The organism is Exiguobacterium sp. s57, from assembly GCF_018617685.1.
Taxonomy (GTDB): Bacteria; Bacillota; Bacilli; order Exiguobacteriales; family Exiguobacteriaceae; genus Exiguobacterium; species Exiguobacterium marinum.
This window is the reverse complement of record NZ_JACSKR010000009.1, coordinates 1-43862: the sequence shown is the minus strand read 5'-3', so window position 1 is coordinate 43862 and position 43862 is coordinate 1. Positions and strand designations below refer to the sequence as shown.

The window sequence follows — 43862 nt, the reverse complement described above, 5'->3', positions numbered from 1 at the left end:
CGTCCTGAGCCAGGATCAAACTCTCCAAAGAATTTGATATAGCTCTTAAATTGACGAAGCTTGCGCTTCATTCAAAAATTGTAAAACTTATTTTTGCCTCATCGTTCAGTTTTCAAAGTTCGTCTGCCGCTCTTAGCGACTCTTAAAATAATACAAGTCATCGACACAGTTGTCAACCACTTTTTTATTTCTTTTCCGCTGCCATCAGCGGCAACGTTTATTACTTTACCGTACACTTCTCATTAACGCAAGGGTTTTTATTAAAGTTTTTCCAAAAAAGTTTTTTATTTATATGTTCTATCCTGTTTAACGGCTTCCTTATGCGTTTCTAGACTGACAAACATAAAAAAGCCAGCTCATACCCACGTATGATCTGGCCCTTCAATTGATTATTGTTGGTGACGCATCGTTGGGAAAAGAAGAACATCGCGGATTGAAGGCGCGTCCGTCAATAACATGACGAGGCGGTCAATCCCGATTCCAAGTCCACCTGTTGGTGGCATACCATATTCAAGTGCCTCAAGGAAATCATTATCGAGTTCATGTGCCTCATCGTTACCCGCTTCTTTTTCAAGCAACTGCGCTTCAAAACGTTCACGTTGGTCGATTGGATCGTTCAACTCTGTAAAAGCGTTCGCATGTTCACGACGAACGATGAATAACTCAAAACGATCTGTGAAACGTGAATCCGTTTCATTCTTCTTCGCCAATGGCGACACTTCAACAGGGTGTCCTGTGACAAATGTCGGTTGAAGCAACGTATCTTCAACTTTTTGCTCGAAGAATTCATTCACGATATGACCAAACGTCATATGATCTTGTACTTCTACACCGTGTTCTTTTGCAAGTGCACGTGCTTCATCATCGGACATTTGTTGCCAGAAGTCGACACCTGTTTCTTCTTTAACGAGGTCGACCATGTGTGCACGTTTCCAACCGATACCAAGATGGATCGTATCTTCACCGTATTGTACATCCGTTGTACCGAGTACTTCTTTCGCCACGTGTGCGACTAATTCTTCTGTCAAATCCATGATATCGTTGTAATCCGCATACGCCTCATACAATTCGATCATCGTGAATTCAGGGTTGTGTCGCGTAGAGATTCCTTCGTTACGGAAGACACGCCCGATTTCATACACACGCTCTAATCCACCGACAATCAAACGTTTCAAATGGAGTTCGATTGCGATACGCATGTAAAGTTCCATATCTAATGCATTATGATGCGTTAAGAACGGACGTGCTGCTGCTCCGCCGGCAATCGTGTGTAGCATCGGTGTTTCCACTTCTAGATATCCTTTTTGGTTTAAAAAGTTACGAATCTCTGAAATGATGCGGCTACGCAAAATGAAGGTCTGACGCGAATCTTGATTTGTGATCAAATCGAGATAGCGTTGGCGATAGCGTTGTTCCACATCTTTTAACCCATGATATTTGTCCGGAAGCGGACGAAGCGCCTTCGTTAATAATTCAAACTCTTCTACGTGAATTGAGAGCTCACCCACATTGGTTTTAAAGAGCTTCCCTTTCACACCGACGATGTCACCAAGGTCTGAAGACTTGAACAAGTCAAACGGCTCATCCCCGACATCGTTTTTCCGGACGTAAATTTGAATTTGACCTGTCACATCTTGAATGTGGGCAAAGAATACTTTTCCTTTCCCACGCTTCGTCATGATGCGTCCAGCCAATGTGACTTCTACGTCCTGTTCAGCCAAAGCCTCTTTTTCAATCGATTCATACTGCTCGTGTAATTCACCTGCGTGCGCAGAACGATCAAAGCGGTGACCGAACGGGTCAAGACCGCGCTCACGCATATCGGTCATCTTCTCAAAACGAACCTGCATTTGATCATTCATTTCTAACTCGTGGCTCACTATTCCATTCACTCCTCTATCCATATTGGGTTTCTCTCTAACAAAAAACTGTCGACCCGTTGGCCAACAGCACAGCCGAAGCCGTTCATTCGTTGTGGTGCACTTTTTCGCCAAACAAGCTTACCATAAATTAGTTCTTTTCACTAGTTCACACTTCTGACAGTTGTCGTTCGAGTTGATCGACAAATCCGTAAAGGACCGCCGCGAACGCCTCACGTGATTCTGTTTCATTAATTCGTTTACGGATCGGACCACTGCCCTTGAGTCCTTTCAAATACCAGGCCGCGTGTTGACGCATTTCGCGTACAGCTGTCAGTTCACCTTTAATCGCACTCAATCGATCGAGATGGAGCATACAGATATCGATTTTCTCACGAGCTTGCGGTTCCGGCGGAAGTTCTCCCGTTTCAAGGTACTGGATTGTTTGATAAAGCATCCATGGATTCCCAAGTGCTGCGCGTCCAATCATGACGGCATCCACACCGTACTGGTCAATCACACGTTTCGCGTCCTGCGGGGTCGCGATATCTCCGTTCCCGATAATTGGTACGGTCGCCACTTTCTTCGCCTCGCCAATCCAGTCCCAATTTGCGGTTCCTTCATATTGTTGGGCCCGCGTGCGTCCGTGAATGGCGATGGCCGCCGCCCCACCCGTCTGAGCCGCTTTGACGTTATCCAAAATAAAGATATGATCGTCATCCCAACCAAGGCGCATTTTCACCGTGACTGGTTTTTCGACTACCTTGGTGACGGCATTGACCATCTCATACACTTTATCCGGGTCGAGTAACCATTTTGCTCCGGCGTCACACTTGGTTACTTTCGGTACGGGACAACCCATGTTGATATCAATGATATCCGCATTTGTGTTTTGATCGACGTATTGTGCGGCTTTGACGAGTGTATCTTTAGAGCCTCCAAAGATTTGTAAACTGAGTGGTTTCTCCCGTTCATCGACATATAGCATACGCATTGTTCGGGTGTTTTCAAGCAAAATCCCTTTATCGCTGACCATCTCCGCACATACGAGTCCCGCTCCGAACTCTTTCGCAATCAAGCGAAAAGCCGGGTTGGTCACGCCTGCCATCGGTGCAAGAACTGCGCGGTTTTTAATATCTATGTTTCCAATCTTAAAGCCAGTCAAGACAACACATCCTTCATTTCACCAAATTCATTAATAACTGCAATCGAACGACATCTTGACGGTCTACTTCCGGTAACGCGTCAAGCCAAGAAGTCACCGTTCTTCCTTTTACAACCAGTTCCGGCGCAATTTCCGTTAACGGGGCGAGCACAAACGCACGCTCATGCATACGTGGGTGCGGAACCGTCAAGTGTTCTGATTGAATATCTTCCCCATTATAAAAGAGGATGTCAAGGTCGATTGTACGTGGTCCGTTCTTAAACAGGCGCTTTCGACCTAGCTCTCGCTCAATTTGTTGAAGGGTTTCTAGCAGTCCGGCCGCTGACTGCGAACTCTCTACCTCGACCACCATATTATAAAACGACGGTTGCTCCGTGTAACCGACAGGAGCCGTCTCATAGACCGATGACTGCTTTGTGACTTTGAGACTCGCTCTTTCCATCTCATCGATTGCAGCAGACAATTGCGCAGCCCGCTCCCCAATGTTCGCTCCTAATGCGATATAAATCATGGTGTCCGTCTCCTTGTCATCTCAATTGCCACCGAGTCGTAATGTCCTGGAATCGGCGGGTCCGGCTTGATGACTTTCACCGTCACACTTTGAATCAACTCGTGATGAGCCAAAACAGCTGAAGTAATCCGTTCTCCAAGTGCTTCAAGTAAATTGACCGGGTCACCCGTCACAATCTCTTCTGTCAGTTGATATAAGCCGGCATAACTGACCCCTTCATTCAAATCATCGGAACGCCCCGCAGGTGCAAGGTCCAACTCACACATTAAATCCACGTGAAACCTTTGACCGAGACGATTTTCTTCTTCAAACACACCATGATAACCGTAAAAACGCATTCCGTTCACAAAAATTTTATCCATGTCCATCCCCCCCAATCATCGCATCCATCATTTTCGCTGCGCGGGCATTCTCTTTCACATCATGTACTCGTACCCATGAGCATCCCTTCATAATCCCGAGACAGGTTGTCGCAATCGTCCCTTCTACTCGCTCTTCTGTCGGTAAATCGAGCGTGTGCCCGATAAATGATTTACGGGACGTACCGAGTAGCACTGGATAACCAAGACGAGTGATTGCATCGAGATGATTCATGAGTTCTAGATTTTGTGCCACGTCTTTCGCGAATCCGATGCCCGGGTCTAACCAAATGTGTTCATTCCTTACACCTGATTCGTGAGCAATCCTAATCGATTCCTGTAAATCACTGACCACATCCTCAATGAAACGGTTATATTCCCGCTTTTTCCGATTATGCATAAGAATGATGGGCACACCATATTCAACGGCGACACGCGCCATCGATTGGTCTCCCCATTTAGAACCCCACACATCATTGATGATTGTTGCTCCCGCCTCTAATGCCGCTCTCGCCACCGTTGGCTTATACGAATCAATCGAGATGGGCACATCAATCTCTTCTGTTAACCTCTTGATGATTGGGACGACACGTTCAATCTCTTCTTCTTCGGATACGAGTTCAGCGCCCGGTCTCGTCGACTCACCACCGACGTCAATCGCATCGGCACCTTCTTGTACGAGCTGATTCGCGTGACGTACGGCTTCCTCGATTGCCGTATATCGCCCTCCATCCGAAAAGGAGTCCGGGGTCACGTTTAAAATTCCCATGATTTTCGTCATACTTCCGCCTCCTATCCAAGTGAACGAATAAGTTCCGTCCACGCTTCTTTAAATCGCACCCCGTCTTTACCGGGGAAGGAGTGATCTCCGTACTGAGTCACCGGGGCAATTTGTTGAATCGAGTTCGTCATCCAGATTTCTTTCGCTACAGATAATTCTTCAAACGTCACGGATTGTTCGACTACAGAGAAATGTTCCATCACCCATTTCCGCGTCACACCTGCGAGCGGTCCGCTCGAGAGTGGTGTCGTGTATAACACATCATCCGGTCCAACCCAAAAGATGTTCGACACGAGTCCTTCCACCACGTGTCCATTTTCGTCAGCAAATAGACCTTCCGCATCCGGATTTTGGAGAGCCCGTTTTCCGAGGATATTGTTCATATAATGATGCGACTTTAATCGAAACGCCACTTCAGGACGACTTCTCGGGAAAGGGATTGGTTCCACTTGTTTCTCCTGTGGAACAACTTCTGTAGGTAACGGTTTTACGATCATTGTGACGTTCGGTGTTTCATAGCGCCCGGCATACAGACCGAGGGGCGCGACACCTGCCGAAACATTTAACCGAATATATAAATTAGGCGCATCATTTTGCCGACACAGTCGTTGAATCGCTGTCTCAATTTCTGCTTTCGTATACGGAAAATCAATCCATAACGCTTCCATGCTCTTATTCAGACGCTCCCAATGTGCATCGAACAAAAACGGCACAAAATTATAGGTCCGTAACGTTTCAAATAAGCCCATTCCATACAAGAAACCATGATCTTCAACCGGAATCAACACCTTCTCTTGCTCGACTACATCGCCGTTATGCCAATACAACATGACGATACTCCTCGATAAAGTTTCGAATCATCTCTTTCCCATGCTCAGTCAAAATCGCTTCAGGATGATATTGCACCCCTTCAATCGGAAGCGTTCGGTGACGGAGCGCCATGATTTCTCCAGTCTCCGTCTCCGCAGTGACCGCTAGACATTCCGGTAGAGTCGAATGCTCCACGGCCAATGAGTGATAACGGGTCACGATTGTCTGTTGAGGAATGTCTTTGAAAATCGATTTTCCGTCATGTTGAATCTTCGACGTTTTCCCGTGCATGAGTCGCTCCGCATGAACGACTTCTCCGCCGAACGCTTGCGCAATCGCTTGATGACCGAGACAGACACCTAAAATCGGAATACGGCCCGCGAACGCTTGGATTGCCTCTACGCTGATCCCTGCCTCATTCGGAGTACAAGGTCCTGGAGAAATGACAAGATAGCTTGGGGAAAGCGCCTCGATTTCTTGAATCGATACTTCATCGTTTCGATACACGATTAGTTCCTGACCAAGTTCACCGAAATACTGCACCAAGTTATACGTAAATGAGTCATAGTTATCGATCAGTACAATCATGTCGTTTCCTCCGCCATTTGCTTCGCCGTCCATAGCGCCTTCGCTTTGGACAGTGACTCTTCATATTCTGAGACCGGGTCCGAATCGATGACGATCCCCGCTCCTGCTTGAACGTATGCGATTCCATCTTTCACGACCATCGTCCGAATCGTGATATTGAAGACGAGGTTGTCATTCCAACTTAACCAACCATACGAGCCGGTGTAGAGTCCCCGGCGAACCGGTTCGAGTTCTTCAATGATTTCCATCGTTCGAATTTTAGGCGCTCCTGTAATCGTGCCACCTGGGAACATCGCTGCCAACGCTTCGGCTCCAGAAATCTCATCACGAATAGTGCCACGTACGTTCGAAACGATATGTTGCACGTGTGAATATTTTTCAATCACCATCAATTCATCCACATGAATGCTACCGTACGCTGCAACTTTCCCGAGGTCGTTCCGCTCCAAGTCAACGAGCATGACATGTTCTGCTCGCTCCTTTTCATTTTCAAGTAGCGTGTTCGCCAATTCCAAATCTTCCGCATCATCTTTCCCACGCGGACGCGTACCCGCGATCGGACGCGTCGAAATGTCAGATTGGTGTTTCTCAAGCAACAACTCTGGTGACGCGGAGACCATTGTCAATGCGTCGTCCACAAAATACCCCATGTATGGAGAGGGATTCATTCGACGGAGAGTATCGTACACCCGACGTGGGTCAGCGAGAAGCGGTTCTGATTGACGAACACTCAAGTTCACTTGAAACACATCACCTTCCACGATATATGACTGAATCTGTTTGACAGCTTCGACGAACTCCTCCTGAGACATGGAGCGCGATCGCTCTACAGGGAGATGTTCCGTCGGTTTGAACGCATAATGCGACTCGACGTTCCACATGGCTGCCCACCGATCCACTTTGCGCTCCACATCACGTTCTGCTGTGACCATTAAGTAAAGGGTCGACGACTCTTCGTCGAACACAGCCACTTCGTCAAATAGAAGAAACGAGACGTCTGGCGTCGATAAATCATCTGCCGCTTGGTTAGGGAGACGTTCAATGGTCCGAGCCACATCATAACTGACATAACCGATCATACCACCGAAAAATGGAGGGGTCCCTTCTGGACGTTCAGCCTCAAACCGCTTCCGAACTTCACTGGCCAATTCGAGCGGTTCCCCGTACATCGTTTCAGTCATATTTCCGATTTGAAGGAGACCGACGCCGTCTTTTACATAGAAGCGACCGAACGGTTCAATTCCTGCAATCGTATACCGCCCTGCCCTCCCGCTTTCTAGCCATGCATGGTACGGTTGATTCGCTGTCAATGTCATGTATGTTTCATACATTTTTTCTTTCGTCATCCGCTTCGTTCTGAACGCTGTCGATCTCACATGTCATTCCTCCGTCTATTCATTCATGCTTTTTATTGTACACAAGAAAAGACAGCAACCGAAAGAGAATGTCTCTCGATTACTGCCTAAAATGTTATACCCGACTCTCGTTTGACTCTTCGTCAAATTGATAGAGTGGTGTACTCAAGTAACGTTCTCCGTTTGACGGAATGATTGCCAACACGTTCTTCCCTTTACCGAGACGCTTCGCTGTATCAAGCGCCGCCGCAATCGCGGCCCCTGAAGAAATACCTCCGAGAACACCATTTGTGCGCGCTGCTTGGCGAGCATATTCAAACGCTTGTTCTGTCGTGATTTGAAGAACACCCTCGTAAATTTCTGTATCGAGAATGGATGGGACGAACCCGGCACCAATTCCTTGAATTTTGTGAGGACCCGGCTTCCCACCAGACAAGACTGGTGAATCAATCGGTTCAACTGCCAAAATCTTCACATCTGGATATTTCGCCTTCACGACTTTTCCTGCTCCGGTAATCGTACCACCAGTACCGACTCCTGCGATAAGTGCATCCACCGTAAGTCCCGTTTCTTCGAACGCTTCCACAATCTCAGGTCCCGTCGTCATTTCATGAACGTTCGGGTTGGCCGCGTTATTGAATTGTTGCGGGAGGAAGTAGCCGTGCTTCTCAGCTTCTTCAGTGGCACGACGAATCGCCCCGCCCATCCCTTCAGAACCTGGTGTCAAGATGAGTTCGGCTCCATATCCACGAAGAAGATTACGACGCTCCATGCTCATCGTCTCAGGCATGACGAGAACGGCTTTGTATCCTTTCGCGGCACTGACCATCGCGAGACCGATTCCCGTGTTTCCGCTCGTTGGCTCGATGATTGTATCACCAGGATTCAAGATGCCGTCTTTTTCAGCCGCTTCAATCATCGCGAGTGCGATCCGGTCTTTGACGCTTGATCCCGGGTTCATATATTCAAGCTTCAGATACACATCGGCATCCTCTGGTCCAGTCATTCCGTTCAATTTTACAATCGGGGTCTTTCCAATCAAGTCTGTCACTGAGTTTACGATTCGCATTACATTTCCTCCTTCATAATTCCGACTATTCCGATATTGTTATCATACCCTATCGAATTGAAAATATGCAATTTGAAACGTTGCTTACGCTTGTGCTTGCTCTTTCATCGTCTCTAATTGTTCCGCTGAGAAATGATACTTTTCCCCACAGAAATGGCAAACCGCTTCGGCTCCACCATCTTCTTCAATCATCTGACGAATCTCTTCTTTTCCGAGACCGATAATGGCGTTTTCCATTCGTTCGCGACTACATGTGCAGTTGAATTGAATCGGATTACGGTCGAGGACATCAAGACTATCGCCAAGTAGTAATTGAAGCATCTCTTCAGGTGTCTTTTCTTCACCAATCAAGACAGATACGGGCGGGAACGTCTGAAGTGCTTTTTCGAGCGCCTGCACCGTTTCTTCAGAAGCGTTCGGAAGCAATTGTACGATCACACCGCCTGCCGCAAGAATCGATTCATCTTCCGGTAAGACGAGAACACCGGCTCCAACGACCGATGGCACTTGTTCTGATGTTGCGAAGTAGTACGTGAAGTCTTCACTGATTTCACCTGTTTGAATCTCTGAAGAACCACCAACATAATCTTTCAACCCTAAATCTTTAATGACTGAGATGGTTCCTTTTCCGACGACTTCGCCTACCTTTAACTTCGTCAATCCTTGTTCGTTGACGAACGTTCCACCATCGACACGCGGATACGATACATATCCACGGACATCCCCCGCTGTATCTGCATCCACGATAATTTTCCCGATTGGACCATCACCTTCGACTTTAAGCGTGACGCGTGCCGCACCTTTTTGCATCGCACCAATCATCGAGCCAATTGTCATCGTCCGTCCGAGGGCTGCTGAAGCAACTGGTGTCGTCTGATGACGAAGTTGTGTTTCGTACACTGTCTTTGTCGTACGTGCTGCAAACGCTCGTACTTCTCCGTTGAACCCGAGAGCTCGAACGAGATAATCGTCTTTCATTTGATCGAGTAATGCTTGTTGTTCTGTATGAATCATATACTTTAACTCCTTTAGTTTACTTTTGATTGCGCTCGTAAATGAGGCGGAGGCCTTCGAGTGTCAGGAACGAATCCACATGATCAATCGTTTCTGCATGTTCACTGATCAATCGTGCCAATCCTCCAGTCGCAATGACAGTCGCTTCACCAACTTCACGCTTCATTCGATTCACGATACCGTCCACTTGAGCCACGTAACCATAATACGTTCCCGATTGCATCGCTTGAATCGTATTTTTCCCAACGACCGATGGCGGGGTTGCCAGTTCAATTCGTGGTAGTTTCGCAGCACGCTGATAGAGTGCCTCTACTGAAATCATGATACCTGGTGAGATGATGCCGCCGTGGTAGCGACGTTTCTCATCGATGTAACAATACGTGGTTGCCGTTCCAAAATCAACAATTATGAGCGGACCGTCATACTTGGCGATTCCAGCCACAGCGTTGACAATTCGATCGGCTCCAACTTCGCGTGGATTCTCAACGTGAATGTCTAATCCCGTCTTCACACCTGGACCGACAACGATCGGTCGTACATTGAAGTATCGCTGTGACATTTGTTCAAGTGGAAAAATGACCGGGGGCACGACAGAGGATAAGATGACACCTTCAACCTGCTCAAACGAGACGTTCGATTGGTCGAATAGCGACTTCACAAGCATGCCGTACTCATCAGTTGTTTTCGTACGATCGGTCGAGATGCGCCAGTGGTGTACGAGATTATCTTCATCGTACATCCCGAGAACAATATTTGTATTTCCAACATCAATCACTAAAATCATGATATAGTTCCTCACTTTGTTGTCAATTGCAGTTCGCTCGAATTATAACATGAAAAAAGACGAATGCCTCGTCAAGGGCATTCGTCTACTGATTAACGTGATTCGTTATTCGGACGCTCCGTCGGTGTCGCCTCGGGCTTATCACCTTCAGGCACAACATCCGGTTGGCTTTCTTGAACAGCTTCGGGTTGATCGATGACTTGACCGTGCTGAACGGCTGCCTCATCTTTCTTCGCTGCTTCATCTGAGTCCGTTGATGCATCCACGTCTTCTTCCGGTTCATGCGGGAGATATTCGCCTGTTTTAATCAAATGACGAATCTGTTTCGAATCGAGCGTTTCCACATCAAGCAACGTCTTCGCAACGAGTTCGAGATCTTCACGACGTTCTGTCAAAATCTGCTTCGCTTTCGCATAGCAGTGGTTGATGATGTCACGAATCTCTAAGTCGATTTCTTGTGCGATTGCATCTGAATAATTCTGTTCCGTCTGGAAATCGCGACCAAGGAAGACTTGTCCACCGTGGTTCGAACCGAGTTGGAGTGGTCCGAGCTTATCGCTCATCCCATAATCCATGACCATCTTACGTGCAATACCAGTAGCACGCTGGAAGTCGTTGCTCGCTCCAGTCGACACTTCACCAAAGATGACATCTTCGGCGACACGTCCACCAAGGAGACCAACAATCTTATCTTCGAGCTCAGGTTTTGTCATGAAGTAACGGTCCTCTTTCGGGAGCATGACGACATATCCTCCCGCGTTTCCACGTGGGACAATCGTCACTTTGTGTACTTCATCCGCATTCTCAAGTTCGAGACCGATGATTGTGTGACCCGCTTCGTGATAAGCGACAATCTTGCGTTCTTTATCCGAAATGATTCGGCTCTTCTTCGAAGGACCGGCGATGACGCGGTCAATCGCTTCTTCCACGTCGACAACAGATACCGCTGCGCGGTTCGAACGTGCCGCAACGAGTGCCGCTTCGTTCAAGAGGTTCTCTAAGTCCGCTCCAGAGAATCCTGGTGTACGCTGTGCGATTGATTTTAAGTCCACTGTCGAATCAAGTGGCTTGTTACGCGCATGAACTTTCAATACTTCTTCACGTCCCTTTACATCAGGACGATCGACCGTGATTTGACGGTCAAAACGACCTGGACGAAGGAGGGCAGGGTCAAGAATATCCGGACGGTTTGTCGCCGCAACCATGATAATCCCTTCGTTGTCGCTGAATCCATCCATCTCAACGAGCAATTGGTTCAATGTTTGTTCACGCTCATCGTGTCCACCACCTAGTCCGGCACCACGTTGGCGTCCGACCGCATCGATTTCATCGATAAAGATGATACACGGAGCATTCTTCTTGGCGTTTTCGAACAAGTCACGAACACGTGACGCACCGACCCCGACGAACATCTCAACGAAGTCCGAACCTGAGATCGAGAAGAATGGTACACCTGCTTCACCGGCTACTGCACGGGCCAATAGTGTTTTACCTGTCCCCGGAGGACCAACGAGTAACACACCTTTTGGAATACGTGCACCGAGTTTTGAGAATTTACGAGGATCTTTCAAGAATTCAACGACTTCGATGAGTTCTTGCTTCTCTTCGTCTGCTCCGGCCACATCTTCAAATGTGACACTACGCTTCTCTTGGTCGTATAATTTGGCCTTCGATTTCCCGAAGTTCATCACACGACCACCACCGCCACCACCTTGCGCTTGGTTCAACAAGAAGAAGAACAAGATGAAGATGATGATAAACGGTAAAATCGCAAAGATGATACTGAACCAACTACTGTTCGATTCAGCTTCCTCGATTTGAATATCCGTATTCGCTCGAAGCTGTGTTAATACATCCGCATACTCAGCTTCGTTCGCTGGAATATTTGTTTCATAACGCTGGTCTTCATCTCCTGTAAGATCGCCTGTAATCGAGATAGCCCCCGGGATTTCTTGTACGGTTGCCGTCTCAATCCGATCATCTTCCACATATTCTAGGAATTTCGAATACGAGAGTGTTTCACTCTGACTATTCGGATTCTGCAAATATTGAAGGAACAAGATCAAGGCTAGGAAAATCACACCAAAAACCAATGTGTTTTTCACTGCACGATTCATTCTCTGCCTCCTATTCCGAGAAACGATGTTCTCGCCCATTCAGTATATGCCTATACTTTGGGGATTTCTTTTATCTTACCACGTCACATTTTCAAAAGAAAAATGTTAGCCCCCGTAAACGCTCGGTTTGAGCACACCGACGTAAGGAAGATTACGATATTTCTCTTCATAATCCAAACCGTAGCCAACGACAAACTCGTGTGGGATAACGAAGCCGCTATAGTCTGCTGATAAACCATTTTTACGCCCTGTCGGTTTGTCGAGAAGCGTGACAATCTTCACAGATTTCGCTTTACGGTATTTAAGAAGATCGACGAGATAACCAAGCGTCAATCCACTATCAATAATATCTTCTACAATCAAGATGTCGCGTCCTTCTACAGATGTATTTAAATCTTTGTCGATTTTAACCTCACCTGTTGACGATGTGCCACCATGATACGTCGATACGTCCATGAAATCCATCTCTAAGTGGATGTCCATTTCTTTAACGAGGTCCGACATGAACGGCATCGCGCCTTTCAATACACATACGAGAAGCGGGAACTCTTCTTTATAATCTTCGCTAAGTGTTCCGGCAAGTTCTTGTACCTTTTCTTGAATCTCTTCACGCGAGATTAAAATTTTTTCCATATCGTTGATTAATGACATCTTGAAATCCTCCTCTTTCTGTTTCGACACAATCATCATTTTACCATTAATCGTAGACAATTCGCATCCGACTTGTCTAGAAAATCTGAAACTCTTACACCAATAATCGCGAGAATCCGTCCAGAAGCGTCTTCAAGCAGTGGCAGCATCGGACGAATGGATCGATCAATTTTTTCATCAATTAAAATTCGAGCCACTTTTTTTGTCCCTACGGTTAAACGCATCCGATCACCCGGTTTAATTGTACGAATTGTGAGCGGATATGTGATTTCATGTAATGGGATGCCCTCTTCCCCCTCCTCGATAGACAGGGAGATTGTCCGCTCTCCGAATTGAACCACAGTCGGTAGCGTTTCAACTTGAATCGGATGGAGCGGATAGATGTTTAAACGTTGTACAAGATTAAGTACCCTATTCCGCTTGGTCATGAACCATTCCCCCTGGAGATGATAAATGCCTGTATCCTTTTGACTCATCAATAGTTTCTCGATCGCCTCAGTCACATTTACCTCGTAACGAGCGGACAACAACCGACCGACCGTGTACCGTTCGAGCGATGACAAACGTTCAACGTGATCAAGTTTCACATGAAACGCTTTCATTTCGAGTTCTACATATGCCTCCACCCACCGTTCGCACGATTGGTACCGTCTATCCCAGTCGGCACGGGCCAATTTTGCCGCTTCGCTGACTTCTTTCACAACCGATGGCCACGTCTGTTTCAGTTTCGGCACGATCTCATGGCGAATGAGATTCCTTAAGTAGGTGCGTTCTTGGTTTGTTGCGTCTTCGCGCCACTCTAATTCGTTCTGTCGGGCATACTCAATCAGTTGAGCTTTCGACTCATATAACAACGGACGGATGAGTCTCCCGTTACCAAATTTCCGGATTTCGGGAATCCCTTTCACTTCAATCACGTTTCGATGAAGTTGAATGAGCACAGTTTCTAACTCATCGTCCGCATGATGTGCCGTTGCCAATGTGTCATATCCATATTCACTCATGACGTCTTCAAAGAATTGATATCGGCCCTCTCGATATCTCTCTTGTGATTTTCCTTTTTGAAAATCAAGACGCTTCCCATGAAACGGGATTTGATAGGATGCCGCTATATTTGCGACGAACGTATACTCTTCATCTGATGCTTCTCGTAGACCATGATGGACATGAGCCACCGCTACGTTCCATCCTCGTTTGACAAGGCGGTCTAAAAGGACAATCGAATCCACACCGCCAGACACAGCGACGAGCACCTTTTTCATGAATTCCCTCCTTAGGTATAACAAAAGAAGCCATCTCGTTTGAGATGGCTTCTTTTCGCTTAGGCTAAGTGACCCGTACGGGATTCGAACCCGTGTTACCGCCGTGAAAGGGCGGTGTCTTAACCGCTTGACCAACGGGCCTAAATAAAATGGTAGCGGCGGAGGGAGTCGAACCCACGACCTCACGGGTATGAACCGTACGCTCTAGCCAGCTGAGCTACACCGCCATGTTATTGTTGTGTCCTAAGCACATTTTCTATAATAACCAGTCATCATTCGAGTGTCAATTCTTTTTTATATTTTTTTAATAAAAAAATCGTGTATAGCGTCGTCTTCCCCACTATACACGATTTTATAACGTTTTTACATCATGCTTCTGATGCGATTGGGCGATATTTTTTCTTCCATGCGATTCGGAAGTACGCCCACAGCAATGCAAAGCATCCGGCAGCCACAAACGTTAAATAGATGGTAGCTGTCTGCAAGTACTGTGCACCGTCTGCCGATAGAATTTCTTTATACCCAGCAACCGTATATGTCATTGGAAGCAGTGCATTGAACGGTTGTAACGCTCTTGGAATCAATTCGAGCGGGAACGTTCCCGCAGACGTCGTCAATTGCAAAATCAACAAGACGATTGCCACAAAACGCCCCGGATTTCCGAGCGTTGTCACGAGCAACTGCACGATAAAGAGGAACGTGATGCTTGTCAACCAGCTGAAACCGAAGAATTTCAACGGCTCGCTCACTTCAAGACCGAGTAGTTGCACCATTGCCACATCGAGAATCAAGGCCTGAAGGAATCCGACGACAACGAGAACGCCAGACTTCGACATCACCCATGACAGACTCCGTTTTGGACGCCCCACTGGATCGTACAATGGATAGACGATCGAGAGAAGGAGTGCCCCGACAAAGAGTCCAAGTGACATGAAGTACGGAGCGAATCCTGTACCGTAGTTCGGCACTTCGTGAATCGAGTTGTCGACGAGCGCAACCGGACCTGCCATCATCTCCACATTATTGTCAGTTAACCCGATATCTGCATCTTCCGCGCCTTTTAGTAAGGCGTCACGAAGTTCATCGCTACCGGATGCAAGGTCTGTCATCCCATCGGCGAGTTCACCGCTACCGGATTGAAGTTCTTGTCCACCGTCTGCTAACTGACTCGCGCCATTCGCTAGCTCACTTGTTCCGGCACCAGCATCCTGCGCGCCGTCTGCAAGCTCACGACTACCGGATTGAAGTTTTTGACCGCCATCAGCTAACTGATTCGCGCCGTTGGCTAACTCACTTGTTCCGGCACTAGCGCTCTTCGCACCATCCGCAAGCTTCACACTTCCCTCAGAGAGTTGTCCAGTCGCGGCTACGAGCTTATCACTGCCTGTTACGAGTTCATTCGTCCCATCTTGAAGTTGCGTCGCACCTTGATTGAGTTTCGAACTGGCTGCCACAAGCTCTTGTGAGCGACCGGCCGCTGTTTGCGTGCCTTGCTCGATTTGACTAGAGCCACTGGCTAATGCTTTAGCGCCTTCGACCAATTTTGTTTGACCTGTGCTTAATTCAGAAAGTCCTGACGAAAGTTCTCCAGCACCTGCCTCTGCTTGCTCTAGACCAGCAGCTAATGAGGTTTGTCCATCCTTCACTTTCGTCGCACCAGCAGCTAATTGATCAAAACCTGCCGCCGTTTCTTGTTTTCCATCGCTTAGTTGCGCAGCGATGGCTTGAAGCATTTCAGGTGACACGGATTGACCCGATTCGGCGAGTGCCGTCAGTTGTTCAATCAACTCATCTTGCTTCGCGGTCAACTCAGATTTCATTTGTCCGATTCCATTGACCAATTCCGTTTGACCCACGACAAGTGCCGCGTTACCGTCTTTCGCGGTGGTCAATGCACCCGCAAGTTGATTTGCGCCGTCATTTAATGCGGACGCACCCTCTTTCGAGCGTTCAATTCCTGCAGAAAGTTCTTGAACGCCTTGGTTCAACGTTTTTGCACCTGTATGCAGTTCATCTAGTTTTGATGCAAAAGTTCCTGTGCCTTCAACGAGTTGACTCGTTCCGTCTTGTAACGCGGAGGCACCATCGCTGACACGATGTACACCATCTGAAAGAGAGGCTGAGCCTTCATGAACTTGTTGACTCCCATCTGCAAGTTCAGAGGAACCATCAACCAGTTGAGTCACGCCATCCTTTAATTGACTTGCTCCATCTGCGAGTTCACGCTGTTTCGAAGCGAGTAATTTTGTTCCATCTGCTAGCTCAGAGGAACCATCGGCCAACTGGGCGATCCCATCATTTAACTGACTTGCTCCATCTGCGAGCTCACGTTGTTTCGAAGCAAGTAACTCCGTCCCATCCGCCAATTTGACGGCACCGTCTTTAGCTGTTTTTGAGCCTTCTGCAAGTTTTGTTGCACCGTCTGCCGCTTCATCAAGTCCGTCAGCTACGTCATTCAGCCCATCTTTCAACGCACTGACGTACTGTTTCGATACCTCGGTCGAAAGCTCCGCTTTTACTTGCTCCATCGCGGAACCACCGATTTGCGCAGCTAAGAAATTATACGATTCATTCGCAATATACTTCAATTCAAGTTGCTCTGGATCCTCATCCAAAGCTGTCGTTGCTTTTTCCGAAAAGTCTTCCGGAATCTCAATCGCCATATAGTAATCATGGTCTTCCAATCCAGATTCCGCTTCTTTTTCGGTCGTCTCGACAAACTCGAACGCTTCCGACTTCAATAACTTGTCAATGAGATCGTCCCCAATCTCAAGCGACTCCCCTTCAAACGTTGCCCCTTTGTCTTCATTGACGATGGCGACCGGCAAATCTTTCATCTGTCCGTAAGGATCCCAGAAAGCCCATAAAAACATACCGGCATACATTAGCGGTACGAGTGCGACTGCGAGAATCGGAACCAACACACGTGGGTTCTTAAAGATACTCCGCCACTCCGCCGTCCACAGTTTCCATCCATTCATTTTTCTCTCCACCTTCACTTATAAAACATAACTATTTTTTCATGTTCCCTATTTTGCTCCCTTCCTCGAAAAAAAGCAACTATTTTAGTTATTTTTCATAATTTTTTTCAAAACAAAAAAAGTCGTGAACAAAAATGTTCACGACTCGTCTTGTATTAAGACCTATATAGTTACGAGTAGAAGCTAATTGGTATTCGAAGGATTACCCGCGTTTGGCTCCACGTCCACCGCGTTTCGAATCTGTTTGACGTTTCAAAGTCGTAAGACGCTCGTCGCTATCTTTCAAAAATTTACTCATCAATGTATCAAATGTTTCTGGCTCGCGGCGCTGCGGTTCGCGACGACCACCACCACGTGGGCCACCACCGCTGCGTCCACCAGGACGTGGACCGCCTTGACTAGGGCCACCCGGGCGTGGACCACGAGAGAAACGCTCACCGGCCGGACGCTCTGGACGTTCGCTTACAGGGCGGTCTACTGCTTTTTTGATGGATAATCCAATTTTCCCATCGCTTTCGACGTTCAATACTTTCACCGTGACTTCTTGACCGACTGTCAACACTTCATTGATATCTTTGACGTAAGAGTCTGCCACCTCACTGATGTGCACTAAACCTGTTTTGCCGTTCGGGAGCTCGACGAACGCTCCGAAATGCGTAATCCCTGTGACCTTACCTTGTACCTTGCTTCCTACTTCAATTGACATAAAATAATGTACTCCTTTTTTTGATTGATTCTTTACAATTATACGAGTCGTTTCCTCAACGGTCAACGAACCAACTTATTCTTCTGGTGAGAAGTAGAAAATAATCTCTCCATCTTTAGAGAAAAGCAGCTCATTTCGCGCTAAGTTTGCGATATAATCCTCATCTTGTAATCGCTCCGCTTGCTCTTTCAATTCATCTTGCTCGTCTTGTTGTTCACGCAACTCTACTTTTGCTTGAGCGTATGCTTGTTGTTGGTCCGACACATAGCCGACTTTTGAAAAGTAACTCTGCCCAATCAAGACCATAACAAATAAAAATAGGAGTGAGGCCGCCGCCAAACGACGGCGAAGATGAATTCGTCGCCGATGTGTGTCTTTTTCCAGCTGTTCTCTACGCTCGTCTAGCGCACGAATGCGCCGTTGTCGATCCATCGGATTACGTCCATTCATCGCCTCATCCCCCTCCTCTTAATACACTAAGTATACTTTTTTTTACGAGTTGATACTACCATCCATCTTCTCTTCTTTAAGTAAACGATACATTTCTTTCGCATCTTCTTTACGTGCATGTTCCGCGATTGAATCAATAACGACCGTAACGAGCTTATTTCCGAACCGGATTTGTAGTTCATCTCCGACTTTGACGTCTGTGCTCGCCTTTGCGACTTGTCCATTCAATTGAATCCGTCCCTGATCTGCTACTTCTTTCGCTAACGTACGACGCTTGATCAAACGTGATACCTTTAAAAATTTATCTAGTCTCATAAACCTTTCTCCTTTGCCTCGTTCCAAAGTTCATCCATTTGTTCGAGTGTCATCCGCTGAAGGTCCCCATTTACTTCAATGTATTCGAATCGACGTTTAAACTTTCGGTTCGTCTGTTCTAGAGCTTGCTCGGCATTCAGCCCAACGTATCTCGCGATATTGACGATGGAAAACAATACATCTCCCAATTCTGATTCGTCACCAAGTTCCTCACGCCATTCGTTCAATTCTTCTTCGAGCTTCGTGAAGGCCCCGGATACGTCATCCCATTCAAACCCTACTTGGGCGGCTTTCTTTTGAAGTTGTTCCGCCCTCATCAATGAAGGTTGGTCGATGAGCACACCATCGAGATGCGATTGTTTCTTTTCCCCTTTTTCGGCTTGTTTAATCGTGTTCCAATTTTTCACGACCTCGGAGGCGTTTTCAACTGTGATGTCCCCAAAGACGTGTGGATGACGACGTACCATTTTTTCACTAATCGAACCAATCACATCACGAATATCAAAGTACCCCTCATCTGCACCGATTTGAGCATGTAACATGACTTGGAGCAAGACGTCGCCCAGTTCTTCAATAATCGCATTATCATCTTCTGCATTGATGGCTTCAATCAGTTCGTACGCTTCTTCCAGTAAATACTTCCGAAGCGACTCATGTGTCTGTTTGCGGTCCCATGGGCAGCCGTTCGGACCCCGAAGTGTTGCAATAATCTGTTTGAGTGTCGCAAAATCTTTCGCCAAATACGATTCGTCGACGAGCGGTGGCACATAGAGCGTCGTCAAATTGTTCACTTCCGCCATCCGGTCCATTTCGAATAACGGGATGTGCGCAATCCGCTCTTCTGTCGTACCAGCAGCCGTCACAAGGGTGACGGGATGGTCATCCGGATACCGTTCCATCAATTGCACTTTGACGTCACCCGCCACGAATCCATCGTACACTTGCCCGATGAGGACATGTTGAGTCACCTGCAAACGTTCAAGGTCGAGCGCAGTCGCATCAAGCAGTTGAAATCCATTGATTGGATCGATCCGGAGCGCCTGGAACATGGCATCGAGGAAGCTCTGTCCACCGAGCACATGAAGATCGGCTCCCCGTTCCACCAATAGTTCGACGGTCCGTTCCGCTACGAACGGATGGCCCGGTACGGCGTATGTGATCGCCATTTCTTCACTTTTACTCAATAACGTCTCGACAATCTGGTCGTATACTTCTTCAAACGTATCACTCGATTCATAGACCGAATCAAATGATTCGAACACGAGTCCTTCCGCTTCTAACTCTTGAACGACAGGGTGTTCTTTTGTGCGCAACCAGACGAGCGGTTGCTGCTTTAAATGGCGGTACACACCGAGCGGCAATTGATTCAACTCACCAGACCCGAGTCCGACCACCGTGATTGTATAACCCATATTAGTTCTCCTTTTTCTCGAGCACGTCGAGCAGACGACTTCCGAACGGGATCAGTTCCCATTCCGCAAGTGACAGCATTCGCGTACTCCATAATCTCCATATATAGAGGACGGCACCGCTACACACCATTCCGATTAACCAACCGAACGCAGTGATTCGCGAGTCGACCCACATCTGACCTAGCCAGTTTAACACGGCAATGAGGATCAGCATGGGTACGAGGGCTTTCCATAACGACTTATAGTGTTTCGATCGAAATGACCCGAGCGGAATCGAGCGGTCAAGCGCCCGGAAATTATAGAACGCCATCGCTAAAAATCCAATGGATGTTCCGATTGCCGCGCCTTCAATTCCGTAACTCGGGACGAGCCATGCGTTTACCGCACTTTTCACTAACATTGCGACAACCATGCTGCGTGCCGCGACCCACTCTCGGTCAATCGCCTGCAAACATGTCATGCTCGCAATCGCCAAGGAGGCAGCGAACGTGCTCGTCGCTAAGAAGACAAGGGCTCGTGTCCCAGATTCATCTTCAAACAGGGCCACATTTAAGAAAAACATGACACCCATCAATCCGATAGTCGCTGCACCAGCAATCGCAGTCGTCACCCGAATCATCGAACGGAGTCCTTGTGTCGTCTTTTGTAGATGTCCCGCCCGATAATGACGGACGAGCATCGGCACATTGGCCATCCCGATGGTCGTTGTGAACAAGATGGCGAATTGGACGAGCGGGTATCCCCGATCAAACACTCCTTTGCTCACCTTCGCGTCATACGTCCCCCCCATCAAATTGACGATGGTGAAAGAGTCGACAAGTTGCATCCATAGAATCCCGAGCGAAGCGAATCCAACCGCGAAACCCGTCGTCAATAAGAGACGCATCCCTCTTCGAAACGTGACGCGTCGCACCTTCACAATCTGCACTCCTCGTGCGCGATAAACTAAAAAGACAATCGCCACAAGCCCACCGATGAGCGTCGCACCATACGCATATTGACTGAGCGTATAGGCATCTTTTCCGAGACGGACCCCAACCCATAAGAGGGACAGCATGACCGTCACGCGGACAAAGTTCTCGAGCACTTGTGACCATGCGCTCGGTCGTAAGTCATCTCTCGATTGAAATGCGCCGCGCAACACGGCTGACGCCGGCATGAGTAAATAACTTAAACTGATCACACGTAGCGCAGGAGCTAACTGCTCATCTCCGAGCCACCTTGCCAGGGTCGGGGCAAACAGCCATACCGTGACGACAAGCATGGACGAGAGTAGGAGTAAGGCGTAAAAGCTTCCCCATAAGACTTCTAACTTACGATTCGTCCCTTTCGCACCGACGCCGATTTTCGCAATGACGACCGGCATCGCATAAATGCCGAGTGACGCCACGATGGCCGCGAACGGATAGACGGTTTGATAGGCATAAAGCCCGAAGTCCCCCGCCAAGTTTTGATAGGGGACACGATAGGCGAAGCTGATCAGTTTCGATACGTAGCCGGCAAGGGCGAACAGAACGACGCCTTGCGCAAACTTACTTGGCGACCGCATCGCCTACCAACCGCTTCATCAGTTCTTCTAATACAGTATCGGCATCATTCAAGAGCTCTGTTAGTGGCATCCGACCGCTGAGTGACAGTTTCAAGGCGCCGTCTTCTTGCCCTACCCCAAGCTTGCGACCAAGAGGCATCGACCATTCCATGAAGGACGGGACATCGAGAGCCGTCGTCGATTCTTTCGATAAGACAATCTCGATGCGTCCTGGCGTCTGCTTGATTCGACTCACTTTTGCCAGTTCTCCATAAATACGTAGACGTGTCAATTGAATGAGCAGCGCGACCGGTTCTGGGAATTCACCAAACCGTTCAATCAGTTCATCTTGAAGGGCGAACAACGCGCTCGGCGTATCTACATATTTGAAGCGTTTGTACATCTCAATCTTCAATTCGCTATCTGACAAGTAGTCATCAGGAATATACGCATCGGCCTGGAACGTGATCTCCGGTTTGAAGACGACTTGTTTCGCTTGTCCACGCATACGGTCTTTCCGTTCCTCAATGGCTTCAGAAAGCATTTGTGAGTACAGGTCAAAACCGACCGAATCGATGAATCCAGACTGTTGAGCACCGAGTAAGTTCCCGGCTCCGCGAATCGATAAGTCACGCATCGCAATCTTAAATCCACTACCGAGCTCCGTGAACTCTTTGATGGCTTGAAGACGACTTTCTGCCACTTCCGTCAAGCGCTTATCTTTCCGATACGTGAAGTACGCATAGGCGATTCGATTCGAACGTCCGACACGACCTCGGAGTTGGTAGAGCTGGGACAGCCCCATCTTGTCCGCATCGTGGACGATGAGGGTGTTGACGTTTGGAATGTCGATTCCTGTCTCGATGATTGTCGTCGAGACTAAAATATCCGCCTCGCCCTCTAGGAAGCTGATCAACTGACTCTCGAGCTCACTTTCCGTCATGCGTCCATGTGCCGTCGCGATACGCGCGTCCGGTAATAGGGCACGAATTTCTTCCGCTTTTCGTTCGATACCTTCGACACGGTTATAGAGGAAGAACGCCTGCCCACCACGAGCGAGTTCACGCTCTAAAGCTTCACGCAAGACGATCCCGTCATACTCCATGACATATGTTTGGACCGGATATCGATTTTCAGGTGGTGTTTCCAATACGGACAAGTCACGGATTCCAATCATCGACATATGGAGCGTCCGCGGAATCGGTGTGGCAGTCAACGTGAGCACGTCGATATTCGTCTTCAGTTGTTTCAAACGTTCTTTATGTTTAACGCCGAACCGTTGTTCTTCATCGATGATGACGAGACCGAGATTGGCAAACGTTACGTCTTTAGACAACACGCGGTGTGTACCGACGACAATATCAATCGTCCCTTCTTTCAAGCCCTTCTTCGTCGCGGTCATCTCACTTTTCGAGCGGAAACGGCTCATGACCGACACATTGATTGGAAATTCGCTGAATCGTTCGAGCATCGTCTCATAATGCTGTTGGGCGAGGACGGTCGTCGGGACAAGAAATGCGACTTGCTTTCCGGCGAGTACCGCTTTAAATGCCGCCCGAATCGCCACTTCCGTTTTCCCATATCCGACATCTCCGCATAAGAGACGATCCATCGGACGCGAGCGTTCCATATCTGCTTTGATTTCAGCAATCGAGCGAACTTGATCTTCTGTTTCAGCGTACGGGAATGAAGATTCAAACTGACTCATCTCTTCATCGTCCGACGGAAACGCAAAACCAACCGAGGCCTCTCGTGCCGCATACAGTTTAATCAACTCATCGGCAATGTCTTCAACCGATTTAGCGACCTTCGATTTGACCTTCTTCCATTCCGTGCCACCCAGTTTATAAATCTTCGGTTCTTTTCCTTCTGCCCCGACATATTTTTGCACGAGATCAATTTGGTCGACTGGTACGTAAAGGGCATCGTCACCAGCATAGACGAGATGAAGGTAATCCTGATGAATCCCCCCGACCTCAATCGTTTTGATGCCTAAGTACTTTCCGATTCCATGGTGCACGTGGACGACATAATCGTTCGGCTTCAACTCTTGGTAACTCTTGATTCGTTCCGCGTTCGTCAAGTTCTTCGTCTGACGTTTCCGTTTCGTCACACGTTTGAACAGTTCTTCTTCTGATACAACGACAAGACGACTCGTAGATAATTCAAACCCACCTTCAATTTGACCGATAATGACGGACACACGTCGCGGCTCTAACTCTCCATCGACATTCGTAAACGTCGAGGAAATCCCATAGTCTGAAAGAAGTGCTGTTATTTTATCTGCACGCGACCGATCTCCCGCGAGCACGACAATTCGTTGATCACCTTGTTGCCAACGTTCCACTTCTTGTTTCAATAAGTGCATCTGTCCGTGAAATGCCGGTAGCGGACGACAGCTCAAATGAACCGTGTCGGTCTCAGGTATCCCTGAACGACGAGACGGCAATAATGAGAAGGCCACTTGCTTCAAGTCAAGGAACACTTTATGCATTGGGACGGCGAGCGTATAGTTACTGACCGCTTCCCCTTTTTCGATGAGCGAAGAGAACCACTCGGCGTCTTCCCGGTCCTGCACATCCGCGGCGTCATCAATTCGTGCCACTTCATCCAAAATGAGTACGGCGTCTTTTCCTACGTAATCAAGAAGCGTTGATGTATAAAGAAGTGGCGAATACTTTCCTACTTTATCTGGGAAATCACCACGCTCTAAACGTTCGATATCCGTTACGACTCCTTCATCGAGCGCCTGACGAATCACATCGTTTGTAATCAATTCCACCGTTCTGTCGTATTGCTTGCGAAGAGCGCTACCTGCTTGTTTCAGCTGTTCCTCAGTCGCAACAAACTCCGTTGCAGGCGTAATACACACTTCCCCTACCACCCCGAGCGAACGTTGGGTTTCGGCATCAAACGTAAAAATCGAGTCAATTTCAGTGTCAAACAAGTCAATTCGATATGGACGCGCTTCTGTGAGCGGGTAAACGTCTAATATGCTACCTCGTACGGAAAACTCGCCTGGCGTCGTTACAGTTGCCGTCCGTTCATACCCCATCCCCGACAATTGTTTCGCAAAATCCGCTAAATCGAGATCACTTCCAGGCTTCAACATGACGCGGCTGTCTTGCCATGCTTTTGGACTCGGCATGTAACGTCGTAATCCACCGAGTGGCACGATAACAACGCCTCCTGTTTGGTCAAGGAGACGGGTACGGGCATCGATTCGGGCGGCCAACAGTTCCGGACTAGATGTCAGTGATAGTTCACCTGCTAGCGTCTCATCAATTGGATAAAGCAGTGTTTGATCAGGGCCGATGAGTGATTCAAGTTGATCAAACATTTTTTGTGCTTGATACATATTGTGTGTCACAACGACGAGGCGTCTCGCTGACGATTTCACGAGTCCTGCTAAGACAAGAGCTTTCGCGCTCGTCGTCAGACCCGTTACCAATTGACGGTCCACTTTTTGTAGCCGCTCGCGAATGATATTCGTCTCAGGGAGCGCCACCATAAATCTTTCTAAAGCATTCATTTGTTTTCCTCCAACTCATACGACAAAAAAGGGTGCGATGACCCTTTAGTTGTATCGATTCATCAGTGCTAGCCAATCTGTATCTACAAAATCAGTTGCTGCAGTTACGGCATTGTCGATTGTCTCGTTTAACTCCGATAACTCATCTTTCCGATAGTTCATCAACACCCAGTCGACAACTTTAATCGGATGCGGGGGACGACCGACACCAAGCTTCAATCGCTTGAATTCAGCGGTTCCTAAATGTTGAATAAGTGATTTGATTCCGTTATGACCACCCGCGCTTCCTTTCGGACGGAAGCGAAGCTTGCCGGGAACCATATCCAAATCATCATAAATCACCAATAAGTCGTCAATCTCAATCTTATAATAATCTAAAATGGGACGGACCGCTTCACCCGACAAGTTCATATACGTAAGCGGCTTCACGAGTACAACGCGTTCACCATTGATTCTTCCCGTTCCCATAAGGGCATTAAACTTCGCCTCATTCAGCGAGATGCCATGCTTTTCTGCGAGACGATCAATCGCTAAAAAACCGACATTGTGTCGCGTCATCTCAAACTTTTTCCCAGGATTTCCAAGACCGACGATGCATTTCATATCAATTCCTCCTGAACAAAAAAGCCCAAAGGCGAATGCCTCCGGGCCTCGTTTTTTTAATCGAATAGGGTACTGACCGATTTATGCTCGTGTACGCGCATAATCGCTTCCCCAAGTAAATGGGCAACCGACATTTGCTTGATCTTGCTCGAGCAAGGGCGACCCGTCAAATCGATGGTATTTAGGACAACCAACTCTTTGATCGATGAGTTGTCGATGCGCTCCATCGCTGGACCAGAAAGAACCGGATGCGTACAAGACGCATATACTTCCTTCGCGCCCGCTTCGACGATGGCATCTGCAGCAAGAGTGATTGTACCCGCTGTATCGATGATGTCGTCGATCAAAATCGCTGTTTTCCCTTCAACGCTTCCAACGATGTTCATGACTTCAGCGACATTCGCTTTCGGACGACGCTTGTCAATGATGGCGATCGGCGCTTTCAAACGTTCTGCCAATTTTCGTGCGCGTGTCACGCCACCGTGATCTGGAGAAACGACCACGATATCTTTCGCTTGAAACTCTTCTGTTTCAAAGTAAGTCGAGATGAGCGGTACACCGAGTAATTGGTCAACCGGAATATTGAAGAATCCTTGAATTTGCGCTGCATGCAAATCCATCGTGATGACGCGTGTCGCACCCGCTACCGTAAGAAGGTCAGCGACAAGTTTCGCTGTGATCGGTTCACGCGAGCGTGCTTTACGGTCTTGACGTGCGTACCCGTAATACGGCATCACGATGTTAATCGTACGGACAGAAGCACGTTTGAGTGCATCGATCATGACGAGCAATTCCATGAGCGTTTCGTTTACAGGCGAGCTTGTTGATTGGATGACATACACATCATCTCCACGAACACTTTCCTCGATGTTAATATAGAGTTCACCGTCGCTGAAACGTTTGACTTGGCAATCACTGAGCGGGACACCAATTTCTTTCGCGATTTCTTCAGCAAGCGGGCGGTTCGAGTTTAAGCTAAATAGACGAATTTCTCGTTCGTATACAGTAGACATGTTTAGGATTCTCCTCCATCGTTTTCCATAATGATTGGCAGCAAGTTATCGTTTTGTGTAGCCTTCTTTATTCGTTTGGCGTTCGCGTGCAATCGCTAGCGCCTCTTCTGGTACATCACTCGTAATCGTCGATCCAGCAGCGACAATCGCGCCTTTCCCGACTTTTACAGGGGCAATCAAGTTGACGTTACAGCCGACGAACGCATCGTCTTCCACGACTGTCTCAAACTTATTTTTGCCGTCATAGTTCACTGTGATCGAGCCACAACCTAAGTTGACGCGCTCACCGATTGACGCATCCCCGATATAGCTCAAGTGTGACGCTTTCGCACCGTCGCCGAACGTCGATTTTTTAATCTCAACAAAGTTACCGACGCGCGTGTTCGCACCGAGGACAGCTTGTTGACGTAAGTGAGCGAACGGTCCGACTTGAGCCGCCTCACCGATTCGGCTGTCTGTCACGACAGACTGGCGTACGACAGCATGATCTTCAATCACACTGTTGCGGATGTCCGAGTTTGGTCCGATGACACATTCTGAGCCAATCGTCGTCTTGCCAAGAATGACCGTTCCCGGATAAATGACCGTATCCGAGCCGATGACCACGTCTGGTGAAATATATGTCGATGCCGGGTCCATGAAGGTAACCCCTTCACGCATGAGACGTTCATTTGTCCGTTTACGCATGATGGCCTCTGCTTGCGACAAGGCGACGCGGTCATTGACCCCAATTGTCTCATCAAACGTCGGTGCTATATGCGCCGCAACCACTTCGCCCGCTTCTTTTGCGATTGAAATGACGTCAGGTAAGTAATATTCACCCTGTGCATTGTTGTTCCCGACTTGTTTGAGTGCATCAAACAACAATTCATTATCAAATACGTACGTCCCAGTGTTGATTTCATTGATGGCGAGTTCTGCCTCTGAAGCATCTTTATGTTCCACGACTTTCGTCACGTTCCCATCTTCACCACGAACGACTCGACCATATCCGGTCGCATCGTCAGCAATCGCAGTCAACACCGTGACTTTTGCTTGTTGCGCTTCGTGATGCGCGAGAAGGGCTTCTAACGTTTCGGCCGTGAGTAACGGTGTATCTCCACAGACGACAAGCGTCGCCCCTGATTTACCCGCAAGCTCTGCTTCAGCCATCTGAACAGCGTGCCCTGTTCCAAGCTGTTCTTCCTGGACCGCATACTCTACCCGTGTGCCGAGCGTGTCTTGTACCGCTTCCGCCCCATGGCCAACGATTACGATTTGACGACTGACACCGATTTGGTCTAACTGATCGACAACATGCTCGACCATTGGTTTCCCTAGAACCGGATGAAGTACTTTATATAACTTCGACTTCATTCGCGTCCCTTTTCCTGCTGCCAAAATGACTGCAAAACGCTCCATGCTTGATTCGCTCCTATCTCACAACAGCTGTGATTGGTCTGTATAGTTCGGCTTTTCTGCAACTAAATCCTATTTACACCGTTTCTACTATATCGAAACCATGCCTTCGTTTCAATAGTTGTACCGTTCCTTAACCATTGAAACGCAAAAAAACAGCGGTAGGCAACCTAACCGCTGTTTTCTGTTATTCATGTGTACCGTATGACACATGTTGTGGGTCAAGGATTTCCACATCCATATTGGAATAGGTTTCCAATACAGCCGCTTCGACCTTTTGTCGCATCTCCCCGTTAATCGGATGCGCAATATCGCGAAAAATGCCTTCTGGTGTCCGTTTGCTCGGCATGGCGACAAATAGACCGCTACTTCCTTCGATGATTCGAAGGTCATGTACAACGAATTCATGGTCAAGTGTGATTGAGGCCAACGCTTTCATTCTGCCTTCTGTCGCGACTTTGCGAATTTTTACGTCTGTGATCTGCATGTTTCGCATCCCCTTTTTCATCGTTGTCTACGCCATGGTGTGATCTTCTGTAAGGTTCAGTTGGTTTCAAACGAACGTCATGACTTCATATTGATAACTCTATACCCTCTAATCATAAAACGAAATCAAAATTTTGCCAATCACTTTAAGAATTGTTCCACATTCCCCCGCGAAATGGTGACAAGCCCTTCATCAGGATCGACATTCGTCAATTTCATCAAGCTGACGTATTCACTCACCATCTTTTTCTCGGCCCCTTCAGCCTCCATCAAGACACCGACACCCGCAAGATTGGCTTCAAATTCATTCAAGAGGCTCATCATCCCACGAATCGTCCCGCCGGCCTTCATGAAATCATCAATCAAAAGCACATTCGCACCGCGTGGTAGACTTCGGCGTGCAAGTGCCATCGTACGAATTGCTTTCGATGAACCAGATACGTAGTTGATACTGACAGTCGATCCTTCTGTGACACGACTATCCGAACGGACGATGACAAATGGGACACCTAATTGTTCGGCAACGGCATAAGCAATCGGGATTCCCTTCGTCGCAATGGTCATGACGACATCAACTTTCCGGTCTGCGAACACAGACGCAAAAACTTGACCCATCGGCTTCACCTGGCTTGGATTACCTAACACGTCGGTTAAGTAGAGGTATCCACCCGGTAACAGACGCTCAGGTTTTGATAACTGATCACAGAGCGTATCAATCATCTCAAGTGATTTGTCTTTACTCCATCCTGGAATAAACATAACACCACCGGCCGCACCAGGAACGGTAACAAGCTTACCAATTCCATCATGAGACAGCATTTCACTAACAATGACAAGATCTTCGCTAATCGAGGACTTTGCAGCTTTATAACGGCTTGAAAACATCGACAACGAGACAAGCTGATGCGGATGGTCAAGCAAATAACGGGTCATATCGACGAGACGACCACTTCTACGAATTTTCATACGGATTCTCCTTCACTTCTTCATTAATAAACGAATGTTCTAATAAAAATATATCACTTTCATTCGTTTTTGTTCAATGTCTTTTGCCGAGAATCCGAACGACGAACACTTCTGGGCAAAATCCTTTTAAACCGTTATAGATTCGGTGCGCTTTTTGCTCGTGTTCAATCAACGCAAAGACAGTCGGTCCACTTCCGCTCATGAGAACACCTTCCGCCCCGCAATGACGCATCGTCTCTTTGATTTGTTTTACTTCCGGGTGAAGTTTGAGCGTCACACTTTCGAGCGAATTCCCGAGGTTTTCACAAATTCCATGAAAATCTTTCTGATGAATCGCTCCCACCATAGCCTCAGTGTTTGGATGATGGACCTCATCCATACGCACAGCCCGATACACATCTGCGGTTGAGACCCCGATTTTTGGTTTGCCGAGCACAACGTAACACGGTGGCGGCGCCGGAATCATTTCTAACCGTTCTCCACGCCCTCGGGCAATCGCCGTCCCCCCGATGACACAAAATGACACGTCAGACCCGATTTCCGCACCGAGCTCCGCTAGTTCCTCTAATGACAAGTTCAATGAGAACAGTTCGTTCATCCCGCGAAGCGTTGCCGCTGCATCACTCGATCCACCGGCAAGACCAGCAGCTACAGGAATTTGTTTATCGAGCACAATCTCGATACCTTGTTGAATATTAAAACGCTCACGCAACAACTCCGCTGCTCGATATGCTAAATTTCGATGATCATTCGGCACATAGGCATGTTCCGATTGAATCCGAATCTCATCCGATTCTAAAACTGTCAACTCCAAACGGTCTGCTAAGTCGACTGTCGTCATTATCATTTCTACTTCATGATAGCCGTCCGAACGCTTTCCGAGGACATCGAGCGTCAAATTAATTTTTGCCGGCGCTTTCACACTAATCGTGCGCATCACGTTCACCCTTCCCATTTGTCTCCTGTTCGACATTGTACCGTAAACAGGCGCACAAAAAAAGAAGCAGCTGCCAATGCATCCGCCCCTCATTTATAAATCAATTGCCGAATTCAATTTTAACTGTATCCGTTAGGACATCAGCGTAGCTATACGAGACACGCTCAACATTGTGCAACTCTTCGTCTAATTTCACAACGAAGACCGCAGGATATGTCTCAACGAGCGTTCCAAACCGAGTAACGACTTTCTTACGACCGCCGTTTGCTTTCAACGTCAATCGTTCACCAACATGCGATTCGAGTTTCTGTCTGATTTCTTGTAACGTTTTTGGCATACGCTTCACCTCACTGTTACAAGTATAGCATATTTAAATATGAAAATAAAGATTTATATTATAACGACTAGTATTAAGGTCGTCAACTATTTTTAAGTGGTAAAATTGTGTCAGATAATCGTGCGAATTCTTCTAGGCTCAACGTTTCTCCTCGACGCTTTGGATCGATTCCCGCCTCATGAAGTGAGCGTTCGAGTTCGACTTTATGTTCTTTTCCAATATAGTTTGTCAAGTTGTTCAGAATGGTTTTACGACGTTGTGCGAAGCTTGCGCGCGCGACATCAAAGAAAAAAGCCTCGTCCTTCACCTGTACAGCCGGCTCCTTGCGCATTCGAAGCGTGATGACGGCCGAATCGACGTTCGGCGCTGGAATGAATACGTTTTTCGGAACGATAAAACTGACTTCTGTCTCCGCGTAGTACTGAATCGCAATCGATAGTGAACCGTATGCCTTCGTTCCAGGTTTTGCACCAATCCGTTCTGCCACCTCTTTTTGAATCATCATGACGAGTGAACGGAATTTCACACCACTCTCGAGCAATCGCATGATGATCGGTGTTGTAACGTAGTAGGGCAAGTTTGCGACAACGGATATATCTTCAATACCTTCATTTAAAAATTCCTGCTCGACGATTTCACGTAAATTTAATTCTAAAGCATCCCCATGAATCACTTTCACGTGCGGATACGGTGACATCGTATCTTCGAGAATCGGTAAAAGACGTTGGTCAATCTCAAGCGCCACGACTTTTTTGGCGCGCTTGGCCGACTGCTCCGTTAGCGAACCGATCCCGGGACCAATCTCGAGTACTCCGCTTGATTCACTCAGTTCTGCTGCACCGACAATCTTACTTAAAATATTTAAATCGATTAAAAAGTTTTGACCTAGCGATTTTTTGAATGAAAAACCGTGGCGCTCTAAAATTGATTTCGTTCGTTGGATTGTTGCAATGTCTTTCAACCCTGTTCCTCCTCTAATTGAGCAAGTGCCTGCTCCCACTCTTCAATCGTGACGCCAAGCGCCTCGACCCGTTTGACAAATTGTTTGGCGTTCGGCTCACCGATGCGAAGCAGTACGCCGAGCCGTTTCCGACGCGTCGCAGCCGCTGTACTTCCGATTAAATCAGCCTCTAATACCATCTTACGTGTAACGATCGGTTGATCTGTTTCGACACGCGGTTCAAATACCGAACGCAAGACGCGACGAATCGACTCAGGACTCGCGTGTTCTACACCAATTTTCCCACGTTTGTCCTTTGCCTCCGCCCGGGGAAGGTGAGCATGCTTACACCCTTTGACCCGCTCCTCGACGATTGCTCGAATCCGGTCCCCCGGGTAATCGGGGTCCGTCAAAATGATGACCCCCCGTTTTTCTTGTGCACGACGAATTCGTTCAATCGTCTGATCAGACACGGCAGAGCCGTTCGTCTCAATCGTATCGACATCGAATACCTCTTGAAGTCGCGCCGTATCGTCACGCCCCTCTACGACGATGATTTCTTGTATTTTCTCACGCATTGTCTGATCCTTCTTTCTCTTCTTCTTGTTTCGGAATCACCCAGATGGTGAGCGGCTTACGACCAAACGTCACGGCCTCTTCCTTTTCATCCATCATGATGTCGATTTTTTGGCCTTTGATCGCACTTCCTGTATCAAGAGCAATCGCCATACCAACCCCTTCAACGTATACGCGGGTCCCGAGTGGAATGATAGCAGGGTCAACCGCTATAATCCGCATTCCTTCAAACAGTATCGTGTCCGTCACATCATATCCACTTCTTGTCAGCACGCGCCCGTTATATGTCACCGTATCTTCCGGATTGTTCGTATAAGCGGTCGCTTCTACAAGCAATTGTTTCGCAGATGAGAAATCTAACACGTCATCCGTTTTGGGCGCCTCGACAATCTCCACTTCGGCTTCCGGTATAAACGGGCTCGATTCATCCGCAGTCGTCGGCTCGGTAGTCGATTCCACGACTTCCTTCGTTCCCACTTTGATGATCTGCGGCGTCGTTTTACGCAACGTTTCCACTTCCGTTTTCGTACGATTTGTAATTGTACCATTTTCCACAGTAAGTGCATACCTTGTCCGTTCAAGTCCAGGAACCCCGACTTGTACCGTTTGCTTCACACCTTCGTCGAGCGTCTCATCCTCTTCCTCAACCACCTCAAACGGAATCAACTGGCTCTCATATTGAACAACGTCACGATTCGTGTTGACCGTAATCGTCAATCCTTCACGAATGGATGTCGACAGGGCTGGTATGACCGTGTCACTTTCCGTCACATCGATGTTCTCTTCTGTTAACAGTTGTTTAACGTCTGTTGCCATCGTGTAGATCGTCAACGCATCTTGCCCGACAATCAAATTCACCGCAACAACCGGTTGATAACGAATCGTCATCCCATTCGCCACCGGTGTACGCACGGACGGATATACGGTGTCTCCATCCCGCACGGTCACTCCGTAACGCAACAACACGTCCTCCACGGTCCTTTCGCGCGTTTGAATCGACTCGATTTGTCCATACCCAATTTGAAGTGACACCTCATGTGAACGCTCAATCCGGATCAGACGGTCTTCCGGTACATCCCCACTCAGTGCTGGTGTGACGTAATCCGTCTCATCTAACGTGATGTTTAATTCTTCAAGCACCTCGAGAACGGAATCTGCCCTTGTCTCATGCTCAATCACGACACCGTCATCGACGACCTTGATTACTTCAGGCTGTAGCATGACATACGCCACAGAAGCGGTCACGATAACACCTATACTAGCTAGCACACGTTTAATCATGGAAGTCGAAACAACTTCTTCGCGTTAGCTGTCGTCGCTTCTGCCAGTTCATCGAATGCCATGTCTCGAAGTGACGCAATCTCTTCCGCTACATATTTAACGTATGCCGGTTCGTTCCGTTTTCCACGGAAAGGGGTCGGGGTCAAGTAAGGACAATCCGTTTCGACGAGAAGACGGTTCAGTGGCACTTCTTGTGCGACTGCTTTTGGAACCTTCGCATTTTTAAACGTGACCGGTCCTCCCAATGAAATATAAAAGTTCAAATCTAAGCAACGCGGCAAGAGTTCAACGGACATGCTATAACTATGGAACACACCACCGACTTCCTCGGCATGCTCTTCTTCCAAAATATCGAGCACATCAGCCGTCGCTTCTCGATTATGAATGACAATTGGCATATTCGTGCGCTTTGCGATGGCAATTTGTTGGCGGAAGAGACGCTGTTGCACGTCTCTCGGCGACTTGTCCCAGTGATAGTCGAGACCGATTTCACCGAGTGCCATCACTTTCGGATGACTCATAAGTGCTTCAATCCGTGCCAAATCCGCATTTTTACAATCAATCGCATCGACCGGATGCCACCCCACAATGGCATAGATGTCTTCATGCGCTTCTGCCAACTCGATTGCCCGATCGATGGTCGGCGTATCAAATCCGACGACAAGTAGCGGAGATACTCCTGCTTCTCTCGCCCGCTCGATTGTCTCTCCCACATCCTCGTTGAACTGTTCTGCATTGATGTGCGTGTGTGTATCAATCAACATCTTGTTTCCTCCTTAGAAAAAGAGAGGGAGACCGCGGTCTCCCCCATTCCATTATTTGACGATGGCACCGTTCGGCATCTGGTCTGACACCGTTGCGAGTTCTAGCTTTCCATCACGATCTGCCGCTAAAATCATCCCTTGAGACAGTTCTCCCCGAAGTTTGACCGGTTTCAAGTTTGCGACAACGATGACTTTCTTGCCAACCAAATCTTCAGGGGCATACCATTCAGCAATACCAGACACGATTTGACGCGTCTCTTTCCCGAGGTCGACTTGAAGTTTCAACAGTTTCTTCGCTTTTTTAATCTTATCGGCTTCCACGATTTGACCTACACGGAATTCGACCTGATCAAAGACATCAATCGTGATTTCAGGACGAACGTCTTCATCGACTTCTTCCACTGACGCCGTTTCCGTTTCTTCAATCCGTGCTTTTGATGCTTGACGCATCATTTCTTGGATTGCATCCACTTCTTCCTTCACATCACGACGTGGGAAAATTGGCGTCCCGTCCGTCACAACCGCATTGTTAAAGTCCGCGAATGTATCGAGTGCCTCCCAAGACATATCCTCTCCCTCGAGCCCGAGTTGACGGAACATTTCTTTCGGGGCACGTGTCATGAATGGTTGGATCATAACAGCCACGTGACGTAGAACGCCCGCAAGGTGTGTCATGACAGAAGCGAGTTCTTCACGCTTCGACTCATCTTTCACGAGAACCCACGGTTGTGTCTCATCAATGTATTTGTTCGCACGGCTGACGAGCTGCCAAATATTTGTGAGTGCGACCGAAAATTCCATGTGCTCCATGGCTTCTTCCGTTTTGCGTGTCGTTTCCTTCACCATATTTAACAGTTCCGCATCGAACGCTGTGACATTACCGTTATAGGCCGGAATGTTTCCGTCGAAGTACTTCTTAATCATCGCAACGGTGCGATTCAATAAGTTCCCGAGGTCATTTGCCAAATCGAAGTTCAAACGGTCAACAAACGCTTCCGGAGTGAACGTGCCATCCGCTCCGAACGGCACTTCGCGAAGAAGATAGTAACGGACAGAGTCGAGCCCATAGCGGTCAATCAATGGAATCGGATCGACCACGTTTCCTTTTGATTTCGACATCTTTCCATCTTTCATAAGCAGCCACCCGTGCGCAAACACTTGCTTCGGTAACGGGAGGTCAAGCGCCATTAAGAGAGCTGGCCAAATAATCGTATGGAAACGGACGATTTCTTTTCCGACTAAATGGACATCTGCTGGCCAATAGCGGTTGAAGAGCTCGTCATTGTCTGTCCCATACCCGAGTGACGAAATATAGTTCGTGAGCGCATCGACCCATACGTAAACGACGTGTTTCGGGTTCGATGGGACTTGTACGCCCCAATCAAATGTAGTACGCGAAACTGCCAAATCTTGGAGTCCCGGTTTCAAGAAGTTATTGATCATCTCGGTTTTACGAGATTCCGGCAAAATAAACTCAGGATGTGACTCAAAATATTCAATCAAGCGATCCGCGTATTTGCTAAGACGGAAAAAGTAGCACTCTTCGCGCACAAGCTCGACTGGATGCCCGCTGTCAGGGCTTTTTCCATCAACGAGTTGTGACTCTGTGTAGTACGTCTCATCCGGAACTGAATACCATCCTTCATACTCACCAAGATAGATGTCCCCATTTTTAAGTAACGTCTCAAAAATATGTTCGACCACTTTCTTATGGCGGTCTTCTGTCGTACGAATGTAGTCATCGTACGAAATTTCAAGACGATCCCATAAAACTTTAATCTCTTCAACGACTTCATCAACGAAAGCCTGTGGCGTCACGCCTGCTTCTTTCGCTTTTTCTTGAATTTTTTGCCCATGCTCATCCGTTCCTGTCAAATAACGGACGTCAAATCCTTTTAAGCGTTTGTAGCGCGCAACCGCATCACCTGCTACCGTGGTATATGCGTGACCGATGTGCAATTTCGCACTCGGATAATAAATTGGGGTTGTAATATAAAAAGTTGGCTTCGCCATGATTTATTCTCCATCCTTTCGACATATGCAATTTCCATTATACACGGTTCGACAAAAGAATTTCCAAACCTAATTGTTTGGAATTTTTTTGCGTTTTCTTCGTCATAAATGTTCCAAAAATACCCTTTCTTTGTTTCAAGTTCAAACTATCGGGGAAATTTAGGTATATACCGTTCTCAATTCGACAAAATTCGAAAATTTACTTTTCCAGATAGTAAGCAGTTTACTGCAATTGGAAAGTTTAGTATGCTTTTTGCTGTAGTCACATTGTCGAATTTTGACGATTCATGTCACCACGAGATTTCGACACCATTGGAGGAGGAAACACAAATGAAATCTACAGGTATTGTACGTAAGGTTGATGAACTTGGTCGTGTCGTTATTCCAATCGAATTGCGCCGTACACTCGGAATTGCAGAGAAAGATGCTCTCGAGATTTACGTCGACAACGATCAAATCGTTTTGAAAAAATATAAGCCGAACATGACTTGCCAAGTTACAGGCGAAGTATCGGACGATAACTTCAAATTGGCAGACGGCAAACTCATCTTGTCACCAGAAGGTGCACAACGTGTTCTCGTTGAATTGAAGAACATGCTCGAAAACTACTACAGCGAAGAGTAAGCAAGGATTTCCTTGCTTACTCTTTTTTATGCAGTTGATGGTATGCATCATATACATCGTTGCGGGACTCCCCACGGTCTTTCGCCGTCTGTTTGATTGCTGCATTTGGGTTTAATCCTTCTTCCACATAATGAACTACGTGTTCATACACAGAAAGTGATTCCCACCACGTAGTTGTAGGGGCCGCTTCTGTCGCGCCGCTCACAAGGACGACAAACTCCCCACGAACTTCGCCTTCACACCATTGCAACGCTTCATCTATCGTCCCTCTCAAAAACTCTTCGAACGTTTTTGTTAGTTCTCGACCTAATACGATTTGTCGGTTCCCGAACACTTGTCGAATCGCCGTTAACATCTCTTTCAATCGATGAGGGGCCTCATAAAAAATGATGGTTCCCGGCTCATATTGAACCGATTCTAATACATCAATCCGATCTTTCTTTTTTCGCGGTAAAAAGCCATAATAGAGAAATCGCTCGGTCGCAAGACCGGATGCGACGAGTGCAGTGAGCGCTGCATTGGCACCTGGTAAGACGACAACTGGAATGCTTGCCTCAATGGCTAATCGTACGAGATCACTCCCAGGATCTGAAATACCAGGCATTCCAGCATCTGAGACGACGGCAATCGACTTCCCAGCAACTAGGTCCTCGATAAGCCTTGTCCCACTCACATCTTTGTTGTGCTCATGGTAGCTAACCAGTTTTGTCATAATTTCAAAATGGCGACAAAGTTTCATTGTTTGACGTGTGTCTTCTGCTGCGATTAAATCGACTTCCTGAAGTATCCGTACCGCTCGATACGTCATGTCCTCCAAGTTCCCAATCGGTGTCGGTACGATATACAACGTCGGTTGTTCAGTTTGATAACTCTTCTGTGAATTCATTGGTCGTTCCCTCCATCAGTTGCTCTTTTTGTGCGCGGGTCAATTGCTTAATGGACCATTCGTATTGCATGGCCTCCCGTTTCGTATCGAACGATTGCACGTACCGAAGTCGTACCGGAAGTCGAGCTTTCGTATATTTAGCGCCTTTTCCTGCGTTATGGGCAAGGATTCGTTTATCCACATTCGTTGTATAACCCGTATAGTACGTTCCATCATGACATTCCACGATATACGCATAGTGTTTAGGCATCGAGAATAGCTCGCATCGTTTCCGTATACGTATCGTCTTCTTCATATACAACAAGTGGTGGTAAAATTTTAAGACCTGCTTTTCCATCTTTCGATCCCTCGATTAATAAGGTATTCGCCTCGCGTCCCGCTTTTGGATAAACGAGCTGCATTCGCTTCGGTTCAATTCGATAGGCACGCATCAATGTCAGGATATCGAGTAAACGTTCTGGCCGATGCACGAACGCCACTTTTCCTCCCGGCTTGACGAGTTGACTTGCTGTTTTAATACAATCTTCTAACGTGCACAACACTTCATGGCGTGCAATCGTATGATGCTCATTTTGATTCCGTAGCGACGTATCATTCGCTAAGAAATATGGTGGATTACATGTGACAACATCATACCGCGCATGACCGAGCTGGCTAGCAGCTGTTTTGACATCGTCTTCGACAACCTGAATCCGCTCTTCAAGACGATTAATCGCCATACTTCGGTTTGCCATATCGACTAACTTGGATTGAATCTCTACGCCTGTAATCGTCCCTTTTGTACGATATGACAAAAAGAGGGGAATTGCCCCGGTACCAGCACACAAATCAACCAACTGCCCTTTTTGAATAGGTACCCACACAAATTCTGCAAGCAACACCGCGTCTAATGAAAACGAGAACACATCGTCACTCTGAATGATTTTACCTGGACGTCCGAGTAAATCATCGAGGCGTTCTCCATCTTTTACCGTTACCATCATTTCCTCCTTCTACAAAAGAAAGGCGATGGATAGGGAACCCCTATCTATCGCCCCGTATTAATGTTTATTGAGCATCGACAAACAGAAGAGACAGTCCCCATCTTTTCGTACCTGTCCGTAATGGAGGTTACAAATATGGAAGCCTTCTTGATAAAGCGCAGCCAAGTTGTTCTGCCCTTTCCCCGACAATGCGATTTGTGAATCACCATTTGTCGTATCAACTTCTGCCAATTGTTCGACTTTTTCGCGCAAGTGATGATTCTCTAGATACATATGCTGATTCTCTTCAAGCAAATAAGCGAGCTGTTCTTTTAGCACGCCTAAGTGCTCCGTTAAGAGTTGCATCTGTTGCTCAATCGCATCTACACGCATCATCACTTCTTTTTTGTCCATTCTTTCCACTGCTCAGCACCCCATCACTGTTTTGACGGTTTTCGTTTAATCGCACCCACCTCAACGAGTTCATCAATTGTATATGTGACGACTCGCGTCCGATCGTGGAGCTCAACTTGAATGAGTTGGTCCAAAATATTGAGACCGATTACCCGACCATCACCTTCTGGAATTTTGATTCGCTTGCCGACGTCTGGTAAATCACGTTTCAATTCTTCGTATGTGTCATTCTCATATTTTAAGCAGCACATCAGACGACCACATACCCCAGAAATCTTGTTCGGATTTAACGAGAGATTCTGATCTTTAGCCATTTTGATGGAGACAGGTTCAAACTCCCCAAGAAATGACGAACAACAAAGAACTCGACCACATGGTCCTATCCCGCTTAGTAACTTCGCTTCGTCACGAACACCGATTTGTCGGAGTTCGATCCGTGTTCGAAACACACTAGCCAAGTCTTTTACCAACTCTCGAAAATCGACGCGACCCTCGGCAGTAAAATAAAAGATTACTTTATTACGATCAAATGTATACTCAACATCGACTAGTTTCATATCTAGTTGATGCTCTCGAATTTTTTCTTCACAGACGGCGTGAGCATCAACGGCTGCCAGTCGATTATCGCGTACGATATCTGCATCCTTTTGGTCAGCGACACGAAGGATTGTCTTCAACGGCATAACAACCTCGTCTTCGCCGAGCTGTTTATCGACTTGGACAACTTCACCGTACTCAATTCCACGTACCGTTTCAACGATGACATGGTTCCCGCGTTTAAGCGTTGCATCGCCTGGTGAAAAGTAATAGATTTTTCCCGCTTCTTTAAAACGGACTCCAACTACTTCAAGCACACGCTTCTATCCTTTCTGCAAATCGAACGAAAGTCGTTCGAACGTTAATTGAGGATTGACGTTTGCCTCGAGTCGTCGAATGGCCGCATGCACACTTTCAATCGCATGTGTGAGTTTAGAGACAGATCGATTTTGGATAAATGCGTTGTATAAAGCAACCTCATTCTTAAATAGCTTCGGAGCATACGTATCTCGCACTTTTAAATGGAGTGCCTCCTCTAGCCAGTGTTCGAATAACTCAAGGCCAACCCGTAACTCATTTCGTCCTTTGAAATGTCCTAACCATTTTTCTTGTGCAAACAAGAGCAACTCTTGAGGTCGTTTCGTCAATACTTCAATTAATTGTACCACTAGCCCGTACGCCTGTACAAACCACTCCTGTCCAAGTGCTTCTTTCGCATCATCCCATTTTGGGTAAACGGTTAAGGCAAGGTATGCCAAATCATATGTGCAAGACAGTTCTTCCGACATGGTTTGTGCCAATTGCGCACGGTCGATTGGGCGAAAAGCGAGTTGTTGAGCGCGCGAACGAATCGTCGGAAGGAGTAGATGAGGTTGTGTCGTTACTAAAATAGCAAGCTTTCCGACACCCGGTTCTTCAAAGAACTTCAATAGACTATTCGCGGCTTGAGTCGTCATCTTATGCGCTTGATGAATAACGTAAACTTGACGATCTCCTTCAGCTCCTCGTAACGACAAGTCACTGAGCAATTGCTGAATTTGCTCTTTTTTAATGCTGGCTCCATCCGGCTCTACTTCGATGTAGTCCACGATGTTTTTTGAATCCATACGTCGACAGTTTCGACACAGCCCACACGGTTCAGCTCCTTGCGGGGTTTCACAAAATAACGCTTTCGCAAACAACGTAGCCGTGTCAATTAAAAATGGCTCATAGTCCCCCGAAAAGATGTACGCGTGGCCCACTTTATTTGAAACGATTGAATTTTTTATGATTTGAGCCACCACTGTTTGGGACTCATGTAATTCCTGAAAACGCATATGCCCAACTCCCATTAAAACTGATGGAATCCTTCAATCGGCAAGACGAAAACAGTCGCACCTCCGACTTGTACTTCGACAGGGTAAGGAATATACGAATCGGCATGTCCCCCCATCGGTGAGATTGGCGTGATCATTTGATCACGACTCGAGCAATTTGATTGAATCACATCCATCAAATCATCGAGACGTTCTTGCGGAATCCCCATCATAAATGTTGTATTTCCTTCTTTTAAAAATCCACCTGTCGTGGCTAATTTCGTTGCGCGGAAATCTCGTTCAACTAATGCGTCGGACAAACGTGCGCTGTCCTTATCGTGTACGATTGCAATCACCATTTTCATCATCTTTTTACGCCTCCTTGTTGTAGTCGTTCGATTATATAGTCAAGTACCTCATCTTGAATGCATTCAATCGATTGATCAGCGTCAATTCGAATGATACGTTCGGGGTACTGTTTGAGTAAAGTTTGGAATCCTTTGTAGACACGCTCATGGAAGGTCTGATCGCGACTTTCAATCCGGTCAAGTTGTCCACGATCTTTCATTCGTTCATTCGCTCTTTCCGGCCTCAAATCAAACAAAAATGTCAAATCGGGTGTTAAACCGTTTGTTGCCCACTCATTCAGTGACCGAATCTGATCGAGGTCATACTGTAAGCCATATCCTTGATAGGCGATAGATGCATCGATGAATCGATCACAAAGCACAATCGCACCTCTCTCTAATGCAGGACGGATTACTTGTTCCACGTTTTGCGCTCTCGAAGCGGCGTAGAGCATCATCTCAACTCGTGGTGTCATCTCATGATGGTCCGGAGATAATAATACTTCCCGAATCTGGTTTCCGACAGTTGTTCCTCCAGGTTCACGGGTAACAACGATATCGTACCCTTTTTGCTTCAGGCTCTCGACTAATAATTGAAGTTGTGTGGATTTTCCTGATCCATCGGGTCCTTCAACTGTAATAAACATTCCGCTCACTTTTTAAAACTCCTCTACAATAACGTCAATTTGCTCTATCATAACATGCTTACCGGCTTGAAGCTTCCTCCCTAAAGAAATCCATTCCAGGAGTACACGGATTTTCTCTTCTGTAATTCGCTCTCCTTTCAAAATCCATGGGATGCCCGGCGGGTAAGGAATCACCGTCTCTGCTGAAATCGATCCGACAGCCTCTTTAAAGGATACACGGTGTATTGGCTCATCCCCTGCCATCGTATACAGTTCAGATACCCGGTGTGTTGAAGGGAACGGGAAGATGGTTTCATCCTCATCGATTATTGGCACATGAGTCGCAGCCTTTTTCATCAATGTGACCCAATGCTCAATTTCCTGTTTGTTTATTTCCCTTAATGGTAGACACAATAACACGTGGTCAACTGCAGCCAATTCGATGTCTATTCCAATTGATGCAAGGTGCTCACAAAAGACTAATCCATTTTTCGGGTATGTCATGATGGTCACTTTTGTGAAATCGTCCCCGACTTTTACCGAAAAGCCTGCACGTTTCAATTCAAGTACGAAAGATACATGACTTTTCTGAATAGAAGACCATGCTTCATCCGTTAAACTTTCTAAATAGGAACGTGCATAATCCAATGAAGCCATAATAAGATAAGATGGACTCGATGTTTGAAAGGATGATAACGCATGGTTCAACTGAACTTCATCGATATCTTCTTTATAATGAATCCAAGCTCCCATCGTTAAGGCAGGTAACGTTTTATGTGCGGACTGTACCACCGCGCTCGCTCCTTCAAAGATTGCAGAACGCTGGGGCAACTGTGGGTGAATCAAATGAGCGCCATGTGCTTCATCGACAAGCAACGGAATGTTTAAATGAGACAAATAATCCGAAATTGCACGAATGTCAGCCATATCTCCATAATACGTAGGAGACGTCAACATGACGGCCCGCCCTCCAGGGAATTCTTGAACGGCTTGTTCAATCGTTTCTAGCGTTACGACTGTTGGAATACCTGTACCACGCTCAATCATAGGCATTAATAAAACCGGTTTTAATCCTAACCATTCAATCGCGTTCCAAACAGACTTATGTGAGTTCCGTTGCACATATACGCGTTCCCCACGTTTTACCGTTGCCGCAAGCATACTCCAATTTCCAACGGTCGATCCGTTGACAAGCCATTTACTTTTACTCGCATACAGGTTACCTAGTGCTGTTTCAGCTTGCTCGATAATCCCGGAAGCATCGTGCAAATCATCTAAATGTGGTAATTCAGTCAGATCATAAGGCATGACTCTTGCGAATGCACTCGGTAATCCATCATTGCCCACCGTACCGTTGTGATGACCCGGTACATGAAAAGACACGCGACGTTCACGTACATGCTGTTCTAAAGTCTCTAGAAACGTAAAAGGGTTTTTCCGAGAAGGAGCCATTTGTTATTCCTCCTAAATTGTTGAATATTAAAAAAAGACGATCAAGCGTATGCTTGATCGTCTTCTACGTTTGCCTGGCAACGTCCTATCCTCACAGGGGGAGATCCCCCAACTACTTTCGGCGCTGAGACGCTTAACTTCCGTGTTCGGCATGGG

The 43862-nt window shown here is 47.2% G+C and carries 43 protein-coding genes, 2 tRNA genes and 1 rRNA gene; 1 reads left to right on the top strand and 45 read right to left on the bottom strand.

Annotation, left to right across the window (positions count from 1 at the left end; all coding sequences use genetic code 11):
* Nucleotides 1–389: 389 nt before the first annotated feature.
* The 35 genes from lysS to metG form a co-directional block, all read right to left on the bottom strand.
* Nucleotides 390–1880 (bottom strand): lysine--tRNA ligase, encoded by a 1491-nt coding sequence (gene lysS / locus KNO98_RS14430; RefSeq protein WP_026824802.1) that lies wholly within the window; start codon nucleotides 1878–1880, stop codon nucleotides 390–392.
* A gap of 148 nt (nucleotides 1881–2028) precedes the next feature.
* The gene (dusB, locus tag KNO98_RS14425) at nucleotides 2029–2967 is read right to left on the bottom strand and encodes a tRNA dihydrouridine synthase DusB (protein WP_051546003.1); all 939 of its coding nucleotides are present in this window, start codon (nucleotides 2965–2967) and stop codon (nucleotides 2029–2031) included.
* 70 nt (nucleotides 2968–3037) lie between these two features.
* Entirely contained in the window at nucleotides 3038–3535 is a 498-nt protein-coding gene (gene folK / locus KNO98_RS14420) for a 2-amino-4-hydroxy-6-hydroxymethyldihydropteridine diphosphokinase (protein WP_026824800.1), read from the bottom strand.
* The gene (gene folB, locus KNO98_RS14415) at nucleotides 3532–3897 is read right to left on the bottom strand and encodes a dihydroneopterin aldolase (protein WP_026824799.1); all 366 of its coding nucleotides are present in this window, start codon (nucleotides 3895–3897) and stop codon (nucleotides 3532–3534) included. The genes folK and folB overlap by 4 nt, the downstream gene beginning before the upstream one ends.
* Nucleotides 3890–4675: a dihydropteroate synthase gene (gene folP / locus KNO98_RS14410; protein ID WP_026824798.1), complete on the bottom strand. Its 786-nt coding sequence runs from the start codon at nucleotides 4673–4675 to the stop codon at nucleotides 3890–3892. Before folP ends, folB begins: the two co-directional genes overlap by 8 nt.
* A gap of 11 nt (nucleotides 4676–4686) precedes the next feature.
* Nucleotides 4687–5505 carry an aminotransferase class IV gene (locus KNO98_RS14405; RefSeq protein WP_214701498.1) on the bottom strand — a complete coding sequence of 273 codons (819 nt, stop codon included), beginning with the start codon at nucleotides 5503–5505 and terminating at the stop codon, nucleotides 4687–4689.
* Nucleotides 5489–6073 carry an aminodeoxychorismate/anthranilate synthase component II gene (pabA, locus tag KNO98_RS14400; protein WP_214701497.1) on the bottom strand — a complete coding sequence of 195 codons (585 nt, stop codon included), beginning with the start codon at nucleotides 6071–6073 and terminating at the stop codon, nucleotides 5489–5491. Before pabA ends, KNO98_RS14405 begins: the two co-directional genes overlap by 17 nt.
* The gene (locus tag KNO98_RS14395; RefSeq protein ID WP_371742832.1) at nucleotides 6070–7449 is read right to left on the bottom strand and encodes an anthranilate synthase component I family protein; all 1380 of its coding nucleotides are present in this window, start codon (nucleotides 7447–7449) and stop codon (nucleotides 6070–6072) included. The genes pabA and KNO98_RS14395 overlap by 4 nt, the downstream gene beginning before the upstream one ends.
* Nucleotides 7450–7543: 94 nt before the next feature.
* The gene (gene cysK, locus KNO98_RS14390) at nucleotides 7544–8497 is read right to left on the bottom strand and encodes a cysteine synthase A (protein ID WP_214701496.1); all 954 of its coding nucleotides are present in this window, start codon (nucleotides 8495–8497) and stop codon (nucleotides 7544–7546) included.
* A gap of 84 nt (nucleotides 8498–8581) precedes the next feature.
* Nucleotides 8582–9511, bottom strand: a complete 930-nt coding sequence (gene hslO, locus KNO98_RS14385) for an Hsp33 family molecular chaperone HslO (RefSeq protein ID WP_051545931.1) — start codon at nucleotides 9509–9511, stop codon at nucleotides 8582–8584.
* Nucleotides 9512–9530: 19 nt separating this feature from the next.
* Nucleotides 9531–10295 (bottom strand): type III pantothenate kinase, encoded by a 765-nt coding sequence (locus KNO98_RS14380; protein WP_026824792.1) that lies wholly within the window; start codon nucleotides 10293–10295, stop codon nucleotides 9531–9533.
* Nucleotides 10296–10387: 92 nt separating this feature from the next.
* Nucleotides 10388–12412 (bottom strand): ATP-dependent zinc metalloprotease FtsH, encoded by a 2025-nt coding sequence (gene ftsH, locus KNO98_RS14375; protein ID WP_026824791.1) that lies wholly within the window; start codon nucleotides 12410–12412, stop codon nucleotides 10388–10390.
* Between the two features lie 105 nt (nucleotides 12413–12517).
* Entirely contained in the window at nucleotides 12518–13063 is a 546-nt protein-coding gene (hpt, locus tag KNO98_RS14370) for a hypoxanthine phosphoribosyltransferase (RefSeq protein WP_026824790.1), read from the bottom strand.
* 35 nt (nucleotides 13064–13098) lie between these two features.
* The gene (tilS, locus tag KNO98_RS14365) at nucleotides 13099–14325 is read right to left on the bottom strand and encodes a tRNA lysidine(34) synthetase TilS (RefSeq protein WP_026824789.1); all 1227 of its coding nucleotides are present in this window, start codon (nucleotides 14323–14325) and stop codon (nucleotides 13099–13101) included.
* 69 nt (nucleotides 14326–14394) lie between these two features.
* A tRNA-Glu gene (locus KNO98_RS14360) sits at nucleotides 14395–14466 on the bottom strand.
* Between the two features lie 9 nt (nucleotides 14467–14475).
* A tRNA-Met gene (locus KNO98_RS14355) sits at nucleotides 14476–14552 on the bottom strand.
* A gap of 141 nt (nucleotides 14553–14693) precedes the next feature.
* A complete protein-coding gene (locus KNO98_RS14350; RefSeq protein ID WP_214701495.1) occupies nucleotides 14694–17306 on the bottom strand; it encodes a YhgE/Pip domain-containing protein in 2613 nt (870 codons plus the stop codon).
* 202 nt (nucleotides 17307–17508) lie between these two features.
* Nucleotides 17509–18012 carry a S1 domain-containing RNA-binding protein gene (locus KNO98_RS14345; RefSeq protein ID WP_026824787.1) on the bottom strand — a complete coding sequence of 168 codons (504 nt, stop codon included), beginning with the start codon at nucleotides 18010–18012 and terminating at the stop codon, nucleotides 17509–17511.
* A gap of 75 nt (nucleotides 18013–18087) precedes the next feature.
* Nucleotides 18088–18462, bottom strand: coding sequence for an FtsB family cell division protein (locus tag KNO98_RS14340; RefSeq protein ID WP_034770769.1), 375 nt, complete (start codon nucleotides 18460–18462; stop codon nucleotides 18088–18090).
* 42 nt (nucleotides 18463–18504) lie between these two features.
* Nucleotides 18505–18777, bottom strand: a complete 273-nt coding sequence (locus KNO98_RS14335; protein WP_026824785.1) for an RNA-binding S4 domain-containing protein — start codon at nucleotides 18775–18777, stop codon at nucleotides 18505–18507.
* Nucleotides 18774–20189, bottom strand: coding sequence for a bifunctional methyltransferase/pyrophosphohydrolase YabN (yabN, locus tag KNO98_RS14330; RefSeq protein ID WP_214701494.1), 1416 nt, complete (start codon nucleotides 20187–20189; stop codon nucleotides 18774–18776). The genes KNO98_RS14335 and yabN overlap by 4 nt, the downstream gene beginning before the upstream one ends.
* Before the next feature lies 1 nt (nucleotide 20190).
* On the bottom strand, nucleotides 20191–21738 hold the full coding sequence (locus tag KNO98_RS14325) for a polysaccharide biosynthesis protein (protein WP_214701493.1): 1548 nt from the start codon (nucleotides 21736–21738) through the stop codon (nucleotides 20191–20193).
* Nucleotides 21722–25249 (bottom strand): transcription-repair coupling factor, encoded by a 3528-nt coding sequence (gene mfd / locus KNO98_RS14320; RefSeq protein WP_214701492.1) that lies wholly within the window; start codon nucleotides 25247–25249, stop codon nucleotides 21722–21724. The genes KNO98_RS14325 and mfd overlap by 17 nt, the downstream gene beginning before the upstream one ends.
* 45 nt (nucleotides 25250–25294) lie before the next feature.
* Complete coding sequence (gene pth / locus KNO98_RS14315) at nucleotides 25295–25852, bottom strand: aminoacyl-tRNA hydrolase (RefSeq protein ID WP_026824781.1); 558 nt, start codon at nucleotides 25850–25852, stop codon at nucleotides 25295–25297.
* Between the two features lie 56 nt (nucleotides 25853–25908).
* Entirely contained in the window at nucleotides 25909–26865 is a 957-nt protein-coding gene (locus tag KNO98_RS14310; protein ID WP_012727731.1) for a ribose-phosphate diphosphokinase, read from the bottom strand.
* Nucleotides 26866–26910: 45 nt separating this feature from the next.
* Nucleotides 26911–28266, bottom strand: a complete 1356-nt coding sequence (gene glmU, locus KNO98_RS14305; RefSeq protein ID WP_214701490.1) for a bifunctional UDP-N-acetylglucosamine diphosphorylase/glucosamine-1-phosphate N-acetyltransferase GlmU — start codon at nucleotides 28264–28266, stop codon at nucleotides 26911–26913.
* 184 nt (nucleotides 28267–28450) lie between these two features.
* Nucleotides 28451–28750, bottom strand: a complete 300-nt coding sequence (spoVG, locus tag KNO98_RS14300) for a septation regulator SpoVG (RefSeq protein ID WP_012727733.1) — start codon at nucleotides 28748–28750, stop codon at nucleotides 28451–28453.
* A 140-nt stretch (nucleotides 28751–28890) separates the two neighbouring features.
* On the bottom strand, nucleotides 28891–29715 hold the full coding sequence (gene purR / locus KNO98_RS14295) for a pur operon repressor (RefSeq protein WP_214701488.1): 825 nt from the start codon (nucleotides 29713–29715) through the stop codon (nucleotides 28891–28893).
* A 73-nt stretch (nucleotides 29716–29788) separates the two neighbouring features.
* Nucleotides 29789–30652: a 4-(cytidine 5'-diphospho)-2-C-methyl-D-erythritol kinase gene (gene ispE / locus KNO98_RS14290; protein WP_214701487.1), complete on the bottom strand. Its 864-nt coding sequence runs from the start codon at nucleotides 30650–30652 to the stop codon at nucleotides 29789–29791.
* A gap of 100 nt (nucleotides 30653–30752) precedes the next feature.
* The gene (locus tag KNO98_RS14285; protein WP_026824776.1) at nucleotides 30753–30989 is read right to left on the bottom strand and encodes a Veg family protein; all 237 of its coding nucleotides are present in this window, start codon (nucleotides 30987–30989) and stop codon (nucleotides 30753–30755) included.
* A gap of 82 nt (nucleotides 30990–31071) precedes the next feature.
* Nucleotides 31072–31950 carry a 16S rRNA (adenine(1518)-N(6)/adenine(1519)-N(6))-dimethyltransferase RsmA gene (gene rsmA / locus KNO98_RS14280; RefSeq protein ID WP_214701484.1) on the bottom strand — a complete coding sequence of 293 codons (879 nt, stop codon included), beginning with the start codon at nucleotides 31948–31950 and terminating at the stop codon, nucleotides 31072–31074.
* Entirely contained in the window at nucleotides 31947–32507 is a 561-nt protein-coding gene (gene rnmV, locus KNO98_RS14275; RefSeq protein ID WP_214701483.1) for a ribonuclease M5, read from the bottom strand. Before rnmV ends, rsmA begins: the two co-directional genes overlap by 4 nt.
* On the bottom strand, nucleotides 32500–33786 hold the full coding sequence (locus KNO98_RS14270; RefSeq protein WP_214701482.1) for a 3D domain-containing protein: 1287 nt from the start codon (nucleotides 33784–33786) through the stop codon (nucleotides 32500–32502). The genes rnmV and KNO98_RS14270 overlap by 8 nt, the downstream gene beginning before the upstream one ends.
* Complete coding sequence (locus tag KNO98_RS14265; protein WP_214701481.1) at nucleotides 33783–34550, bottom strand: TatD family hydrolase; 768 nt, start codon at nucleotides 34548–34550, stop codon at nucleotides 33783–33785. Before KNO98_RS14265 ends, KNO98_RS14270 begins: the two co-directional genes overlap by 4 nt.
* A 51-nt stretch (nucleotides 34551–34601) precedes the next feature.
* Nucleotides 34602–36563 carry a methionine--tRNA ligase gene (gene metG, locus KNO98_RS14260; RefSeq protein WP_214701480.1) on the bottom strand — a complete coding sequence of 654 codons (1962 nt, stop codon included), beginning with the start codon at nucleotides 36561–36563 and terminating at the stop codon, nucleotides 34602–34604.
* A gap of 330 nt (nucleotides 36564–36893) precedes the next feature.
* Here metG and KNO98_RS14255 point away from each other — a divergent pair, with 330 nt between their 5' ends.
* Nucleotides 36894–37187, top strand: coding sequence for a transition state genes transcriptional regulator AbrB (locus KNO98_RS14255; protein ID WP_012727742.1), 294 nt, complete (start codon nucleotides 36894–36896; stop codon nucleotides 37185–37187).
* A 16-nt stretch (nucleotides 37188–37203) separates the two neighbouring features.
* On the opposite strand, the gene rsmI is transcribed toward KNO98_RS14255, so the two are convergent.
* The 10 genes from rsmI to rrf all read right to left on the bottom strand — a co-directional run.
* Nucleotides 37204–38073, bottom strand: coding sequence for a 16S rRNA (cytidine(1402)-2'-O)-methyltransferase (gene rsmI / locus KNO98_RS14250; RefSeq protein ID WP_214701479.1), 870 nt, complete (start codon nucleotides 38071–38073; stop codon nucleotides 37204–37206).
* Nucleotides 38045–38323: a GIY-YIG nuclease family protein gene (locus KNO98_RS14245; protein ID WP_214701478.1), complete on the bottom strand. Its 279-nt coding sequence runs from the start codon at nucleotides 38321–38323 to the stop codon at nucleotides 38045–38047. Before KNO98_RS14245 ends, rsmI begins: the two co-directional genes overlap by 29 nt.
* Nucleotides 38316–39053, bottom strand: coding sequence for a tRNA1(Val) (adenine(37)-N6)-methyltransferase (locus tag KNO98_RS14240; RefSeq protein ID WP_214701476.1), 738 nt, complete (start codon nucleotides 39051–39053; stop codon nucleotides 38316–38318). Before KNO98_RS14240 ends, KNO98_RS14245 begins: the two co-directional genes overlap by 8 nt.
* A 60-nt stretch (nucleotides 39054–39113) precedes the next feature.
* Nucleotides 39114–39449 carry a DNA replication initiation control protein YabA gene (gene yabA, locus KNO98_RS14235; RefSeq protein WP_012727746.1) on the bottom strand — a complete coding sequence of 112 codons (336 nt, stop codon included), beginning with the start codon at nucleotides 39447–39449 and terminating at the stop codon, nucleotides 39114–39116.
* Between the two features lie 23 nt (nucleotides 39450–39472).
* The gene (locus tag KNO98_RS14230) at nucleotides 39473–40303 is read right to left on the bottom strand and encodes a PSP1 domain-containing protein (RefSeq protein ID WP_026824767.1); all 831 of its coding nucleotides are present in this window, start codon (nucleotides 40301–40303) and stop codon (nucleotides 39473–39475) included.
* Between the two features lie 6 nt (nucleotides 40304–40309).
* The gene (locus KNO98_RS14225) at nucleotides 40310–41302 is read right to left on the bottom strand and encodes a DNA polymerase (RefSeq protein WP_026824766.1); all 993 of its coding nucleotides are present in this window, start codon (nucleotides 41300–41302) and stop codon (nucleotides 40310–40312) included.
* Nucleotides 41303–41316: 14 nt separating this feature from the next.
* Nucleotides 41317–41646 (bottom strand): cyclic-di-AMP receptor, encoded by a 330-nt coding sequence (locus tag KNO98_RS14220; RefSeq protein ID WP_026824765.1) that lies wholly within the window; start codon nucleotides 41644–41646, stop codon nucleotides 41317–41319.
* Nucleotides 41646–42284: a dTMP kinase gene (gene tmk / locus KNO98_RS14215; RefSeq protein ID WP_214701475.1), complete on the bottom strand. Its 639-nt coding sequence runs from the start codon at nucleotides 42282–42284 to the stop codon at nucleotides 41646–41648. The genes KNO98_RS14220 and tmk overlap by 1 nt, the downstream gene beginning before the upstream one ends.
* A 3-nt stretch (nucleotides 42285–42287) precedes the next feature.
* Nucleotides 42288–43706, bottom strand: coding sequence for an aminotransferase class I/II-fold pyridoxal phosphate-dependent enzyme (locus tag KNO98_RS14210; protein ID WP_214701474.1), 1419 nt, complete (start codon nucleotides 43704–43706; stop codon nucleotides 42288–42290).
* A gap of 72 nt (nucleotides 43707–43778) precedes the next feature.
* A 5S ribosomal RNA gene (gene rrf, locus KNO98_RS14880) occupies nucleotides 43779–43862 on the bottom strand; the annotation flags it as partial.

Coding starts and splice junctions, on each gene's coding strand:
- purR (WP_214701488.1), bottom strand. CDS start 29,715: ATGAAAATTCGTAGAAGTGGTCGTCTCGTCGATATGACCCGTTATTTG.
- KNO98_RS14270 (WP_214701482.1), bottom strand. CDS start 33,786: ATGATTAAACGTGTGCTAGCTAGTATAGGTGTTATCGTGACCGCTTCT.
- KNO98_RS14350 (WP_214701495.1), bottom strand. CDS start 17,306: ATGAATGGATGGAAACTGTGGACGGCGGAGTGGCGGAGTATCTTTAAG.
- hslO (WP_051545931.1), bottom strand. CDS start 9,511: ATGATTCATACAGAACAACAAGCATTACTCGATCAAATGAAAGACGAT.
- ispE (WP_214701487.1), bottom strand. CDS start 30,652: ATGCGCACGATTAGTGTGAAAGCGCCGGCAAAAATTAATTTGACGCTC.
- metG (WP_214701480.1), bottom strand. CDS start 36,563: ATGGCGAAGCCAACTTTTTATATTACAACCCCAATTTATTATCCGAGT.
- hpt (WP_026824790.1), bottom strand. CDS start 13,063: ATGTCATTAATCAACGATATGGAAAAAATTTTAATCTCGCGTGAAGAG.
- folB (WP_026824799.1), bottom strand. CDS start 3,897: ATGGATAAAATTTTTGTGAACGGAATGCGTTTTTACGGTTATCATGGT.
- KNO98_RS14285 (WP_026824776.1), bottom strand. CDS start 30,989: ATGCCAAAAACGTTACAAGAAATCAGACAGAAACTCGAATCGCATGTT.
- KNO98_RS14405 (WP_214701498.1), bottom strand. CDS start 5,505: ATGTTGTATTGGCATAACGGCGATGTAGTCGAGCAAGAGAAGGTGTTG.
- pth (WP_026824781.1), bottom strand. CDS start 25,852: ATGAAATGCATCGTCGGTCTTGGAAATCCTGGGAAAAAGTTTGAGATG.
- yabA (WP_012727746.1), bottom strand. CDS start 39,449: ATGGACAAAAAAGAAGTGATGATGCGTGTAGATGCGATTGAGCAACAG.
- mfd (WP_214701492.1), bottom strand. CDS start 25,249: ATGAATGCTTTAGAAAGATTTATGGTGGCGCTCCCTGAGACGAATATC.
- KNO98_RS14325 (WP_214701493.1), bottom strand. CDS start 21,738: ATGCGGTCGCCAAGTAAGTTTGCGCAAGGCGTCGTTCTGTTCGCCCTT.
- ftsH (WP_026824791.1), bottom strand. CDS start 12,412: ATGAATCGTGCAGTGAAAAACACATTGGTTTTTGGTGTGATTTTCCTA.
- KNO98_RS14220 (WP_026824765.1), bottom strand. CDS start 41,646: ATGAAAATGGTGATTGCAATCGTACACGATAAGGACAGCGCACGTTTG.
- cysK (WP_214701496.1), bottom strand. CDS start 8,497: ATGCGAATCGTAAACTCAGTGACAGACTTGATTGGAAAGACCCCGATT.
- KNO98_RS14210 (WP_214701474.1), bottom strand. CDS start 43,706: ATGGCTCCTTCTCGGAAAAACCCTTTTACGTTTCTAGAGACTTTAGAA.
- folP (WP_026824798.1), bottom strand. CDS start 4,675: ATGACGAAAATCATGGGAATTTTAAACGTGACCCCGGACTCCTTTTCG.
- KNO98_RS14255 (WP_012727742.1), top strand. CDS start 36,894: ATGAAATCTACAGGTATTGTACGTAAGGTTGATGAACTTGGTCGTGTC.
- KNO98_RS14225 (WP_026824766.1), bottom strand. CDS start 41,302: ATGCGTTTTCAGGAATTACATGAGTCCCAAACAGTGGTGGCTCAAATC.
- dusB (WP_051546003.1), bottom strand. CDS start 2,967: ATGGCAGGCGTGACCAACCCGGCTTTTCGCTTGATTGCGAAAGAGTTC.
- KNO98_RS14335 (WP_026824785.1), bottom strand. CDS start 18,777: ATGAGACTAGATAAATTTTTAAAGGTATCACGTTTGATCAAGCGTCGT.
- KNO98_RS14345 (WP_026824787.1), bottom strand. CDS start 18,012: ATGTCAATTGAAGTAGGAAGCAAGGTACAAGGTAAGGTCACAGGGATT.
- rsmI (WP_214701479.1), bottom strand. CDS start 38,073: ATGAATTCACAGAAGAGTTATCAAACTGAACAACCGACGTTGTATATC.
- spoVG (WP_012727733.1), bottom strand. CDS start 28,750: ATGCAGATCACAGACGTAAAAATTCGCAAAGTCGCGACAGAAGGCAGA.
- pabA (WP_214701497.1), bottom strand. CDS start 6,073: ATGATTGTACTGATCGATAACTATGACTCATTTACGTATAACTTGGTG.
- folK (WP_026824800.1), bottom strand. CDS start 3,535: ATGATTTATATCGCATTAGGAGCGAACATTGGGGAGCGGGCTGCGCAA.
- KNO98_RS14240 (WP_214701476.1), bottom strand. CDS start 39,053: ATGGTAACGGTAAAAGATGGAGAACGCCTCGATGATTTACTCGGACGT.
- KNO98_RS14310 (WP_012727731.1), bottom strand. CDS start 26,865: ATGTCTACTGTATACGAACGAGAAATTCGTCTATTTAGCTTAAACTCG.
- KNO98_RS14380 (WP_026824792.1), bottom strand. CDS start 10,295: ATGATTTTAGTGATTGATGTTGGAAATACAAATATTGTTCTCGGGATG.
- KNO98_RS14245 (WP_214701478.1), bottom strand. CDS start 38,323: ATGCCTAAACACTATGCGTATATCGTGGAATGTCATGATGGAACGTAC.
- KNO98_RS14265 (WP_214701481.1), bottom strand. CDS start 34,550: ATGTTGATTGATACACACACGCACATCAATGCAGAACAGTTCAACGAG.
- rnmV (WP_214701483.1), bottom strand. CDS start 32,507: ATGCGTGAGAAAATACAAGAAATCATCGTCGTAGAGGGGCGTGACGAT.
- yabN (WP_214701494.1), bottom strand. CDS start 20,189: ATGGGTTATACAATCACGGTGGTCGGACTCGGGTCTGGTGAGTTGAAT.
- tilS (WP_026824789.1), bottom strand. CDS start 14,325: ATGAAAAAGGTGCTCGTCGCTGTGTCTGGCGGTGTGGATTCGATTGTC.
- glmU (WP_214701490.1), bottom strand. CDS start 28,266: ATGGAGCGTTTTGCAGTCATTTTGGCAGCAGGAAAAGGGACGCGAATG.
- KNO98_RS14340 (WP_034770769.1), bottom strand. CDS start 18,462: ATGAATGGACGTAATCCGATGGATCGACAACGGCGCATTCGTGCGCTA.